This window comes from Paracoccus sp. MBLB3053 (assembly GCF_031822435.1).
GTDB lineage: Bacteria > Pseudomonadota > Alphaproteobacteria > Rhodobacterales > Rhodobacteraceae > Paracoccus > Paracoccus aurantius.
The window spans coordinates 1,665,591-1,723,261 of record NZ_JAVQLW010000001.1 but is presented as its reverse complement, the minus strand read 5'-3'; the positions used below and the strand labels follow the sequence as shown (position 1 = coordinate 1,723,261).

The 57,671-nt window shown below is 62.8% G+C and carries 51 protein-coding genes and 1 other RNA gene (2 of these 52 cut by a window edge); 16 read left to right on the top strand and 36 right to left on the bottom strand.

What is annotated here, in order from left to right:
* Positions 1-31: the 3' portion of a Y-family DNA polymerase gene (locus RGQ15_RS08695; RefSeq protein ID WP_311159820.1), read on the top strand. 1,481 nt of this gene lie to the left of the window's left edge; only the last 31 of its 1,512 coding nucleotides appear in the window; its start codon lies beyond the left edge, outside the window; its stop codon occupies positions 29-31.
* Entirely contained in the window at positions 31-3,267 is a 3,237-nt protein-coding gene (locus RGQ15_RS08690; RefSeq protein WP_311159819.1) for an error-prone DNA polymerase, read from the top strand. The genes RGQ15_RS08695 and RGQ15_RS08690 overlap by 1 nt, the downstream gene beginning before the upstream one ends.
* 95 nt (positions 3,268-3,362) lie before the next feature.
* On the opposite strand, the gene rpmG is transcribed toward RGQ15_RS08690, so the two are convergent.
* The 8 genes from rpmG to RGQ15_RS08650 form a co-directional block, all read right to left on the bottom strand.
* Positions 3,363-3,530 carry a 50S ribosomal protein L33 gene (gene rpmG, locus RGQ15_RS08685; protein ID WP_101752137.1) on the bottom strand — a complete coding sequence of 56 codons (168 nt, stop codon included), beginning with the start codon at positions 3,528-3,530 and terminating at the stop codon, positions 3,363-3,365.
* A 253-nt stretch (positions 3,531-3,783) separates the two neighbouring features.
* An RNA gene (gene rnpB, locus RGQ15_RS08680) (RNase P RNA component class A) lies at positions 3,784-4,153 on the bottom strand.
* A 34-nt stretch (positions 4,154-4,187) separates the two neighbouring features.
* A complete protein-coding gene (locus tag RGQ15_RS08675) occupies positions 4,188-4,961 on the bottom strand; it encodes a SpoIIAA family protein (protein WP_311159818.1) in 774 nt (257 codons plus the stop codon).
* A 53-nt stretch (positions 4,962-5,014) separates the two neighbouring features.
* Complete coding sequence (locus RGQ15_RS08670) at positions 5,015-7,474, bottom strand: ATP-dependent helicase (protein WP_311159817.1); 2,460 nt, start codon at positions 7,472-7,474, stop codon at positions 5,015-5,017.
* 59 nt (positions 7,475-7,533) lie between these two features.
* Positions 7,534-8,517, bottom strand: a complete 984-nt coding sequence (gene folE2, locus RGQ15_RS08665) for a GTP cyclohydrolase FolE2 (protein ID WP_409201311.1) — start codon at positions 8,515-8,517, stop codon at positions 7,534-7,536.
* Positions 8,518-8,614: 97 nt separating this feature from the next.
* Positions 8,615-9,787, bottom strand: a complete 1,173-nt coding sequence (metZ, locus tag RGQ15_RS08660; protein ID WP_311159816.1) for an O-succinylhomoserine sulfhydrylase — start codon at positions 9,785-9,787, stop codon at positions 8,615-8,617.
* 66 nt (positions 9,788-9,853) lie between these two features.
* Positions 9,854-10,459, bottom strand: a complete 606-nt coding sequence (locus RGQ15_RS08655; RefSeq protein ID WP_311159815.1) for an inner membrane-spanning protein YciB — start codon at positions 10,457-10,459, stop codon at positions 9,854-9,856.
* Positions 10,460-10,555: 96 nt separating this feature from the next.
* On the bottom strand, positions 10,556-11,611 hold the full coding sequence (locus RGQ15_RS08650; RefSeq protein WP_311159814.1) for a DUF1223 domain-containing protein: 1,056 nt from the start codon (positions 11,609-11,611) through the stop codon (positions 10,556-10,558).
* Positions 11,612-11,955: 344 nt separating this feature from the next.
* On the opposite strand from RGQ15_RS08650, the gene acnA reads away from it, so the two are divergent.
* Positions 11,956-14,727, top strand: coding sequence for an aconitate hydratase AcnA (gene acnA, locus RGQ15_RS08645; protein ID WP_311159813.1), 2,772 nt, complete (start codon positions 11,956-11,958; stop codon positions 14,725-14,727).
* Between the two features lie 73 nt (positions 14,728-14,800).
* On the opposite strand, the gene RGQ15_RS08640 is transcribed toward acnA, so the two are convergent.
* Together RGQ15_RS08640 and rpsD are read right to left on the bottom strand one after the other, a co-directional pair.
* Complete coding sequence (locus RGQ15_RS08640; RefSeq protein ID WP_311159812.1) at positions 14,801-15,427, bottom strand: hypothetical protein; 627 nt, start codon at positions 15,425-15,427, stop codon at positions 14,801-14,803.
* A gap of 155 nt (positions 15,428-15,582) precedes the next feature.
* Positions 15,583-16,203 carry a 30S ribosomal protein S4 gene (gene rpsD, locus RGQ15_RS08635; RefSeq protein ID WP_311159811.1) on the bottom strand — a complete coding sequence of 207 codons (621 nt, stop codon included), beginning with the start codon at positions 16,201-16,203 and terminating at the stop codon, positions 15,583-15,585.
* Between the two features lie 189 nt (positions 16,204-16,392).
* Here rpsD and RGQ15_RS08630 point away from each other — a divergent pair, with 189 nt between their 5' ends.
* The 6 genes from RGQ15_RS08630 (at position 16,393) to dgt (ending at position 21,841) form a co-directional block, all read left to right on the top strand.
* Complete coding sequence (locus RGQ15_RS08630; RefSeq protein WP_311159810.1) at positions 16,393-16,764, top strand: HesB/IscA family protein; 372 nt, start codon at positions 16,393-16,395, stop codon at positions 16,762-16,764.
* A gap of 101 nt (positions 16,765-16,865) precedes the next feature.
* Positions 16,866-17,609, top strand: a complete 744-nt coding sequence (gene tpiA, locus RGQ15_RS08625) for a triose-phosphate isomerase (RefSeq protein WP_311159809.1) — start codon at positions 16,866-16,868, stop codon at positions 17,607-17,609.
* Positions 17,610-17,740: 131 nt separating this feature from the next.
* Complete coding sequence (locus RGQ15_RS08620) at positions 17,741-18,790, top strand: methionine ABC transporter ATP-binding protein (RefSeq protein WP_311159808.1); 1,050 nt, start codon at positions 17,741-17,743, stop codon at positions 18,788-18,790.
* Positions 18,780-19,454 carry a methionine ABC transporter permease gene (locus RGQ15_RS08615; RefSeq protein WP_311159807.1) on the top strand — a complete coding sequence of 225 codons (675 nt, stop codon included), beginning with the start codon at positions 18,780-18,782 and terminating at the stop codon, positions 19,452-19,454. Before RGQ15_RS08620 ends, RGQ15_RS08615 begins: the two co-directional genes overlap by 11 nt.
* A gap of 23 nt (positions 19,455-19,477) precedes the next feature.
* On the top strand, positions 19,478-20,260 hold the full coding sequence (locus RGQ15_RS08610; RefSeq protein ID WP_311159806.1) for a MetQ/NlpA family ABC transporter substrate-binding protein: 783 nt from the start codon (positions 19,478-19,480) through the stop codon (positions 20,258-20,260).
* Between the two features lie 213 nt (positions 20,261-20,473).
* A complete protein-coding gene (gene dgt, locus RGQ15_RS08605) occupies positions 20,474-21,841 on the top strand; it encodes a dGTP triphosphohydrolase (protein ID WP_311159805.1) in 1,368 nt (455 codons plus the stop codon).
* Between the two features lie 52 nt (positions 21,842-21,893).
* On the opposite strand, the gene RGQ15_RS08600 is transcribed toward dgt, so the two are convergent.
* Positions 21,894-23,396 (bottom strand): acetyl-CoA hydrolase/transferase family protein, encoded by a 1,503-nt coding sequence (locus tag RGQ15_RS08600; RefSeq protein WP_311159804.1) that lies wholly within the window; start codon positions 23,394-23,396, stop codon positions 21,894-21,896.
* Positions 23,397-23,529: 133 nt separating this feature from the next.
* Entirely contained in the window at positions 23,530-23,955 is a 426-nt protein-coding gene (locus RGQ15_RS08595; RefSeq protein WP_311159803.1) for a DoxX family protein, read from the bottom strand.
* 111 nt (positions 23,956-24,066) lie between these two features.
* Here RGQ15_RS08595 and RGQ15_RS08590 point away from each other — a divergent pair, with 111 nt between their 5' ends.
* On the top strand, positions 24,067-24,981 hold the full coding sequence (locus RGQ15_RS08590; RefSeq protein WP_311159802.1) for a LysR family transcriptional regulator: 915 nt from the start codon (positions 24,067-24,069) through the stop codon (positions 24,979-24,981).
* On the opposite strand, the gene RGQ15_RS08585 is transcribed toward RGQ15_RS08590, so the two are convergent.
* The 10 genes from RGQ15_RS08585 to coxB all read right to left on the bottom strand — a co-directional run bounded on the left by RGQ15_RS08585 (position 24,908) and on the right by coxB (position 33,861).
* Complete coding sequence (locus RGQ15_RS08585) at positions 24,908-26,347, bottom strand: FAD-binding oxidoreductase (protein WP_311159801.1); 1,440 nt, start codon at positions 26,345-26,347, stop codon at positions 24,908-24,910. The two genes, RGQ15_RS08590 and RGQ15_RS08585, sit on opposite strands and share 74 nt — an antisense overlap.
* An 8-nt stretch (positions 26,348-26,355) precedes the next feature.
* Positions 26,356-26,937 (bottom strand): GNAT family N-acetyltransferase, encoded by a 582-nt coding sequence (locus RGQ15_RS08580; RefSeq protein WP_311159800.1) that lies wholly within the window; start codon positions 26,935-26,937, stop codon positions 26,356-26,358.
* A complete protein-coding gene (locus RGQ15_RS08575; RefSeq protein ID WP_311159799.1) occupies positions 26,937-28,202 on the bottom strand; it encodes a M16 family metallopeptidase in 1,266 nt (421 codons plus the stop codon). The genes RGQ15_RS08580 and RGQ15_RS08575 overlap by 1 nt, the downstream gene beginning before the upstream one ends.
* A complete protein-coding gene (gene thrC / locus RGQ15_RS08570) occupies positions 28,199-29,587 on the bottom strand; it encodes a threonine synthase (RefSeq protein WP_311159798.1) in 1,389 nt (462 codons plus the stop codon). The genes RGQ15_RS08575 and thrC overlap by 4 nt, the downstream gene beginning before the upstream one ends.
* Positions 29,588-29,596: 9 nt before the next feature.
* Positions 29,597-30,268 carry an SURF1 family protein gene (locus tag RGQ15_RS08565; RefSeq protein ID WP_311159797.1) on the bottom strand — a complete coding sequence of 224 codons (672 nt, stop codon included), beginning with the start codon at positions 30,266-30,268 and terminating at the stop codon, positions 29,597-29,599.
* 64 nt (positions 30,269-30,332) lie between these two features.
* Complete coding sequence (locus RGQ15_RS08560) at positions 30,333-31,157, bottom strand: cytochrome c oxidase subunit 3 (protein WP_311159796.1); 825 nt, start codon at positions 31,155-31,157, stop codon at positions 30,333-30,335.
* 33 nt (positions 31,158-31,190) lie between these two features.
* Positions 31,191-31,772 carry a cytochrome c oxidase assembly protein gene (locus RGQ15_RS08555; RefSeq protein ID WP_311159795.1) on the bottom strand — a complete coding sequence of 194 codons (582 nt, stop codon included), beginning with the start codon at positions 31,770-31,772 and terminating at the stop codon, positions 31,191-31,193.
* Positions 31,769-32,047, bottom strand: coding sequence for a hypothetical protein (locus RGQ15_RS08550; protein ID WP_311159794.1), 279 nt, complete (start codon positions 32,045-32,047; stop codon positions 31,769-31,771). The genes RGQ15_RS08555 and RGQ15_RS08550 overlap by 4 nt, the downstream gene beginning before the upstream one ends.
* Positions 32,041-32,958: a heme o synthase gene (gene cyoE / locus RGQ15_RS08545; protein ID WP_311159793.1), complete on the bottom strand. Its 918-nt coding sequence runs from the start codon at positions 32,956-32,958 to the stop codon at positions 32,041-32,043. Before cyoE ends, RGQ15_RS08550 begins: the two co-directional genes overlap by 7 nt.
* A 9-nt stretch (positions 32,959-32,967) precedes the next feature.
* Positions 32,968-33,861, bottom strand: a complete 894-nt coding sequence (gene coxB, locus RGQ15_RS08540) for a cytochrome c oxidase subunit II (RefSeq protein ID WP_311159792.1) — start codon at positions 33,859-33,861, stop codon at positions 32,968-32,970.
* Positions 33,862-34,026: 165 nt separating this feature from the next.
* On the opposite strand from coxB, the gene tldD reads away from it, so the two are divergent.
* On the top strand, positions 34,027-35,448 hold the full coding sequence (tldD, locus tag RGQ15_RS08535; protein ID WP_311159791.1) for a metalloprotease TldD: 1,422 nt from the start codon (positions 34,027-34,029) through the stop codon (positions 35,446-35,448).
* A gap of 106 nt (positions 35,449-35,554) precedes the next feature.
* A complete protein-coding gene (gene dprA, locus RGQ15_RS08530) occupies positions 35,555-36,790 on the top strand; it encodes a DNA-processing protein DprA (RefSeq protein WP_311159790.1) in 1,236 nt (411 codons plus the stop codon).
* An 18-nt stretch (positions 36,791-36,808) separates the two neighbouring features.
* On the opposite strand, the gene RGQ15_RS08525 is transcribed toward dprA, so the two are convergent.
* Positions 36,809-38,017 (bottom strand): acyl-CoA dehydrogenase, encoded by a 1,209-nt coding sequence (locus RGQ15_RS08525; RefSeq protein WP_311159789.1) that lies wholly within the window; start codon positions 38,015-38,017, stop codon positions 36,809-36,811.
* 155 nt (positions 38,018-38,172) lie between these two features.
* Here RGQ15_RS08525 and RGQ15_RS08520 point away from each other — a divergent pair, with 155 nt between their 5' ends.
* On the top strand, positions 38,173-40,437 hold the full coding sequence (locus RGQ15_RS08520; protein WP_311159788.1) for an OmpA family protein: 2,265 nt from the start codon (positions 38,173-38,175) through the stop codon (positions 40,435-40,437).
* Between the two features lie 69 nt (positions 40,438-40,506).
* Here RGQ15_RS08520 and phoB read toward each other — a convergent pair whose 3' ends face one another.
* The 7 genes from phoB to aroC all read right to left on the bottom strand — a co-directional run bounded on the left by phoB (position 40,507) and on the right by aroC (position 47,651).
* Positions 40,507-41,196: a phosphate regulon transcriptional regulator PhoB gene (gene phoB / locus RGQ15_RS08515; protein WP_311159787.1), complete on the bottom strand. Its 690-nt coding sequence runs from the start codon at positions 41,194-41,196 to the stop codon at positions 40,507-40,509.
* Positions 41,197-41,198: 2 nt separating this feature from the next.
* Positions 41,199-41,921, bottom strand: coding sequence for a phosphate signaling complex protein PhoU (gene phoU / locus RGQ15_RS08510; RefSeq protein ID WP_311159786.1), 723 nt, complete (start codon positions 41,919-41,921; stop codon positions 41,199-41,201).
* A gap of 22 nt (positions 41,922-41,943) precedes the next feature.
* The gene (pstB, locus tag RGQ15_RS08505; RefSeq protein ID WP_311159785.1) at positions 41,944-42,741 is read right to left on the bottom strand and encodes a phosphate ABC transporter ATP-binding protein PstB; all 798 of its coding nucleotides are present in this window, start codon (positions 42,739-42,741) and stop codon (positions 41,944-41,946) included.
* A gap of 21 nt (positions 42,742-42,762) precedes the next feature.
* Positions 42,763-44,118: a phosphate ABC transporter permease PstA gene (gene pstA / locus RGQ15_RS08500; RefSeq protein ID WP_311159784.1), complete on the bottom strand. Its 1,356-nt coding sequence runs from the start codon at positions 44,116-44,118 to the stop codon at positions 42,763-42,765.
* Positions 44,115-45,305 (bottom strand): phosphate ABC transporter permease subunit PstC, encoded by a 1,191-nt coding sequence (pstC, locus tag RGQ15_RS08495; RefSeq protein WP_311159783.1) that lies wholly within the window; start codon positions 45,303-45,305, stop codon positions 44,115-44,117. Before pstC ends, pstA begins: the two co-directional genes overlap by 4 nt.
* A 70-nt stretch (positions 45,306-45,375) precedes the next feature.
* The gene (locus tag RGQ15_RS08490; RefSeq protein ID WP_311159782.1) at positions 45,376-46,404 is read right to left on the bottom strand and encodes a substrate-binding domain-containing protein; all 1,029 of its coding nucleotides are present in this window, start codon (positions 46,402-46,404) and stop codon (positions 45,376-45,378) included.
* A 146-nt stretch (positions 46,405-46,550) separates the two neighbouring features.
* The gene (aroC, locus tag RGQ15_RS08485; RefSeq protein ID WP_311159781.1) at positions 46,551-47,651 is read right to left on the bottom strand and encodes a chorismate synthase; all 1,101 of its coding nucleotides are present in this window, start codon (positions 47,649-47,651) and stop codon (positions 46,551-46,553) included.
* Positions 47,652-47,960: 309 nt separating this feature from the next.
* Here aroC and RGQ15_RS08480 point away from each other — a divergent pair, with 309 nt between their 5' ends.
* The 3 genes from RGQ15_RS08480 to RGQ15_RS08470 all read left to right on the top strand — a co-directional run bounded on the left by RGQ15_RS08480 (position 47,961) and on the right by RGQ15_RS08470 (position 50,659).
* The gene (locus RGQ15_RS08480) at positions 47,961-48,092 is read left to right on the top strand and encodes a hypothetical protein (RefSeq protein ID WP_311159780.1); all 132 of its coding nucleotides are present in this window, start codon (positions 47,961-47,963) and stop codon (positions 48,090-48,092) included.
* A gap of 171 nt (positions 48,093-48,263) precedes the next feature.
* Positions 48,264-48,764 carry a BrnA antitoxin family protein gene (locus RGQ15_RS08475; RefSeq protein WP_311159779.1) on the top strand — a complete coding sequence of 167 codons (501 nt, stop codon included), beginning with the start codon at positions 48,264-48,266 and terminating at the stop codon, positions 48,762-48,764.
* A 629-nt stretch (positions 48,765-49,393) separates the two neighbouring features.
* Complete coding sequence (locus tag RGQ15_RS08470; protein WP_409201310.1) at positions 49,394-50,659, top strand: MFS transporter; 1,266 nt, start codon at positions 49,394-49,396, stop codon at positions 50,657-50,659.
* A gap of 156 nt (positions 50,660-50,815) precedes the next feature.
* Here RGQ15_RS08470 and carB read toward each other — a convergent pair whose 3' ends face one another.
* The 6 genes from carB to RGQ15_RS08440 form a co-directional block, all read right to left on the bottom strand.
* Entirely contained in the window at positions 50,816-54,148 is a 3,333-nt protein-coding gene (gene carB / locus RGQ15_RS08465; RefSeq protein WP_311159778.1) for a carbamoyl-phosphate synthase large subunit, read from the bottom strand.
* Positions 54,149-54,379: 231 nt separating this feature from the next.
* Positions 54,380-54,604: a DUF2798 domain-containing protein gene (locus RGQ15_RS08460; RefSeq protein ID WP_311159777.1), complete on the bottom strand. Its 225-nt coding sequence runs from the start codon at positions 54,602-54,604 to the stop codon at positions 54,380-54,382.
* A gap of 205 nt (positions 54,605-54,809) precedes the next feature.
* Complete coding sequence (locus RGQ15_RS08455; RefSeq protein WP_311161065.1) at positions 54,810-55,529, bottom strand: sulfate/molybdate ABC transporter ATP-binding protein; 720 nt, start codon at positions 55,527-55,529, stop codon at positions 54,810-54,812.
* A gap of 7 nt (positions 55,530-55,536) precedes the next feature.
* Positions 55,537-56,436 carry a sulfate ABC transporter permease subunit CysW gene (gene cysW / locus RGQ15_RS08450; protein WP_311159776.1) on the bottom strand — a complete coding sequence of 300 codons (900 nt, stop codon included), beginning with the start codon at positions 56,434-56,436 and terminating at the stop codon, positions 55,537-55,539.
* On the bottom strand, positions 56,429-57,271 hold the full coding sequence (cysT, locus tag RGQ15_RS08445) for a sulfate ABC transporter permease subunit CysT (RefSeq protein WP_311159775.1): 843 nt from the start codon (positions 57,269-57,271) through the stop codon (positions 56,429-56,431). The genes cysW and cysT overlap by 8 nt, the downstream gene beginning before the upstream one ends.
* Positions 57,272-57,274: 3 nt before the next feature.
* Positions 57,275-57,671 carry the end of a sulfate ABC transporter substrate-binding protein gene (locus tag RGQ15_RS08440; RefSeq protein WP_311159774.1) on the bottom strand. It continues 746 nt past the right edge of the window, so only the last 397 of its 1,143 coding nucleotides appear in the window; its start codon lies beyond the right edge, outside the window; its stop codon occupies positions 57,275-57,277.

Here is a 57,671-nt window from a genome sequence, read left to right as displayed (position 1 = left end):
GCGCTGGTTTCTGCACGGGATCTTCGCCTGATGCCGGAACAACCGCCCCATGCCAAGCCTCGCCTGCCAGAAAGCCATGGCCACAACCCGCCCGCGGATTACGTCGAACTGGCGGTGAGCAGCGCCTTCAGCTTCCTGCGCGGCGCCTCGCATCCGCATGAACTGGCCGCGACCGCCTATGTGCAGGGCCATGACGCGTTGGGCATCGCCGACCTGAACAGCCTCGCGGGTGTCGTGCGCCTGCATGCGGCGGCCAAGCAACTGGGTCTGCGCCCGGTCATCGGGGCGCGGATCGTGCTGGAAGACGGCACGGGGTTTCTCGCCTATCCCACCGACCGCGCCGCCTACGGCAGGCTTTCCTCGTTGATCTCAAAAGGGCGGCGGTGGGATCTTGAGGGCGGCTGGCAAAGGAAGGGGGCCTGTGATCTGTCGCTGGAGGACCTGGCCGCCCATGCCGAGGGCCTGCGCCTGATCTGGCTGCCCGGAGATGATCTCAGCCCCCTGCCCGCGCTTGCCGCACGCCTGCCCCAACTTACCCATGTCGCGGCAAGCTGGCTTTACCGTGGCGACGACCGGGCCCGGATCAATCGGCTTGACAGGGCGGCGCGGGCGGCGGGGCTGTCCATCCTTGCCACCAACGACGTGCATTACCACGCGCCCGAACGCCGCCCGCTGCAGGATGTGATGACCTGCATCCGCCTGGGCACAACGATCGCGCAGGCCGGGCTGCGCCTTGCGCAGAATGCCGAGCGCCATCTGAAGCCCCCTTCCGAAATGATCCGCCTGTTCAGCGACTGGCCCCACGCCATCCACGCCACGCGCGAATTCGCGGATGCCTGCCGATTTTCGCTGGACGAACTGCAATACGAATACCCCCATGAAAGCGTGCCCGCAGGCAGGACGGCGCAGGACCATCTGGCCGACCTGACATGGCAGGGCGCGGCCGCCCGCTATCCGGGCGGCCTGCCCGGCGAAGTCCGCCAGACCATTTCCAGGGAACTGGCAATGATCGAGAAGAAGCGGATTGCCCGGTATTTCCTGACCATCCATGAAATCGTCACCCATGCGCGGGCCAATGGCATCCTGTGCCAGGGGCGTGGCTCGGCGGCGAATTCGGCGGTCTGCTATGTGCTTGGCATCACCCCGGTCGACCCGGCCGTCCATGAACTGCTTTTCGAACGCTTCATCAGCGAGGATCGCGACGAGCCGCCCGATATCGATGTCGATTTCGAACATGAGCGCCGCGAGGAGGTGATCCAGCACATCTATGCCAAATATGGCCGCGACCGCGCGGGGCTCTGCGCCACCGTGATCCATTACCGCCCGCGCAGCGCCATCCGCGAGGTGGGAAAGGTGATGGGCCTCTCCGAGGACGTGACCTCGGCCCTGGCCAATACCGTCTGGGGCAGTTGGGGCGAGGACATGAGCGCGGCGCATCCCGACCAGGCAGGGATCGACCTGACCGACCCGTTGATGGCCCGCACGGTGAAGCTGGCCGAGGAAATAATCGGCATGCCCCGCCACCTGTCGCAGCATGTCGGCGGCTTCATCCTGACCGAAGGGCCGTTGACCGAAACCGTCCCCATCGGCAATGGCGCAATGGCCGATCGCAGCTTCATCGAATGGGACAAGGACGACATCGACGAATTGAAGATCCTCAAGGTCGATGTGCTGGCCCTGGGGATGCTGACCTGCATCCGCAAATGCTTCGACCTGATCCGCGCGCATCACGGGCGCGATTTGACCTTGGCGACGATCCCGGCCGAGTGCGACCGCACCTATGACATGCTTTGCCAAGGCGACAGCGTGGGCGTCTTCCAGGTGGAAAGCCGGGCTCAGATGAACATGCTGCCCCGTCTGCAACCGCGCGAATTCTATGACCTGGTGATCGAGGTCGCCATCGTCCGCCCCGGCCCCATTCAGGGCGACATGGTCCACCCCTACCTGCGCCGCCGCAATGGCGAGCCGGTCGAATATCCCTCACCGCGCGACGGCGATCCCGACGAACTGAAAAAGATCCTCTACCGGACGCTGGGCGTTCCGATCTTTCAGGAACAGGCGATGAAGATCGCCATGATCGCCGCCCGCTTCGACGCACGCGAACTGAACCAGCTGCGCAAGGCGATGGCGACCTTTCGCTCTCGCGGCACGATCGGAGAATTGCAGGACAAGATGGTCGGCCGCATGATCGAGCGCGGCTACGACCCTGTCTTTGCCCGACGTTGCTTCGACCAGATCAAGGGGTTCGGGGAATATGGCTTTCCCGAAAGCCATGCCGCGGCCTTCGCGCATCTGGTCTATGTCTCGGCATGGCTGCGCTGCCATTTTCCCGATGCCTTCGCCGCGGCGCTTCTGAACAGCCAGCCGATGGGTTTCTACGCCCCCGCCCAGATCGTGCGCGACGCGCGCGAACATGGCGTGCCCGTCTTGCCGGTCGATGTGAATTTCAGCGATTGGGACAACCAGCTTGAACCCTGCGGCGGGGGGTTCGCACTGCGTCTCGGCCTGCGTCAGATCGACGGGCTCGCGCGTAGTCAGGCCGCGCGGTTGACCGAGGCGCGGGATGAGCCCTTTGCCGATCTGACAGAGCTTCAGCGCCGCGCCCGCCTGGATGCCCGGGCACTCCGGCAGATCGCGGCGGCGGATGCGCTGCGTTCAATGGGGCTGGATCGCAGGGGCGCGCTCTGGCAGGCCCGCGCGCTGCGCGACGCGCCCGACCTGCCCCTGTTCCGCGAGCGGGACGAGGGCGAGGAACCCGAGATCATGCTGCCCGCCATGCCCCTTTGCGAGCATGTGACAGCCGATTACCAGACGCTGCGCCTGTCGCTGAAGGCCCATCCCATCGCCTTCCTGCGTCGCAGCATGCAGCGGCAGGGCTACGTTGCCGCACAGGGGCTGGCAGGTCTTCCGAACGGGGCCACGCTGCGCATGGCCGGGATCGTCCTGATCCGCCAGCGGCCCGGCAGCGCCAAGGGCGTCTGCTTCGTCACGCTCGAAGACGAAACCGGCAGCGCCAACCTCGTCATCTGGCCCAAGGTCTTCGCCCGTTTCCGCAAGGTGGCAATGACCGCGCGGCTGCTTGAGGTACATGGTCGCGTGCAGCGCGCAGAGGGCGTGACCCATGTCGTCGCCGACTGGCTTGCCGACCGATCCGACGCGCTTCTGCGCCTGTCAGGAGAGGTTGCGCCCCGCGGCGAGCTACCCGCGCCCCGCCCCGGGCATCCGCGCCAGCATCGGATCCTGCCCCGGTCGCGGGACTTCCACTAGGCCGCGCGGCAGGCGGAACAGGACGCGCCGAAAAAGCAAGGACCGCGTCCCTTGCGGGGCGCGGTCCTGCTTGGATCGGTCCGGATCGGCAGATCTTACTTGATCTTGCCTTCCTTGTACTCGACGTGCTTGCGCACAACCGGGTCGTACTTGTTGACCGTCATCTTCTCAGTCATGGTACGAGCGTTCTTCTTGGTAACGTAGAAGTGCCCCGTACCGGCCGAGGAGTTCAGACGGATCTTGATCGTCGTCGGCTTCGCCATTTGCTTCGCTCCTGCTGCGGGGCAAAACGCGTATAGCAAACCCCGTGGAATCTCTTGGAAGCCGCCTTTTAGCTTCCGGGCCGTCAAAGTCAACCGGGAATCGGGCAGGAAATCTCGGGATTGCCGGGGAATTTCAAACCATGAGCCTCTGCCCGGCCCGGTTCGATGGATCCCGACGCAAAGCCCGGACAATGCCGCTGACCGGGCGGGCCAAAGCGGTGGAGCCTGACATGGAAAGACGAATCGGTCAAAAACGCGCGGATGGCCTGTAAGCCGGATTTTGTTCCGGGGTTGCCCCCTTCGATGACCATTCCTCTGGCCCCGCCATTGCTGACGGGATCTAGCTGCCAACCCGGACCTGCTGGGGCGAAAGCAGCCCTGCCTTGCGGCGCGCGGTCCCTATTCGGCATTGCTCCCGGTGGGGCTTGCCTTGCCGGTCCTGTTGCCAGTCCCGCGGTGGGCTCTTACCCCACCGTTTCACCCTTACCTGCGCAAGCACAGGCGGTCTCATCTCTGTGGCGCTTTCCCTAAGGTTACCCCCGCCGGGCGTTACCCGGCACCGTGCCTTCATGGAGTCCGGACTTTCCTCGACGATTGCTCGCCGCGGTCATCCGGCCATCCGCGCGACCGACGAGATAGGCCGATACCCGCCAATGGTCAAGCCGAGCCGGCCGAACCTTTCACACCTTCATCCGAGATGATCCAGACCTTTGCAGCCTCGAAGGCAGCGTTCGGAAAGACCGCCACCTCGCCCGGCATCAGCGGTGCGAAAAGCTTGATCGAACGGGTGATCCAGCCGATGTCACTGACCACCGCAATGCGTTCGAAGCTGCGCCAATGGGTCAGGCCAAGGCGCGCATCGTCCCACATGGCTCCTGCCGTGTAACCCTCGAATTCGGGCCCGATCTGCATCAGCAGCCGCAGCTTGCCGTGTTTCTGGGCCTTATCCCGAACCAGGGGGATAAGCTTGTCCTCGTAATCGCCTGAAGTCACCTCGCCCAAGGCGCGAAGGGCGATGACGTCATCGGGAAACCCCTCAAGGATCTGATAGCCCTCGGGGGTTGCCTCGGGCGATCCGGCCCAGGAAATCGCCTGTTCCTGATCCCCGGCATCGAACTGGCGCACCCGCGCCCGAACGAAGACATTGGCAAGCCCCGGCAGAAAGGTAAGCCCGGCCACATCCGTGACGATGGCCACGCGAGGAAGGACCGAGGCCCGCTTGCGCACAAGATCGAAATGCGCGCGCAGGGCCGACATTCCCTCCCAATGCGGCACGCCCTTCAGGAAAACGACCAGACCGGGCATCCGGTCGTGCTTGCTGGCGTAATCGTCGATGGTCTGCCCAAGCGTATCGAAGGCGCTGGCCGGCAGCGGCCCCTCGGGTCGCGCCATGATCACGTTGCGCGTCTCGTCTGTCTGGATATCGAGCATTTCAACGTCTCCTCTCGCTAGACAAGGAAACGCATGCGTCAGCGCGCCGGTTCTCAGAAAGGCACGTCGTCCAGACCGCCCCCACCTGCGGAAGCCGGCTGGACATAGCCTGCCTTGATCGTCTTGAAACCGGTCGTGAACTCGACGGTCAGCGTATCCTCGGCAATTCCCATCACCGTCCCATTGCCGAACTTCTGGTGAAACACCCGATCCCCCACCGAAAAACGCGCCGCAGGCTCGGCATCGATGATGACCGGCGCGCGATGCACGGGCTGCGCGCGATCGGCACTGCGTTGCTGCATACGCTTCCAGCCGGGCGAATTATAGACGTCTGCCTTGGCGGCGCGATCGTGCATTCCTGACTGCATATGGGACTGATGACCAAAGGACTGCGCTGCAGCTCCGTAGCCCCCGCCGTAAAGCCCGGGCGGGGTCAGAACGTCAACATGATCCTCAGGCAGCTCGTCGATGAAACGCGAAGGCAGGCTGGATTGCCATTGTCCATACATGCGCCGGTTGCCCGCAAAGCTGATGGTGACCAGTTCCTCGCCCCGCGTTATGCCGACATAGGCGAGCCGCCGTTCTTCCTCGAGCCCCTTCATGCCGGTCTCGTCCATGCTGCGCTGGCTGGGGAAAAGCCCGTCCTCCCACCCCGGCAAGAAGACGATGGGATATTCAAGGCCCTTGGCGGCGTGCAGCGTCATGATGCTGACCTGATCGGCCTGCTCGGCCTTGTCATTATCCATGACCAGCGCGACATGTTCGAGGAAGCCCTGGATGTTCTCGAATTCTTCCAGAGCTTTGACCAACTCTTTCAGGTTGTCGAGCCGGCCCGGCGCATCGGGTGACTTGTCGTTCTGCCACATCGCGGTATAGCCGGATTCGTCCAGGATCCGCTCGGCCAATTCGACGTGGTTCGCGGCGCTGTCGATGGCATCAGCATGCCAGCGCCCCATGCTCTCGACAAAGACACGCAGCGCGGCACCACCCTTGCCCCCGATCGCGCCGACGGCCAGGGCAGAGGCCGCGCCTTCCAGCAGGGAAAGGCCGCGCTCGCGCGCTTCGACCTGGATTTTCTGCACGGCCTTGTCACCCAGACCCCGCTTGGGCAGGTTCACGACCCGTTCAAACGCCAGGTCGTCCGTGGGCGACACAGCCAGCCGGAAATACGCCATCGCGTCGCGGATCTCTTGCCGTTCATAGAAACGCGGGCCGCCGATGACGCGATACGGCAGGCCGATGGTCATGAAGCGGTCCTCGAAGGCCCGCATCTGGTGGGACGCGCGGACAAGGATCGCGATATCGTTCAGGCCGCGCTGGCCCACCGCATGACGATGGCCGCCGTGGAAGGATTCGATTTCCTCTCCGATCCAGCGGGCTTCGGCCTCGCTGTCCCAATGACCGATCAGGCGAACCTTCTCGCCGCCCTCGGCCTCGGTCCAGAGGGTCTTGCCCAGACGCCCCCGGTTCGCCGCGATCAGCCCCGAGGCGGCGGCCAGGATATGCGCCGTCGAGCGGTAGTTCCGCTCCAGACGGATCACCTTGGCGCCGGGGAAATCGGTTTCAAAACGCAGGATGTTGCCGACCTCGGCACCGCGCCAACCATATATCGACTGGTCGTCATCGCCCACGCAGCAGATGTTGCGATGCGCCTTGGCGAGCAGGCGCAGCCACATGTATTGCGCGACGTTGGTGTCCTGATACTCGTCCACGAGGATATAGCGGAAGCGGTCCTGCCATTGCCGCAGCACGTCTGGATGGGCCTGGAAGATGGTGACGCAATGCATCAAGAGGTCGCCGAAATCGACCGCGTTCAGTTCCAGCAGACGGCGCTGATATTGGCGATAGACCTCTGTCACTTTTACTTCATGCCCCGAACCTCCATCACGTTTGGTAGTGAATGTTCCAGGCACGCGTTCGATTGTCTTTTCCGCCGAGGCAGGAACGGCATCTGGCCGCCAGCATCTGTTTTTATAGTTGTCAATGTGCGATGCTACCCAACGCGGGGTCCACTTCTTCACATCGACATTCTCCGCTTCCATAAGCTGTTTCAACAGCCGGATCTGGTCGTCGGTATCGAGGATGGTGAAGCTTGGCTTCAGATGCAGCGTCGCATCGCCAACAAGTTCGGCATGGCGGCGCAGGATCTTGACGCTGATCGAGTGGAACGTCCCAAGCCAAGGCATGCCTTCGACCATCTCGCCCAAGAGGCGGCCGATACGCTCCTTCATCTCGCGCGCGGCCTTGTTGGTGAAGGTCACTGCAAGGATCTGGCCCGGCCTGGCCTTGTTCAGCGTCAGCAGATGCGCGATGCGCGTCGTCAGGGCCCGTGTCTTGCCCGTTCCCGCACCCGCCAGCAGAAGGACGGGTCCATCAAGCACCTCGACCGCCTCGCGCTGCGCCGCGTTCAGCCCGTCCAGATAGGGCATCGGGCGCGCGCCCATCGCCCGTTGCGACAGGGGCACAGGAGCCGCTGCAGCCTCGAAGGCGTCAAATTCGTCGAATTCGTTCATTGCGCAAACATAGCCCCTGCTGGCGTGCGGGGAAAGCCCATGTTCACGCCTTGTTCACATCAAGCCCGAAGACCCGCAAAAATCGATGGGTCGAGGCTTGCCTGCGCGAAGGTCTCGCCCCGCGTCAGCACGCTGACCGCGTCATGTGAATGAAGTGATTCCTGATGGCTGGCCACCACACGGAAATCGCCCACGCGCGCGTCCGACATCAGCACGCCGGCAAAGGCCCTTACGGCATCCTCGACGAAGATCGGATTCGCGGCGTTCAGTTCGGCGAACGCCTGTTCGTCCTCGCGCTTGACCATGACCTGCGTTTCGGTGGGCACGGCCCGGCGGCAAAGGTCGACGAGGTCCTCGAACCACATGCGATGCTCACCCTGGATCACGGCCGAGATACGCGCAACCGAGCGCTGCGAATGCGGCGTGGCCAATTGCCCCCGCATCTGGCGCGCATGTTCGGACAGTTCCAGCGAACAAGGGCAGGTCGAACTGTAGACGTAATCCAGGTGCATGATCTGCAGGCGCTGGCCCGCCCGCTCGACCAGTTCCAGCGCGATGTCGTAATACTGCCAGCCCGTCAGGCCGGAACGCAGGGATTCGACCCGCATCGGAAAGCTGAAGCGCATCTGGATACGGGCATCCAAGCTTTCCAGATCGGATTTGTAGTCGTCGAGAGCGGCTTCCAGCACGCCGACCGAAAAGCGCTTCTCGGCATGGGCGTAGAATGAGCGCATGATCCGGCTCATGTTGATGCCCTTGCGATCTGCCTCAAGGCTGACCGTTCCGGTGACCGAAGTCTCAAGCGTCACCTCTCCGCCTTCATGGGTGGAATCGGGACGGGTCTGGTATCGGATCGGCAAGCGGAAGTTCGAGATCCCGACATGCTGGATCGGCGCGCGCGCACCCACGATCAGGCTGGCCGGACCGTTCTGCAGGTCAGGCAGGCTTGCCTTGTATCGGTCATCGACACGGAAATCCGCGGGGTATTCGCGCGACAGCGCCGGATAGGCGCGATCCGTGGCGACAGGGCGGGCTTCGGTCATGGTCGTCTCCCCTGACAGGTCGGGACGAATTTGGGGACTGGGAACGAAAAATAAAGGGGCGCCGTCACAATCGGATGACAGATCGCGCCCCGCATCGTCACGCGAAAGCCTGCCGGAAGTCGGCAACCAGATCGCCGACATCCTCGAGGCCGATCGAAAGGCGCAAGAGGCCCGGCGTGATGCCGAGGCTGGCCTGCACCTCGGGTGACAGCCGCTGATGCGTGGTCGTGGCTGGATGGGTCACGATGGATTTCGCGTCGCCGAGATTATTCGAGATCTGGAAGATCCGCATCTTGTTCATCGCTGCGAATGCCGCGTCCTTGCTGCCGACATCGACTGCAACCATCGTGCCGCCCGCGCCCATCTGACGCATCGCCAGATCATGCTGCGGATGGCTCGCGAGACCGGGATAGATGACCCGCGTCAGCCCCGGCAGGTCCAGCATGGCGGTCGCGAATTTCAGCGCCGTCTCGGTCTGGGCCCGGACGCGCAGGTCCATCGTGGCGATGCCGTTCAGCATCATCCAGGCATTGAACGGGCTGATCGCGCCGCCGGTATGTTTCAGATAGGGTTCGGCGACTTCGCGGACGAAATGGCGCGTGCCGCAGATGACACCACCGAGGCAGCGTCCCGCGCCGTCGATATGCTTGGTGGCCGAATAGACCACGACATCCGCGCCCTGTTCGATCGCGCGGGAAAAGACCGGCGTCGCAAAGACGTTGTCGACCACCACCAGGGCGCCGACGGCATGGGCCAGTTCGGCCACGGCGGCGATATCGACAAGTTCCAGCGTGGGGTTCGACACGGATTCGAAAAAGACGGCCTTTGTGTCCGGACGGATCGCGGCGCGCCATTGCTCCGGATCGGTACCGTCCACATAGGTGACTTCGACCCCGAACCGCGCCAGCACGTCGAGCACATAGAGGCACGACCCGAACAGCGCCTTTGCCGAAACGATATGATCGCCTGGCTTCACCATGCTCATCAGTGCACCGTTGACGGCCGCCATGCCACTGGCCGTGGCAAAGGCATCCTCTGCGCCTTCAAGATCGGCAATCCGGTCCTCGAACATGCGCGAGGTCGGGTTGCCGTAACGGGCATAGATGAACTCGTCCGAGCCGGTCTTGATGAAGCGCGCCTCGGCCTGCTCGGCGCTGTCATAGGAAAAGCCCTGCGTCATGAACAGCGCTTCGGCCATCTCGCCATACTGGCTGCGGCGGATGCCGTGATGGACAGCGCGGGTGCGCGGATGCAAGGTCTTCTCGGACATTGACGGACTCCTGTGCGTGAGACGCCCGGTTACTCCTGCCCGCCCTGCCGCGCAAGGCAAATGACCTCAATCAGCGTCCTTGGGCAGGGCGTGGCGTTCGAAGAGCTTGGCGTTCAAGACGAAGAACACCACCATGATGATGGTAAGGCCGAATGTCTTGAAGTTGACCCAGGCCGTTTCGGACATCGTGCGCCAGACGATTTCGTTCGCCCCGGCCAGCCCGAGGAAAAGGACCGTCATGCGGCCCGAGAGAACGCGCCAGCCTTCGGCCGTCATGGGCAAGGCCTCGGACATGACCAGTTCGAGCCAGTTCCGCCGCAGGATCAGGCTAAGCCCCAGAAGCCCCGCGAAGATCAGATAGATTATCGTCGGCTTCATCTTGAAGAACTTGGGATCATTGAGCCATACCGAGAGCCCACCGAAGACCACGACCAGCACGAGCGTCGCGATCTGCATGGGAGAAAGTCGCCCCGTCAGCCGCCAAAGCGCCAACGTGGACAGGACCAGAACCGGAATGAAGACCAGGGTGGCGACGATGAAGCCGGTATATTCAGTCCCGCCCAATGTGAAGGTCCGATCCCGGAACCGCATGAATACGACGAAGAAAAGAACCAGAGGCCCGAATTCGAGCGCGGGTTTGAGCCAGGAGTTGTTCTTGCGGGATTCGGTCATGGGGGCCTCGGATCTGTCTGTTCGGGATGCCGGAAGCATCCGTCCGGGTTTCTGGCCCAGCTTCGCGTCGTGGACAAGCGCAGACGGGCGTATCGGTCAGTCAAGCCGGATTGCGGCCAGAATAGGGCCGGTTGCCCTGCGATCGCGGTCCCGGCCCATCTGCTGGGCAAGGATCGCATGCCGGGTATCGGCCGGGAAAGCGTCGGCAGGGGCAGAACCTGCCGTCACGGTCATCCGCAATGGCGCCTTTCCGTCCCACTCGGCGATCCGTTCGACCGCGAGCACCACGTTGCGATAGGTCACCGACATGCCACGGTTCTCGCCTGCCTTGATCTTCACCTGCCGCTCGGGCGCATAGCGGACCAGTGTGATCGCGACGGGCGTGCTGATCGAGACGCGCGGCACAAGCTCGATGCGGAAACCCTGCCCCTCAGGCTGGGAGTTGACGAGCACCGGTACAGGCTTGGAAACTTGCGCGTCAATCAAAGCCATCAGCTCGGCCGGACGGACGGCGATCAGCGTATCGGTGCCACCGACGACCATCTGGGGCGTGTAAACGGCGCGTTCACGCCAGGCATGGGCATAGGCTTTTTGCCGACGGGTAAACTCGGGTCGGGCAAACTGATCTGACCAGCCCAGATAATCCCAGTAATCGACATGCCAGGACAGGGCAAGAATGTCGTCCCTGTCAGCCAGATCGTTCAACATCTCGTCCGCCGGCGGGCAGGAAGAGCATCCTTGCGAGGTGAAAAGCTCGACCACGACCGGCGGATGACCGATCGGGCCAATCAGGCGGGCCCGGCTCTGCGCGGTCCGGCGCTCGGCAAAATTCGCAAGCCCAGCATTGCCGCCGACAGGATCATCCCCAATATCCGAAAGCGTGTCGGCTGCCGTCCCGGAACTTCCCTCCGGGGCTTCGATCAGGCCGACATCCTGCCCCTCGGCCTCGTCTTCGGACGTCGCGCCCGGCGCGTCCAACTGTGGCGCGGGCTCGACACGGGACTGTGCAAGAACGGCCCTGCCGAACTGTTCAGCCGAAAAAGCGGCGGAGTCGGGGGTCCCTAATGGCGCCGCACTTCCCCCATCGGCATCTGCCGAAGCCCCGAATTCCTGTGCCACCGAAGCTTGACCCAGCAGCAAGAAAATCGCCATCGTCCCGGCAGTCACACATTTCAACGGGCGAACCCATTGAATCTCATGCCTTATCAGCAAGCAAAGGGGGGCAAGTCCCGAAGCCATAGTCCGCAAGTATCCCGAAATTTCCGTCCTGCCCCACCTAACGCTCCGACAGCACATGCTACAAATCAATGCTTTGTTAGCGGAACGCGCGCGGGATGTGAACGTTGCTGGAAACCCACATCTTGCACCTGCGCCCCATAAACGGTATACCATTGCATACAATTTCAGCCTTGCCTTGATCCATCGCCGGAAAATGGGCACATCGCTGAATGACACTGCCATTCAGCCACCTTGCTACAAGGAAAGGGAGCCGAGTCATGACCATCCAAACCGGAACCGATACCGCGAAGACGCGCCGCCAGCTTGTCCTGGACGGATCGTCGGTCGCCTATTATTCGATCGAAGCCGCCACCGAGGCGGGCCTGGGCGATTTTTCGAAACTGCCTGCCTCTCTCAAGGTCGTGCTCGAGAACCTGCTGCGTTTCGAGGATGGCGGGCGGACGGTCAGCGTGGACGACATCAAGGCATTTGCCGAATGGGCGACGCTGGGCGGAAAGAACCCGCGCGAGATCGCCTATCGCCCGGCTCGCGTGCTGATGCAGGATTTTACCGGCGTGCCAGCGGTGGTTGATCTGGCCGCCATGCGTGACGGCATCAAGGCGCTGGGAGGGGACGCGCAAAAGATCAATCCTCTGAACCCGGTCGATCTGGTCATCGACCATTCGGTCATGATCGACGAATTCGGCACCCCGCGCGCCTTCCAGGTCAATGTCGAGCGTGAATACGAACGCAACATGGAGCGCTATACCTTCCTGAAATGGGGTCAGAACGCGTTCAACAACTTCAGGGTCGTTCCCCCGGGCACCGGCATCTGCCACCAGGTGAACCTTGAATATCTTTCCCAGACGGTCTGGACCGACAAGGACCAGAACGGCCAGGAGGTCGCTTATCCCGATACTCTCGTCGGCACTGACAGTCACACCACCATGGTCAACGGCCTTGCCGTTCTGGGCTGGGGCGTCGGCGGCATCGAGGCCGAGGCCGCGATGCTGGGACAGCCGATTTCGATGCTGATCCCCGAAGTCGTCGGCTTCAAGATTACCGGCGCGCTGAAAGAGGGCGTCACCGCCACCGACCTCGTGCTCAAGGTCGTCCAGATGCTGCGCAAGCATGGCGTGGTCGGAAAGTTCGTCGAATTCTACGGCGAAGGCCTTGACCACATGCCGCTGGCCGATCGCGCCACCATCGCGAACATGGCCCCGGAATATGGCGCAACCTGCGGCTTCTTCCCTATTGATGACGAAACCCTGCGCTACCTGCGTCAGACGGGCCGCGACGAAGGGCGCATCGCCTTGGTCGAGGCTTATGCCAAGGCGAACGGATTCTGGCGTACCAGGGATTATGCTCCGATCTATTCTTCGACGCTGGAACTTGATCAGAGCGACGTCGTTCCGGCCATTTCCGGTCCGAAACGCCCGCAGGATCACGTGGCCCTGACAGACTCGGCCTTCGAGTTTCGCAAATACATCTATGGCACCCGCAAGCTTCCCGAGCCGACAGCGAACGGCGAAAAACGCTGGAATGCCGAAGGCGGCGCCCCTGCCCCCCACGACCTTCCAGGCCACCACGAGGGCTACAAGGAAGGCACGGTCGAGGGCCAGGACTACAAGCTGCACGACGGCTCGGTCGTGATCGCCTCGATCACCTCCTGCACCAATACCTCGAACCCATATGTGCTGATGGCCGCCGGTCTGGTTGCACGCAAGGCCCGCGCCCTTGGCCTGAAACGCAAGCCCTGGGTAAAAACCTCGCTGGCTCCCGGTTCTCAAGTCGTCGAGGAATACCTGAAGGCGGCGAACCTGCAGGAAGATCTGGACGCAATGGGCTTCAACCTCGTCGGGTTCGGCTGCACCACCTGCATCGGCAACTCGGGTCCCTTGCAGCCGGAAATCTCGAAATCGATTAACGATAACGACCTCGTCGCGGTCTCGGTCCTTTCGGGCAACCGCAACTTCGAGGGTCGGATTTCGCCCGATGTGCGCGCAAACTACCTCGCCTCGCCGCCGCTGGTCGTGGCCTACGCCATCGCCGGTGACATGAATATCGACCTGAGCAGTGAGCCGCTCGCCTATACTCCCGCGGGCGAGCCGGTCTTCCTGAAAGACATCTGGCCGACCTCGAAAGAAGTCGCGGAACTGGTCGACACAATCGTGACCCGCGAGATGTTCCAAGCCAAATATGCCGATGTTTTCAAGGGGGACGAGCGCTGGCAGGCCGTCGAGGTCACGGATAGCGAAACCTATGATTGGCCAGCGACCTCGACCTACATACAGAACCCGCCTTATTTTCAGGGCATGGGCAAGGAAAAGGGTGCAATCCACAACATCGAGGGGGCCCGCGTCCTTGCGCTGCTCGGCGACATGATCACGACGGACCATATCTCGCCGGCCGGCTCCTTCAAGCCGACCACCCCCGCTGGCCAATACCTGACCGAGCGTCAGGTCGCTCCGAGGGACTTCAACAGCTACGGCTCGCGTCGCGGCAATCACGAAGTCATGATGCGCGGCACCTTCGCCAACATTCGCATCAAGAACGAGATGCTGGATGGCGTCGAAGGCGGCTACACCACCGGTCCGGACGGCGCCCAGACTTCGATCTATGACGCCGCCATGGCCTACAAGGACGCCGGCATCCCATTGGTCGTCATTGGCGGGATCGAATATGGCGCAGGCTCCTCGCGCGACTGGGCGGCCAAGGGCACGAACCTACTGGGCGTTAAAGCAGTCATCGCCGAGTCCTTCGAGCGCATCCACCGCTCGAACCTGGTCGGCATGGGTGTCATCCCCTTCGAGTTCACGGGGGGCGACAACCGCAAGACGCTGGGTCTGAGGGGTGACGAGACCGTCTCGATCGATGGTCTCGAAGGCGACTTCAAGCCGCTCTCGCTGGTCTCGGCCACCATCCGCTATGCCGATGGCAGCGAGAAGGTGATCCAGCTCAAGGCCCGCGTCGATACCGAGGTCGAGATCGAATATCTCGAGAACGGCGGCGTGCTGCACTATGTGCTGCGCAACCTCGCGAAGGCCTGAGATTGACGTCCCGAAACCAGAAGGCCCCGGAACGATCCGGGGCCTTTGACATTTCGACCAACAGGAAAACCGCTTACTCGTCGGCGCAATACCACATGGTCCCGCCCGCCGCTGCTGTCCCGATCATCAGCGAGCCCACGGCCACCGGCGAGACGGCGACACCAGCCGCTGCCGTTCCGGCCGCCTGCATCATGCCCACCATCGAGCCCGATGTTGCCGCCAGGATCGTCGCGCCGGGTCGTTGGGTCACGGCATCATAGCCCGCGACTGCCAATCCGTTCACACCCTTGAATGTTGCGGCCCGTGTATCATTCACCTTCTCGCAGAAGGTCTTTCGGCAAAGGGCATTGCCCTTTCGCTCACCAAGCTGCGCCCCGACATAGGTGTCGCCCGCCTTGTCCCAAAGCAGGCAATAGCTGCCGTCATCGGTCATCTGATTGCGCCGCAGGATCTCGCGCAGGGTGATATAGCCCGGACATGAGATCTTGCCCCAGCCCGACAGGTTCTTTTCCAGCTTGCCGACATTTTCGCGAAATTCGGCGTCCCGGACATAATTGATCTCGGTCCGCTCGCCTGCGATCGAAGTCTCGCAGGTCCAGAGCCGCTCTTCCTTGGTATTCGCGGCGTCTTCCTGCGCCAAGAGCGGGCTGGCCTGCATGGCAAGCGATGCCAGGATTGTCAGTGCGAGCGCATAGCGCATCTCGTCCCTCGTATATGCCAATTTCGCCCATGCATCGGACAAGCCCGACCATCCCGCAAGACGGCAGAGCGATGCTTCGCCGCAATGTGATCCCGCGCAAAAGAAAAAGGCCGCCCCCGAAGGGACGGCCCGGAATTCCTGAGAACCGAAAAGGATCAGTTCTTGGCGTAGAATTCGACGACCAGGTTCGGTTCCATCACGACCGGGTAGGGCACGTCGCCCAGGGCCGGGGTGCGGACGAAGTTCGCGGTCATCTTGTTGTGGTCGACTTCCAGGTAGTCCGGAACGTCACGCTCGGTCAGGGCGACGGCTTCCAGAACGATGGCCAGCTGGCGCGAACGCTCGCGGATCGAGACGACATCGCCTTCCTTGACGCGGTAGGACGCGATGTTGACCTTCTTGCCGTTCACTTCGACGTGACCGTGGTTCACGAACTGACGGGCAGCGAAGATGGTCGGAACGAACTTGGCGCGGTAGATGACGGCGTCCAGGCGGCGCTCGAGCAGGCCGACCAGGTTCTCACCGGTGTCGCCCTTGACGCGCTCGGCTTCCGCGTAGATGCGGCGGAATTGCTTCTCGGTCAGGTCGCCGTAGTAGCCCTTGAGCTTCTGCTTGGCGCGCAACTGGGTACCGAAGTCCGACAGCTTGCCCTTGCGGCGCTGGCCGTGCTGGCCCGGGCCGTATTCGCGCTTGTTCAGCGGCGACTTGGCGCGGCCCCAGATGTTTTCGCCCATGCGGCGGTCGATTTTGTACTTGGCAGCGGTGCGTTTGGTCATCGCTGATCTCCTTCATATATGGTTTCGAAGGGCGTTGTCCTCTGGCACTAGGCCTGACAGGGTTCCCCTTGCGGGGTCCACCAACACCAATGAAGCGGCGCTTATAGCCAGCGGGGCGGCAGTGTCAAGCACCCCTTGAGCCGAGCCTTCCTTGCCCCTAAATGAAGAACAGCGAACAAGGAAGCAGCGATGTTCTCGATCCCCGGCAAGTCCCCTGTCACCATCACCGAAGCGGCCGAGCGCCAGATTGCGCGCCTGATGGCCGCGAAATCCGCCAGCGGGCTGCGCATCGGCCTGAAGAAGGGCGGCTGCGCGGGCATGGAATACACGATGGAACTGGCCCAATCCCCCGCCCCGGGCGACGAGGTCGTCGAACAGGGCGAAGCACGGGTTCTGATCGCCCCCACGGCCCAGATGTTCCTGTTCGGGACCGAGATCGACTACGAGACGAGCCTTCTCGAATCCGGCTTCAAGTTCCGCAACCCCAATGTCACCGACAGCTGCGGCTGCGGTGAATCCGTGAGTTTCGGCCCGATCGAGGGCACCCGCGCACGGGTCTGACATTTTCTTTCTTCCGTTAGCGCCCACATCCTTTCGGTCGACTTGATCGCGCAGGATGCGCGGCCTAATCCCCTATTCGAACAGATCAAAGGGAGAGGCTGATGGCCCCGCGCAAACTTGCTGCCGGCAACTGGAAGATGAACGGAACTTTGGCGGCCCTGGCCGAGATCGACCAGATTCTGACCGAATATCCTGCCCCCGGCTGCGAGGTGCTGATCTGTCCTCCCGCCACGCTGGTTCAGCCGATGGCTGCAAGGGCGGAAGGCAGGCTTGCCGTGGGCGGTCAGGACTGCCATGCCAAGATGTCGGGTGCACATACCGGAGACATCGCGGCAACCCAGTTGAAAGACGCGGGCGCAAGCCACGTGATTGTCGGCCATTCCGAACGCCGGACCGATCACGCCGAAACCGATGCACAGGTTTCCGCGAAATCCGTCGCCGCCCACGAAGCCGGTCTGGTCGCGGTAATCTGCGTGGGGGAAACCGAAGCTCAGCGCGATGGCGGAGAGACACTGGACATCATTTCGGCCCAGCTTGCGGGCTCGGTTCCCGATTGCGCGACCGCCTCGAACACCGTCATCGCCTATGAGCCAGTCTGGGCGATCGGCACCGGCCGGACCCCGACCAGTGAACAGATCGCCGAAGTTCACGCCCTGATCCGGGACCGTCTCGTGGCCCGGTTCGACGACGGGGCTGACATCGCCCTGCTCTATGGCGGCTCGGTGAAGCCGGGAAATGCCGCAGAAATTTTCGCCATCGCGCATGTGGACGGGGCACTCGTCGGTGGCGCAAGCCTCAAGGCGGCAGATTTCGGGCCGATCATCGCAGCGCTTTCCGCAGCGTAAGATCGACAATCGGAACGGCGTTCCTTCCGGATAGGCCAGGAAGGAACGGCATTTTCGCAATGCGGCCCCCCAGCCCCTTGCAAAGCCGGGCCCCGAGCGCATAGGTCACGCCTGAAATTCAGGACGGACCCATGGCAGAGCCAGCAATCTCATTTCAGGGCGTGACGCGCCGCTATCCGCAAAAAGGCGGGGCGGGCGATGTCGTGGCCCTGCAGGACATTTCGCTCGACGTGCCCCAGGGCGCGGTCACCGGCATCATCGGACGCTCCGGCGCTGGAAAGTCCACGCTGCTTCGCATGGTGAACGGGCTTGAACGCCCCTCGACCGGCCAGGTCATCGTCAACGGCCATGATGTCGGCGCCGCGTCGGACGGAGCCTTGCGCGGGATACGCCGCGAGGTCGGGATGATCTTCCAGCACTTCAACCTGCTGGCCTCGCGCACGGTTGCGGAAAACATCGCCCTGCCGCTCGAGATCGCCGGCGTCGAGAAAGCCGCGATCGCCCCCCGCGTCGCCGAGCTGATCGAGCGCGTGGGCCTGACCGCCCAGGCCAGCCGCTATCCGGCCGAGCTGTCGGGCGGTCAGAAGCAGCGCGTCGGCATCGCGCGGGCCTTGGCGACGGGACCGCGCGTGCTGCTGTCCGACGAAGCCACCTCGGCCCTCGATCCCGACACGACGCGGCAGGTTCTGGACCTGCTGCAACGGATCAATCGCGACCTTGGGCTGACGATCCTGCTCATCACCCATGAAATGGCCGTGGTTCGCGACATCTGCAGCCATGTCGCCGTCATCGAGGCCGGCAAGATCGTCGAGTCGGGTGAAACCTATTCGGTCTTCTCGCGGCCGACGCATCCGACCACGCGCAGCTTCCTGCAAGGCGTGACCGGGGTCGCGGTGCCGCAATTCGTGGCGGGGCTTCTGCGCGACGAGCCCCAGGCCGCCGATGCCGAGGCCGTGCTGCAGATCACCTTTACAGGCCGTCACGCGACGGACCCGATGCTGGCGCGCCTGACGGCCGAGCGTGGCGTCAATGTCAACATCCTTGCCGGTGCCATCGAAGAGATCGGCGACAGGCCCTTCGGCAGTCTGATCGTCGGCCTGCCCTGTGAGCGGCTTGAAGAATCCCGCCACTTCCTCGAAGAACACGGCCTTCTGACGGAGGTGCTCGGCTATGTCGGCTAACCTGATCCCGTTGCTGTGGGAATCCACCCTACAGACCCTTTACATGGTCTTCATGGCCACCGTTCTCGGCACGGTGATCGGCGCGCCGCTGGGCATTTTCCTTGCGACATCGCGCCGGGGCGAGCTGCTTTCGGCACCCGTCGCCAATACCGTGCTTGGCCTGATCGTCAACGCCGCGCGCTCGACCCCCTTCATCATTCTTGTCGTCGCGATCATTCCGCTGACGCGGCTGATTGCGGGAACGTCGATCGGCACCACCGCGGCCATCGTGCCGCTGACCATCGCCGCAGCCCCCTTCATCGCGCGCCTGATCGAAACCGCGATCCGCGAGGTCGATGCCGGGCTGATCGAGGCCGCCCGCGCCATGGGCGCGACCCCCGGCCAGATCGTGCGCAAGGTGCTGGTCCCCGAGGCGATGCCCGGCATCATCCTTGGCCTCACCCTCGCCGTGGTCAGCCTGATCGGCTATTCGGCCATGGTCGGCGCGGTGGGCGGTGAAGGTCTGGGCGATCTTGGTATCCGCTATGGCTATCAGCGCTTTATGCCCGAGGTGATGCTTGCCGTTGTCATCATCCTGATCGTTCTTGTGCAGGCAGTCCAATCGCTTGGCGAATGGATCGCGGCTCGCTTCGACAAACGCGCCCCCCGCAACCGGGGCCGGTAACTTCCAACCCGAAAGGACAATCCATGCGCAAACTTCGCATCGCCGCCCTCGCCTCGACCCTCGCGCTGGTCGCTGGCATGGCTTCGGCCGAAGACATCAAGGTCGGCGTCTCGGTCGGCGAGCATGCCGAGATCATGGAACAGGTCGCCGAGGTCGCCAAGGAAAAGGGCCTGAACATCGACATCGTCGAGTTCACCGATTACGTCGTGCCGAACCAGGCGCTGAACGACGGCGACCTGCAGGCGAACAGCTTCCAGCACCAGCCCTATCTGGACAACCAGATCAAGGATCGCGGCTTCGACCTGGTCGCCATCGGCAAGACCATCACCACGCCGATGGGCATCTATTCGGAAAAGCTGAAATCGCTGGACGATCTGCCCGAAGGCGGCAAGGTCGCGCTGCCGAATGACCCGACCAATGGTGGCCGCGCGCTGCTGCTTCTGCAGGACAAGGGCGTCATCAAGCTTGCCGAAGGCACCGGCCTTGTCCCGACCCCGCTGGACGTGACCGAGAACCCCAAGAAGCTCAAGTTCCTGGAACTCGACGCAGCTCAGTTGCCCCGCGCGTTGGCCGATGCCGATGTCGCGATCATCAACACGAACTACGCGCTGGAAGCAGGTCTGAACCCCGAAAAGGATTCGATCGCGATCGAGAACGCCGACAGCCCCTATGCCAACATCATCGTCGTGCGCACCGCCGACAAGGATGCGGAATGGGCCAAGACGCTGGTCGAGTCCTACAACTCGCCCGAGGTCAAGAAATACATTCAGGACAAGTACACCGGCGCGGTCATCCCCGCCTGGTGATCCTGGGCCGTCTCATGACGGCGCGGACGAGACGAATTGGCAGGCCCGGACAGGTTCCGGGCCCGCTGCATTTCCCCTGTCACGCTGTCGCCCCGTCGGGTGGAGCGTTTGTCACCTTTCATTGCCAAGACATCCCTTCTACAGATTCCCCCGACAACGCCCGCCCATGCGGCAAGGGTCGGGACGACACCTGCGGAAAAGGGATGCGCTGACATGGGTAACCGCTTTCGGATGAACTGGGAAAGCCTGCTTTCCGCGGAAAGGCTGGGCGACAAGACCTATCAACCGCATCGGAATCGCTCGATCTTCGTGCAGGATCATGACCGGATCGTCTTTTCGGCCCCCTTCCGGCGGCTCGCGAACAAGACGCAGGTTCAGCCGCTTTATGAAAACGACCATGTTCATCACCGCCTGATCCATTCGATTGAAGTCAGCAGCGTGGGGCGCTCATTGGCGATGCGGGTTGGCCATTGGCTGGCCGAGACGGGCGAGCTGCCCGAGCCGCAGGTTCCTGATCTTGCCGATATCGTGCAGGCCGCCTGTGTCGCCCATGACATCGGCAATCCCCCCTTTGGCCATTCCGGCGAAGAGGCGATGGGCGCATGGTTCTCCGAGGGTTTTGCAAATGCACGGGGGCTGTTGGCAGATCTGCCGGCAGGACTGCGCCCGGAATTCACCGCCTTCGAGGGCAACGCACAGGGCTTTCGCATCCTGACCCGGCTCGAAATGTATCGCGGCGACGGCGGAATGCGATTGTCGAAGGCCACGCTGGGTGCTTTCACCAAATACCCGGTGACGGCGCCGGATCGGGAATGCATCAATGGCGGATCGCATCATGGCGAGACTTATGTCGGCCTGAAGAAGTTCGGAATCTTTGTTTCGGACCTGCCACAGTTCGCGACGGCTGCCCGCAGTCTGGGTCTGCCCGAAAGGACCCACGAACAGGCCCGCTACTGGGCGCGTCACCCTCTGGTCTTCCTGATGGAAGCGGCCGATGACATCACCTACAATATCGTTGATCTGGAAGATGCATACACGACCGGAGAGCTGCCCTTTGATTTGGTGCGCCGGCTGCTCGCGGAACTGGGCGGCAAGCCCAACAGCAATGCACCCGGCATGACCGAGGCCGAAGAAATCGGCTATCTGCGCGCAAGGGGGATCGGCAGCGCCATCGAGGCCTCCGTCGACGCCTTCATCACGCATTACGACGCGATCATGCGTGGGACATTTTCCGGGGATCTCATCGGTGCAAGCAGGCTTGGCGAGGCCTTCGCCGCCGCCAAGGCCGTTGCGCGCGAGAGGATCTTCACCGCGCCAAGAAAGACCGAGCTTGAAATATCGGGTCGCAGGATCATCGCCAATGTCATGTCAGGCATCCTGCCTGTCTACGAAGACCTGGCTCGGGGCGGCTGGGACATTGCCGCGCTTTCGCCTCATTCCCGGCAACTTGTCCGGGCCCTGTCACTGGATCTGCGCGACATCCGGGATGCCGAAAGCGCGCTGCACGCGCTGGCCGATTTCACTTCGGGCATGACCGATCGATATGCCCTGAGAATATCGCGGATGCTTTCGGGGGCCTGAAGCCAGGGCCCGGATCGCAGAAGGCTTCCGGGCCGCCGTTGGGATCAGGGGATCATTCGGGCTTCATCGTTCCGGTCCGACGCAGCCGGTCGTGCCAGCTCAACGCTTCCTCCAGCAAATGAGGTGTATGCCCGCCACGCAGCAGCGCGCGATCGTGGTAGTCCTGCAACTGATCTCGCCAATCCGGAGAAGCACAGTGCGCGATGACAAGCTTCGCGCGCTCGCGCGGGGCCAAGCCGCGAAGATCCGCCAGACCGTGTTCCGTCACCAGAATATCCACGTCATGTTCGGTATGGTCGACATGGCTGACCATCGGCACGACAGACGAGATGCCGCCTGCCTTGGCCGTCGACTTGCTGACGAACACGGAAAGATAGGAATTTCGCGCGAAATCACCCGATCCGCCGATTCCGTTCATCATGTTCGTGCCCATCACATGGGTGGAGTTCACGTTGCCGTAGATGTCGAATTCCAGCGCCGTGTTGATCGCGATAAGGCCAAGGCGGCGCACCACCTCGGGATGGTTCGAAATCTCTTGCGGGCGCAGAACGAGCTTGCGCTTGTAGTCATGGAAACGCTCCATGACGTCGCGGTATTTCGCTTCAGAAAGCGTGATCGACGAGCCGGAGGCAAAGACCATCTTGCCGGCATCCATCAGGTCGAAGGTCGAATCCTGCAGCACCTCGGAATACATTGTCAGGTCATGGAAGGGGCTGTCGATGAAACCGTGCAGCACGGCATTCGCGATGCTGCCGATGCCTGCCTGAAGCGGATGCAGTGACGATGGCATCCGGCCTCGGGCAACCTCGCCTTTCAGGAACTCGGTCAGATGGCCTGCAATCGAGCGGGTTTCGGCATCCGGCTCGGTCACCGTGGACGAGGAGTCGAGCTTCGTCGAGATCACGATCGCCGCGATCTTTTCCGGCGGAATGGAAATGAAGGGGAATCCGACCCGGCTTTCCGGCGTGACCACCGGGATGGGGGTCCGCACTGGCCAATAGGTCGGGATGTAGATGTCATGCAGCCCTTCGAGCTGCTCGGACTGGTTCAGGTTGATCTCGACGATCACCTTCTTGGCGAGGATCGCGAAACTCGCCGAGTTGCCGACCGATGTCGTGGGCACGATGCCACCCGTTTCGGTGATCGCGACCGCCTCGACGATGGCCAGATCGACCGGAGGAAGCTGCCCGGTTCTCAACTGCTCGACCGTCTCGCTGAGATGCTGGTCGATATACATCACCTCGCCCGCATTGATCGCGCGACGCAGCGACGGATCGGACATGAAGGGGATACGGCGCGCGGTCACATGGGCTTCGGCCAGAGTCTTGTCGAGATCGTTGCCCAGCGAAGCGCCGGTCATCAGCGTGACCTTGAGAGGCTCACGCCGGGCGCGCTCGGCCAGCGCGAGGGGAACGGCCTTGGCTTCACCTGCGCGGGTGAATCCGCTCATCCCGAGGACCATTCCGTCCTCAATCATGCCCGCGGCCTGATCGGCACTCACCACACGGTCGCGCAATCCCTTGTGACGGATCCGGTCATGATAATCCTCGGCCATGAAAGCCCCCCTGAATTCCTGGTTCGGGGTTTCATTATGGTCAACATGCGGGACTGACAAATCAAGGCAGCCATGCGCATAGCGAAAAGCCGACCCGAAGGCCGGCTTGTCACGATTTCCGTGGGATTTTCGGTTACTTGCGGCGACCGAGCGACCAAGCGCCGTCTCCCAGGAAAGACAGGGCCAGCATCACGACTGCCCAGAGAACGGGGTATTCCCAGCCGCCGCCCTGGTTGCTGAACGTGAAGCCGTTACCGCCATGGCCAAACACGGCCGCGCCCAGCAGAACCGGAATCATCACCAGCGAAACCAGACGCGTGGCAACGCCCGCGATCAGGGCAACGCCGCCCAGTACTTCGATCAGGATCGTCAGGTAGCCCAGGGCCCCCGGCAAGCCGATCGATTCAAAATAGCCGGCGGTTCCGGCCGGGGTGAAGATGAAGACCTTGATCAGGCCGTGGATCAGGAAGAACAGCCCGGTCGAGGTGCGAAGGATGAAGGCGGCGATATCTGCCCGGTTTTCGGCAGTCGCCACGCCGGTGAGTGAGAGATCTGACATTTCGAGGTTCCCTATGAGGAAGGATGCTTGGATGCAGCGAAGATAGGGGATTGCGACTGTCGCAATAATGGACATGATCAGAGAAACATTGCCGCCAGTTTGGAGAATACCTTGGATCGTCTCGACGGAATCAGGGCATTTGTCGCAGTGGTCGATGCTGGTTCGTTTACGCGGGCCGGCAAGCGATTGGGCATCTCCAACAAATTGGTCAGCAAATACGTCGCCGCACTCGAAAGCCACCAAGGGATAACGCTTCTCAACAGGACGACCCGCTCGCTGTCGCTGACCCCGGCGGGGGAGCGCTTTCTTCTTGTTGCGCGGCGTGTTCTCTCTGCGGTGGAAGAACTGGATGCGCAGGCCCGCGCGGACGAAGGCGCGCTGACCGGCAGGCTGTTTGTAACCGCTCCCGTCAGCTTCGGCGAAATGTTCATTCCCGTGCTGACACGCGACTTTACCGAGCAAAATCCCGGCATCAGCATCGAATTGCGCCTTACCGATCGCTATGTGGATCTTGCGGCAGAGGGTTTCGATCTGGCCTTGCGGATCGGCGTGCTTGGCGATTCAAGCCTTATCGCGCGACGCATCGGACGCACGGAATCCGTCGTCGTGGCAAGCCCTGGATATCTTGAGGCGAATGGCTGGCCGCGCCATCCGGACGAGCTGCGGGAGCACGTGAACATTCGGGATGGCAACTCGGCGACATCGCATCGCGCCACGTTCGTGATCGAGGGCAAGGCGATCAGCGTCCCGCTGCCCGGCCGTATCACGGTGAACAGCCCGCGCGCCGTGCGTCGGCTTGCTCTGGAAGGATGCGGCGTGGCCGTCATCCCTCGCTTCGTGGTCGAATCCGATATCGCCGATGGCAGTCTGGAAAGATTGCTGGAAGGATTTCCCGGGCCACAACTGGACATTCAGGCGCTATACTTGCCGCAGCCCTTCATCCCGCCGCGCCTCACGGCTTATCTGGACCACCTGCGCCGGCATCTCGGCCCCGAGCTTGGGAAAGCACGGCCCCCGGGTTCATGATACCCCAGGGATCAAGCGCGCTCTTGATCGCGCGCATGGCGGAAATGCGGGCCGGATCACCCCAGCGTTCCAGTTCGCCGACCTTCAGTCGCCCGACACCATGCTCGGCCGAGAAGGAACCGCCACGGGCCACCACCATCTCGTGGACAAGTTCCGAGAGTGCCGTGCGCTGACTGTCATATTCGGTGCGCGACCGACCTTTGGCTGGGAAGATGTTGTAATGCAGGTTTCCGTCGCCCAGATGGCCGAAGCAGTTCACCCGGACATCGGACCGGGCTGCCAGCGCCTTGCCGGCGTCGTTGATGAACCCGGCGATTTCGGACAGGGGCAGGCTGATGTCGTGGCTTGCCACGGCACCGATACGGCGGTTCGCCTCGGGGATGTGCTCGCGAAGATGCCAAAACCCGTCCGCCTGCTGGCCCGATTGGGCAATCATCCCATCGCTGAGCAGGCCGCGCTCCATCGCGTCGGTCAGGAAACGCTCCAATGCCTCGTCGGGGGAAAGCCCTGCCGGCAGACCAACTTCGATCAGAACGCTCCAGGCCGCGTCCGGAAGCGGCCTTCGGATTTCCGGCAGTGTTTCGGCAAGGAAAGCAAGCCCCTGCCCGCCGATCAGTTCGAAGGCCGTCACGCCCCCGGCCATATGCGCTTCGGCAAGTGCCAGCAGACTGAGCGCTGCGCTGGGATCGGGAACCTCAAGCATCGCGACACCGACATTGGGGGGCGGGACAACCAGCTTGAGACTCGCGGCCGTGATGATCCCCAAGGTGCCCTCGGCTCCGATCAACAGATCGCGCAGGTCGTAGCCCGTATTGTCCTTGCGCAGCCGCTTCAGGTCGTGGACCACGCTTCCATCGGGCAGCACCGCCTCGATGCCGAGGCAGAGCGCGCGGGCCGTCCCATAGCGCAACGCCGTCACGCCCCCGGCATTGGTGGCAAGGCAACCACCGATCGCGGCGCTGCCCTGGCTGGCAAGAGAAAGCGGGAACAACCTCCCCTGCGCCTCGGCCGCGTCTCGCACGGCCTGAAGCGTCATCCCCGCTTCGGCGATCAGCACGTTTTCCTCGGGCCAGATGCCGCGAAGTGCGGTCATCCGTTCCAGGGAAAGGATCAGCGGCGCGGGCCCCTTGGCCATGATCTGCCCGCCGACCAGTCCCGTTCCACCCCCCCGAGCGACGATCCCCACGCGCGCCTCAGCGCAGGCTTTTACCACGGCCGCAACCTCATCGGTGGTGCGTGGCGCCGCGATTAGACCGGCCTTGCCGAAATAGCGGCCGCGCGGTTCCTCCAGATAGGCCGGGGCCATCGGGCGCAACACGCCCTTGGGCAATGCCGCAGCGAGTTTGTCATCAGCGGGATTGAGCATGTCGGTTCTCAGCGGACTTCGGTCTTGCCACGCCTGTCGCTGCGCAGATTGGCGTAAAGCACATGATTTCGCCAGCGGCCATTGATCTGAAGATAGCTTTGCGCCACACCCTCATACTTGAAACCGGCTTTTTCCAATACTCCGCGCGAGGCGGCATTCTCGGGCAGGCATGCAGCCTCGATGCGACTCAGATCCATGATCGAAAAGGCATGGCTCACAAGTGCGGCGATTGCTTCCTGCATGAAGCCTTGTCGGGCATGCGGTTCGCCGATCCAGTAGCCGATGGTCGCGGATTGCGCGGGGCCACGCCGGATATTGTCAAGCGTGATTGCACCCAGGAAGGTTCCATCCTTGCGGATCAGGAATAGCGGCAGCGCGGTCCCGTTTCGGTTCGCGCGCTGCGCCCAATAGACGCGGTTAGTGAAGCTTTTCTTGGCCAGATGATCCTGCGCCCAGACCGGCTCCCACGGCGTCAGAAAATTCCTGCTGAGCGTTCTCAGACCTGCCCATGCATCAAAATCGCCATGTGCCGGCAAACGCAGCACCATCCGCTCGGTCTCCAGTCGAGGCGGACGGTGGCGGTTGAACATCAGGCGGCAAGCCTTTGACTCAGTTTCTCTATGCTCGGAGCAGACCGCACCGGGCCGTAAAGCGCAAGAGCCGGGCGCGCATTCTGTATAAGACGTTCGGCATGCGCGCGCACATCTTCCACCGTGACCGCATCGATCTTGCGGGCAACCTCGGCCGGTTCCGATACCCTGCCCCAGATCGCGAGGGAACGGGCCATGCGCTCGGCCTGCCCGGTAGGGCTTTCCAGACCCATCAGCAGCCCGGCTTTCAATTGGGCGCGGGCCCGAGCGATCTCGGCCTCGGTCATGTCCTCGGCCGAACGCTTCATCTCGTCGATCGTGAGGTTGGCGAGGTCGGCAATCTGATCCCCCGAGGTCCCCGCATAGATCGTGACCATGCCGGTATCGTCATGGAAACCCGATTGGGCGAAGATGGAATAGCACAACCCCCGCTCTTCGCGGATCTTCTGGAACAGGCGCGAAGACATTCCGCCCCCAAGCGCCGAAGTCCAGATCTGGGCGGCATAGAAATCGGGTGCCATGTAGCCCGGACCCTCAAAGGCCAACGCGAAATGGGCCTGCTCCAGCTTTTTCACATGCCGGGCTTCGGCCCCCTGCCAACGGGCAGGTTCCCGCGAGGTAAGACCACGCGACGGCAGGTGCGAAAAGATCATTTCCGCCTGGCGCAGGATGCGGTCGTGATCGACGGCCCCGGCAGCGGAAAGGATCATGCGTTCAGGTCCGTAGTGTTCGGTAATGAATCCTGAAAGATCATCACGGCCGAAATGGCTGACGCGTTCGGCGGGCCCCAGAATGGTGCGGCCCATCGGCTGGTTCGGATAGGCGGCTTCTTGCAGCCAATCGAAGATCACGTCATCAGGCGTGTCGAGCGACTGACCGATTTCCTGCAGGATGACGCCGCGCTCGACCTCGATCTCGCGCTGGTCGAACACGGGGTTCAGCACGATGTCCGAGATCACGTCCAACGCCAGCTCGACATCCCCCGCCAGAACCCGCGCGTAATAGGAGGTCACGTCGCGCGAGGTATAGGCGTTGATATAGCCGCCGACATTCTCGATCGCCTCGACGATATCCAGCGCGCTGCGCGTTCCGGTGCCCTTGAAGGCCATGTGCTCAAGGAAGTGGGCAATGCCGTTCTGCTCGGCGCGTTCATCGCGGCAGCCGGCGCTGACCCAGATTCCGATGGCTGCGGAATGCAGGCCGGGCATGTCGCGCGTGACCACACGCAAACCATTGGACAAGGTGCTGATGCGGGTTTGATTCACACTGTTCTCCGTTCAAGGATCAGCGATTTAATCTTGTCGGCGTCGTTTTCAACCCGAGTAATCCGTTCGTCCCGCTCAAACAGGTCGGCCATATGCTCGGGAAGGTCCGGCCGAATGCCGATTGCGGCCTCGACCGCATCGGGGAACTTCGCCGGATGCGCGGTCGACAGGCTGATCATCGGAACGCCCGGACGCAGATGCGCGCGCGCAACCTTCACCGCGACGGCAGTGTGGGGGCAGATAACCTCGGCAGTCTCGCTGCGGATCGTCGCGATCATGTCGGTCGTCTCGGCCTCGGACACACGGCCCGAGACATAGATTTCGCGCAGGTGCTCAAGCGCGCCCTGACTGATCGAGAAGCCACCCGATTTCAGCTCGTCCATCAATTGGCTGACGGCGGCGCCGTCGTGGCCATAGGCCAGCCACAAGGCGCGTTCGAAGTTCGAACTGACCTGAATGTCCATCGAGGGGCTGATCGAGGGCTCGACGGTGCCGGTGCGGTATTCGCCGGTCGTCAGCGCGCGGTGCAGGATGTCGTTCTGGTTGGTCGCCACGACCAGACGCCCGACCGGAAGCCCCATGGCTTTTGCGATCGACCCTGCGAAGACATCGCCGAAATTGCCGGTGGGCACGGTGAAATCGACTTCGCGAAGCGGTGCACCAAGACTTGCTGCTGCAGTGAAGTAATAGACGATCTGGGCCAGCACGCGCGCCCAATTGATCGAATTGACCCCTGCAAGCCCGACCCCGTCGCGGAATTCGTGGTCGTTGAACAGGTCCTTGAGCCGCGCCTGGCAATCGTCGAATGTTCCATCGACCGCCAGCGCGTGGACATTGGCATCGGCCGGGGTGGACATCTGCCTGCGTTGCACCTCGCTGACGCGGCCATGCGGGTACATGATGAACACATCGACATTCGACAGGCCACGAAAAGCCTCGATCGCGGCCGAGCCGGTATCGCCCGAGGTCGCACCCAGGATGGTCACGCGGTCCCCCGACTTCGCCAGTGCCAACTGAAACAGCTGGCCAATGAGCTGCATGGCGAAATCCTTGAAGGCCAGCGTCGGCCCGTGGAACAACTCCAGCAGGAAATGCCCGGGCGCCAGCTGCACCATCGGCGCGCGAGCAATATGGTCGAAGCCCGCATAGGCGCGGGCGATCGCGCCCCTGAGTTCGTCCTGAGTGAAGCTTTCGCCCACGAAGGGCGTGATGACGCGCAGGGCCACTTCCTCATAGGACAGGCCCTCAAAGGCTGCGATTTCTTCGGCGTTGAAGGTCGGGATCGCCTCCGGGAGGTAAAGGCCGCCATCGCGGGCAAGGCCCGTCATCATGGCCTGCGCGAAATCAAGAACCTCTGCCCGGCCTCGGGTCGAAACGTAGCGCATCACTATCCTCTAGAATTGTCGCTGCCTGATACGCCAGATCAGCGCCAGTGTCATCCCTGCCCAGACCGCGGCAATCATGAACCATTGCACGGCATAGCTGAGATGATTGTTCGGAATACCCTGAATGGCGACCGGCATGGGTTCGACGCCCTGCATTTCTCCGGCGACCGACGCCGCCACGACCAGCAGCGGTTCAGTCCCAAGCTGCTCTGCCATGGCCGGCACGTCTCGGGCAAACCAGATGTTCTCAGAAAGATTGGGAGCGGGGGTGGCCGATCCCTTTTCATCAGGCCAATGCAGGTTTCCCGTGACCTCAAGCCGGACCGGCGGGCGAGGGTCACGCTTGTGATCCTGATCGACGAAGCCGCGATCAAGAAGAATGTGCCTTCCGTCATCCGTCACGAAACCCGAGATGACCTGGTAGCCCCCACCGCGTTCGCGGGTGCCCGAAAGGACGTCGATCTCGTTGCCAGTCGTCTTGCCCGAAACGAAGACCGGCTGGTATTTCATGTCGGGGGTGAAGTGGTCCGGCAGGGCCACGGGCTCACTCTCGATGCGGCTCTGGATCTGGGCGAGCATCGCCTCTTTCCAGTCCAGCCGATGGAGTTGCCAAAACCCCAGGGACATGAGCACGGCGCAGCCCAGAACGCCGATCAGCACGGGAAATAGATAGCGGCGCATCTGCCCTTCCAATGAAAACGGCGCGAGAGACATGCCCCGCGCCGTCAGGAAACTCAGCTTGGGATCAACGGCCCCAGATATAGACCACAACAAAGAGGAACAGCCAGACCACGTCGACGAAGTGCCAGTACCAGGCAGCGGCCTCGAAGCCGACATGTTGCTTCTGGGTCATCTGGCCGCGCATCATCCGGATAAGGCAGACGAAAAGAAAGATCGTCCCGATGATGACATGCACACCGTGGAATCCCGTCGCCATGTAGAAGGTACCGGCATAGACCGTATCGGCCAGCCCAAAAGCCGCGTGGCTGTATTCATAGGCCTGCAGCGCCGTGAAGCACAGGCCAAGGATCACCGCCACGATCAGACCGTTGATGGTGGTCTTGCGATCCCCCTCATGCACGAAGGCATGGTGCGCCCACGTGACAGCCACACCCGACAGGAGCAGGATCAGCGTGTTGATCAGCGGCAGGTGCCACGGGTCAAAAGTCACGATGCCCTCGGGCGGCCAGACGCCGTCCTTGATCGGGCTGTCCGGCCCCATCGGATACATGGCGTTCTTGATGAACGCCCAGAACCAGGCGACGAAGAACATCACCTCGGACATGATGAACAGGATGAAACCGTATTGCAGGCCGATGCGGACAACCGGGGTATGCTCGCCCGTCTCGCCCTCGGTCACCACATCGGCCCACCAGCCGAACATAACGTAAAGCACCGCGACCAGACCGATCAGGAACATCCAGGGACCTTCGACGGGGATGCCGCCGATGGTGATCCCCTTCATCCAGGCAACCGCGCCCGTCAGCATCACGAAAGCACCGATCGCGCCGAAAAACGGCCAAATCGAAGGCGGAAGAATCTGGTAGTCGTGGTTCTTTACATGGGCCATGGCTGCGTTCCGCTGTTGCTGCGTGTTGTTGCTCTAGTTGATCGACTTGTCCGTCGCCTCCTTCAGCGCCGCCTGCTTCGGCGCCGAGGGCTCGCTGCGGTGGAATGTATAGGACAGGGTAATGTCACGGACACGGTTTGCGTCGCGGTCATCGACGATTCCCGCATCCACGAAGAAGCTCACGGGCATCTCGACCCGCTCGCCCGGCTGCAATGTCTGCTCGGTAAAGCAGAAACATTCGATCTTGTTGAAGAAATATCCGGCGACGTCAGGCGCAACGTTATAGCTGGCCGTCCCGGTGATCGGCACGTCGCTGGTATTGATCGCTTCGTAAAATGCGATGGCGTTCTCGCCAATGCGCAACTCCATCTCACGCTGAAGCGGTCTGAATGTCCATCCCATATTCGGGTCGACATTGGAATCGAAGCGGATGCGGATCTTTTCATCCAGCACGACATCCGAGGCCCGTTCGGCGACATTGGTGGTGCCGCCATAGCCTGTGACACGGCAGAACCAGTTATAAAATGGCACGGCGGCCCAGGACAGGGCACCCATGACGATCACGACGCCGACCAGGGTCAGCACAGTTCGACCGTTCGAGCGCGGCTGCGTCACTGGCCGCCCCCCTCGGATTGACCCATTGCCTTGGCTCCGGGCGTCCCGGGCGCGGCAACCGGGCCGCCCTGCGCGGCAGGAGGGTTCGGGTCGCGCGGCAGAACCGAGGCACGAGGCTGGTGATCGTACCCCTCCATCATGTCGCCATTGGTGATCTTGACGACCGAAAGTCCGAAGACCAAGGCAACAAAGGACAGAAGCACGACGAGCAAGCCGAGATTGCGGCTGCGTCGGCGTTTGTGAAGCTCATGTTCGACCTGCGGCAGCATCACCATGCCCCCACCCAATGCTGGACCAGCAGCGCAAGGAAATGCAGGAAGAGGTAATAGAGCGACAGCCGGAAATAACGCTTCTCGACCTTGTAGCTGTCGCCTTGGGCCTGATCTTCGGTTCGACGCAGGATCTGCCATCCACCGGCAATGAACAGGGCGTTCAGCACCGCCGAAATCGACAGGTACACCCAGCCACCAATCGAAGTGAAGCCGAGCCACAGCGCGAAGGGCGCAAGCACCAAGGTATAGCCGAAGACATGGCGCCGCGTCACCTTGCGCCCATGCGTCACGGTCAGCATGGGAACGCCGGCCTTGGTGTAGTCATTGTTCATGAAAAGCGCGAGCGCCCAGAAATGCGGCGGCGTCCAGAAAAAGATCAGGGCGAACATCAGCAGGGATTCGATGCCGATCCCCCCGGTAGCGCAGGCCCAACCTATCATCGGAGGGAATGCACCTGCCGCCCCGCCGATCACGATGTTCTGTGGCGTCGAACGCTTGAGCCACATCGTATAGACAACTGCGTAAAAGAAGATGGTGAAGGCAAGAAAAGCTGCCGCGAACCAGTTCGCCGCGAGACCAAGCATCATCACGGAAAGGCCAGAAAGCGCGAGGCCGAATGCAAGCGCATCCTGTTTCGGGATCAATCCCGCCGGAACCGGCCGCCCCGCCGTGCGCTTCATCACGGCGTCGATATCGGCATCATACCACATGTTGAGCGCGCCAGATGCCCCACCGCCTAGCGCGATGAAAAGAATCGAGCAGAAAGCCACGAAGGGATTCATCGTGACCGGCGCCACCCAAAGACCGACAAAGGCCGTGAAGACCACCAGCGACATCACCCGCGGTTTCAGCAAGGCGACGTAGTCTCCGAAACCGGCCTCTGCCGGCCCGTGATATGCGTTGATCTCGGCCACTTTCGATCCTTATTCGGCCGAGGCCAGCTTCACGGGCTGACCCGGCAGGTAATCGGATGCATCGGCCGCGAATTCTTCCTTGGCGCCCGCAAGCCACGCATCATATTTCTCTTGCGCGACCGCTTTCACGACGATCGGCATATAGGCGTGGTTGATACCGCAAAGCTCCGAGCACTGGCCGAAATAGACGCCTTCCTGATCCGCTTCGAACCAGAGTTGGGCGATACGGCCCGGCACGGCGTCCTGCTTCACGGCAAATGCAGGAATGGTCCAGCTATGGATCACGTCCGTTGCAGTGACCTGAACCAGAACCTTCTTGCCGATCGGCACCACCACCGGGTTGTCTGCCGCAAGCAGGTATTCGTCTTCGGAATAACCGGCCTCGGCAAGCGCGTCCTTTTCCAGCATCAGCGCGTCGAATGCAATGCCGTCATTCGGGTATTCATAGGACCAATACCACTGATGACCGATCGCCTTGATCACGAGATCGGGATCATTGGGCATTTCCTGGCTACGGAAAAGGGCAGGCAATGAGAATGCCCCGATCGCCACGAGGATAAGGACCGGGACCAGGGTCCATGCGATTTCGAGCGGTGTATTATGCGTGAAACGGGCGGGGACTGGGTTTGCGCGCCGGTTGTAGCGGACGATACAGATCAGCAGCAACAGGCAGACAAAGATCGTCACTGCCGTGATGATGTAGAGAACGAAGTGGTCAAGCCACTGTTGATCATGGGCCAGCGGGCTCGCCGCGGGTTGAAAGCCCATGCCACCATTATGGGGCTTGCCGATCACGGGCAGGTCACCCAGCACGTCCTGTGCGGCGGCCGGGATCCCCGCCAGAGCCGCAAGTCCAAGGCCAGTTCCCGCCGCCAGCGCGCGGCGCATCGTCGCAAATGCCATTATCCCATCCCGTTGCCTACTATCCCGCCGGCGAGCCCAGGTCCTCCAGCCCGGCCGACATCGGTAGTGTTTGACAAGCATATCTTCTATTCTCGGGCAAGTCATACCTATCGACTTGCGACCAAAAAGCCCCTAGTCGAGGCTTTCTGGCAAAAGGACTTTCGCATGACCGACTCGCCGTTTTCACCGTTTGAAACCCATTTGGACCGCAGCCAGGCGTTGCAGATCCTGAATGAGGCACTGGTTGGGGCGGATGACGGAGAGCTGTTTCTTGAACGTTCGCGCGGGGAAACGCTGGTCTTCGACGATCGCCGCCTGAGAACCGCAAGCTATGATGCGGAGCAAGGTTTCGGCCTGCGCGCCGTGCGCGGAGAGGTCACGGGATATGCACATTCCACCGAGATCGGCGAAACTGCATTAAGGAAGGCCGCCGATACTGTTCGTCTTGCCGTCGGCGATGGTGGCGGCACCCTGGCGCTGCCCCCCGCGGCCAATATCACCCCGCTTTATGCGGCGATCGACCCTGCCGAGGGCATCAGCTTCGCCGCGCGCGTCGCTCTCCTGCGCGAGATCGACAGTTTTGCACGCGATCTTGACCCGCGCGTCGTCCAGGTTTCGGCCAGCATTTCCACCTCGGTTCAGGAAATCGCGATCCTCAGGCCGGAAGGTGGCCTTGCGACCGACCTGCGCCCGATGGCGCGTATCAATGTGTCGGTCATCGTGGAATCGAACAGCCGGCGCGAATCGGGCAGTTCCGGGGGCGGCGGGCGCGTTCCGCTGGATGGTCTGATCGCGCCTGAGCATTGGCAGGCCCACGTCCGCGAGGCGCTGCGCATCGCGCTTGTGAACCTGCGTTCCGTCCCTGCCCCGGCAGGCGTGATGGATGTGGTGCTTGGCCCCGGCTGGCCGGGCATCCTGCTGCATGAAGCTGTGGGGCACGGGCTGGAAGGAGATTTCAACCGCAAAGGCCATTCCGCCTTTGCCGGGCTCTTGGGCCAGCGTGTGGCCGCGCCCGGTGTAACAGTGATCGACGATGGCACGATCCCGAACCGGCGCGGTTCGATTTCGGTCGACGACGAGGGGAATGCGCCGGCGCGTAACGTTCTGATCGAGGACGGCATCCTGGTGGGATACATGCAGGACCGGCAGAACGCGCGGCTGATGGGGGTCGAGCCGACCGGAAACGGCAGGCGCCAAAGCTACGCCCACGCTCCGATGCCAAGGATGACCAACACCTTCATGCTGGCGGGTCAGGACGATCCGGCTTCGATCGTTGCCGATCTCAAGGATGGCATCTATGCCGTGGGATTCGGCGGCGGTCAGGTCGATATCACGAACGGAAAGTTCGTCTTTTCCTGCACCGAGGCCTATCGGGTCAAGAACGGACAGGTCGGCGATCCGATCCGGGGCGCGACGCTCATTGGCGACGGCGCGACCGCGTTGCAGAGGATCCGCGCGATTGGCAACGACCTCGCGCTGGATCCCGGCATCGGCAATTGCGGCAAGCAGGGCCAATGGGTGCCGGTCGGGGTCGGTCTTCCGAGCCTGATGATCGGCGGGCTGACGATCGGGGGCTCCGCCTCCTGAATTGCGGGCCGCGAAGCCGAGTGGAACGGATTGAGTGCGGCTAACCTCTTTTTAACCATTCCCGTGCCATGACTTTCCCGCGGATGAGGCGGAGGCATGAACCGAAATGGCGCGACCGCGGAAGACAGGACCCCACCACCCTCGCTATCCGTCCTGCGCCGACAGCGCCGTGGCGTCGCTTCGCCTCATCCGCTCGCGCAAGGTCGGGCCTGCGACATTCCACCGGCTCTTGACCGCGCATGGCACTGTGGAACGCGCGATTGCCGCCCTGCCCGAGATCGCCCGAGAGGCGGGAGTTGCCGACTACTTCCCCTGCACGGTCGAGGCCGCGGAGGCGGAGATCGAGAAAGGCTACCGGCTTGGGGCCCGGCTCGTTTGCTGGGGCGATGACGACTATCCCACGCGCCTGCGCGAAATTGCCGAGGCTCCGCCGGTCCTGTGGATGCGCGGGAACAGCCGCGTTCTTGATCGCCTTCCCATCGCCGTGATCGGTGCACGAAATGCCTCGTCTCTTGGCCTGCGCATGGCACATGGACTTGCGTCAGCCTTGGCCGAAGCGGGGGCCAGCGTCGTGGCAGGACTTGCCCGGGGGATCGATACCGCCGCCCATCACGCGACGCTTGCACAAGGGACGATCGCGATCATGGCGGGCGGAATCGACGTGATCTATCCGTCAGAAAACAAGGGGCTGGCCGAAGCGATCTGCGAAACAGGGCTTCTGGTGACCGAACAGCCTCCGGGAATCGAGCCGATTTCGCGTCATTTCCCGGCGCGCAACCGGATCATTTCCGGCCTTTCCGAAGCCGTGGTGGTGATCGAGGCTGCACAGCGCTCGGGCAGCCTGATCACGGCGAAATCGGCACTCGACCAGGGCCGCGAGGTCATGGCCGTGCCAGGCCATCCCATGGACGCGCGGGCCTCTGGCTGCAACGCGCTTATCCGTGACGGGGCTGTACTGATCCGAAATGCCGAGGATGTGCTTGCGGCACTTTCACCAGATGCGTCGAACATGGGAATGCGACTTGGAGGCGGCAGGATTGCCCCCACGCAGCCCGAACCTTGCCCGGATCACGGTGGAAGCCAGGCCGCCGCCCGTCGAGCGACGGAAAGTCCCGACGCCGGGACGACCGCCCTGCCCGCCACCGAAAATGCTGACACGAACGGTCCGGAGGCGATTGAGGTGCGCATCATCGCCCTTCTGGGTCCGAGCCCGACCGAGGAAAACATGCTGATCCGCGATCTGGGCCTGCCCGCGGCGCTCCTGGCCCCGGTGCTGCTGTCACTGGAGCTGTCGGGACGGGTCAGGCGACTTGCCGGCGGACGGATCGCCTTGACCGATTGACCCCTGACCCGCGCGTCCTCAGAAGAAAGCCTGCAGCCCGGTGATTGCCCGCCCCAGGATCAGGGCATGAACGTCATGCGTGCCTTCATAGGTATTGACCGTTTCAAGGTTGGCCGCATGGCGCATGATCTGGTAATCCTCCTGGATACCATTGCCGCCATGCATGTCGCGCGCGATCCGCGCAATCTCAAGCGCCTTGCCGCAATTGTTCCGCTTGACGATCGAGATCATCTCGGGCGCGGCCTGTGCCTCGTCCATCAGCCGCCCCACGCGAAGGCTTGCCTGCAGACCGAGCGAAATCTCGGTCATCATGTTCGCGAGCTTCAACTGGAACAGCTGGGTATTCGCCAGCGGGCGTCCGAATTGCTGACGATCCAGACCATATTGGCGCGCCGCGTGCATGCAGAATTCGGCGGCTCCAAGCGCACCCCAGCTGATGCCATAGCGCGCGCGGTTGAGACAGCCGAACGGCCCTTTCAGCCCCTCGACGCCGGGCAGCAACGCGTCCTCGCCGACTTCGACGGCATCCATCACGATCTCGCCTGTGATCGAGGCCCGCAAAGACAGTTTGCCGCCGATCTTTGGCGCAGACAGCCCCTTCATGCCCTTTTCAAGAACGAAGCCGCGGATCTTGCCACCATGGGCTTCGGACTTGGCCCAGACGACGAAGACGTCCGCGATCGGCGCGTTCGAGATCCACATCTTTGACCCCGAAAGCACATAGCCACCCTCGGTTTTTCTCGCGATGGTCTTCATGCCGGCAGGGTCGGACCCCGCGTCGGGCTCGGTCAGGCCGAAGCAGCCGATCCATTCGCCCGAAGCAAGTTTCGGCAGATACTTCCGACGTTGTTCATCCGAGCCATAGGCGTGAATTGGATACATCACCAGGGATGACTGGACCGACATCATGCTGCGATAGCCGGAATCGACCCGCTCGACCTCACGCGCGACAAGGCCATATGCAACATAGGATGCGCCGATGCCGCCGAATTCCTCGGGGATGGTGATCCCCAGAAGCCCCATTTCCCCCATTTCGCGAAAGATCTCGGGGTCGGTTATCTCATCGCGGTAAGCGGCAATCACCCTGGGCTGTAGTCGATCCTGGGCATAGGCTCGTGCTGCATCGCGCAGCATCCTCTCTTCCTCGCTCAGTTGCTGATCCAGGCGGAACGGGTCCTCCCAGTCGAAACGTCCAAGATCGGGCAAATCCTTAGGTTTCAAAGCCACATCACTCTCCTGCTCGGCGCAATCCTGCCGGTTCAAATCTGCTCGGCGGAATGCAGCTTGCTCACCCCGTGGTCACGAGCTTGTTCAGGAACCGGACAAACGTAGTCCGGTTATGGTGCGACCCGATCTACGCGTCCATCGGAAAAGGAACCGACATGCGTCGCATTTTGAAAACGACCACGGCAATCGTGGCAAGCCTTTCGCTGATTGCGCCCGACCTGGCGCTGGCTCAGGCCGACCCCCAGCAGGACGAAATCATCCTGCAGCAGAAAAAGAAGGAGCAGCAGCAGGACCAGGCGGAGAAGCAGCAGAAAAAGCAGGAGCGCAAGGAAGCGCAAGAGCAGGCCCGGCAGCAAAAGCAGCAGGAAAAGAAGCAGCGCGAAGAGGCCAAGCAGAAAGAGCGGCAGGAGAAACAGCAAGATCAAAAGGCTGCCAACCGCAACGAGAACCCCGACCAACCGAAGGCGCAGGACCGCCAGCCGCGCCGCGAACAGGTTGATGAGAGGGCCCGTGAGCCCGAGTCCCAGGCACAGCGCGAGCGCAAGGATGCCCCAGCCCCGAAGGCAGAAGCACCAGAGCAGCGGCGTCTCGTTCCTGGCGAACCTGAAAAGACAGCGGCACCCGAAGCATCCGACGCTCAGGCTCAGAAAGGCGAGCCTCGCGAAAAGGCCGCCCAGCCGCGGGATGATGCACGCCAAAAGCAGCGGGGGGTCGCAGAGGAGGCTGCAACGGAACAGTCGCGGGATCGCGACGTTTCGGCACCTGTCGCGGGACTGCCCGCAGCCGCGATCGGCGAGGGAACGCAAGACGAGCGCCGCGCCGTTCAGGACGAAAAGCAGCCAGGTCGCAGGCAGGGCGAAGCCGCAGATGCAGCGCTGAAGCCCAAGCAAGACGCTGGAGCCGACCGAGAGAAAGCAGAGCGCCGCGCACAACCTGACACATCCCCGGATTCGGGTGAATTGCGCCGCGCCATGGAGGAAAAGGAGCAGAAGCAGAAAGCGGAGCGCCGGGCCCGGCAGGAGGGTCAACAGCCCGCGCCAGAGGGCGGAGAACCGCGGGAGCGTGACGCCAAGCGTGCCGAGAAGGAAACCCGCCAGGCAGATCAGAAGGGCGGCGAGTTGACCCCTAACGAGCTGCAGCGACGCCTTGAGCGCGGCGACGGCGAGGCACAGGTTGCGGCCCCCGAAGCGCGTCATGCCCCCAGCGAAGTCTCGAAGCGGGCAGCCGAAGTCACTGCACTTCCGGCGGCGGCGGCGCTCGCGGCCGGGAAATCCGAAGGCAAGATCACCGAGCAGAAGATCGGCGAGAATGCCGTGCGCCGTTCTGACGAGGAGTTCCGCACCCGCGTCGAAGATGGTGCCCAAGACGAAAACGGCCGTCGCCTGCGGGAACAGGACCTGCGCCGCGATCTTGAACGTCGCGAAGGGGAAATCCGTCAGGGCGAACGTGATCTCGATCGTCGAGAGCGCGATCTGCAGCGCCGCGAGGATGAACGCCGCGAGGCGCGGGACAATGATAATGATGATGACGACAAGGACAGGCTCAAGCAGATCGGCACGCTGCTACTGGCCGGTGCGGCCGGCATGGCGGTCGGAAAGCTTCTGGATGGCAATCGACAGGTTGCGCTGAACACCGGGGACCGGGTGGTGACCATGCTGCCGGACGGCAGTCAGCAGATCATCCGCGACGACAACGCCCTGCTTTATCAGCCTGGTTCCGACGTGCAGACTGAAACTTTTGCCGACGGCTCGACCCGCACGACCGTTCTGCGGGCGGATGGCAGCCGCGTCGTGACCATTCGCGATGCCAACATGAATGTGCTGCAGCGTTGGCTGGTCAGTCCGGACGGGCGCGAAACACGGCTGATCGACGATACCAACGTGCAGCCCGTCCAGGTGTCAACCCTGCCGCAACCGAAGCCGGTCCAGTACTATGACCGCCCCCTGCGCGAGGATGAATTGCGGGCGGCCCTGCTCAGCGAATCCGGGGCGGATCGGCGCTTTTCGCTGGGACAGATCCGGGACATCCCCGAGGTTCGTTCACTGGTCGCGCCAGTCAACGTCCCCCAGATCACCTTCGATACCGGGTCTTCGGCCCTGACATCTGACCAGGCAGACCAGCTGGCCACACTGGGGAAGGTGATCCGCGATTCGATCGACGAGAACCCGAACGAGATCTTCATGATCGAGGGCTATACCGATGCCGTCGGATCTCGTGCCATGAACCTCGCGCTTTCGGACAGGCGGGCGGAATCTCTTGCCCTGGCCTTGACCGAATATTTCCAGGTGCCGCCCGAGAACATGGTGGTTCAGGGCTATGGCGAAGAATTCCTGCTGGTGCCGACCGAGACGGCCGAGCGCGCAAACCGCCGCGTCGCAGTGCGTCGCATCACGGATCTTCTGGCGCAGGGCAATAACTAGGCCCCATGTGAAAAACGAAAACCGCGGGCAGTTGCCCGCGGTTCTTGATTTGCTTCAATCCAGTCCGGTTTAGCCGAGCGCGTAGCCGGTTCCGCGCACGGTCCGGACCGGATTTTCCCCACCATTCACCATGAGCGCCTTGCGAAGCCGTCCAACATGGACGTCAATGGTGCGGGTATCGACGTAGATATCGCGGCCCCAGACCCGGTCCAGAAGCTGTTCGCGGGTCCAGACACGTCCCGGCTTTTCCATCAGCGTCGAAAGCAGGCGGAATTCGGTCGGCCCGAGGTGCAACGGCTGGCCGGCACGGAAGACACGGTGTTCGCCTGCATCCAGGATGATATCGCCATAGGAAAGCCGCTCGCCCATCGTGGCCGGGCGCGTGCGGCGCAACTGGGTGCGCAGGCGAGCCATGAGTTCGACAACCGAGTAGGGTTTGACGACATAGTCGTCGGCACCGGTTTCAAGCCCGCGAACCCGGTCCACCTCTTCGGAACGCGCCGACAGCATGATGATCGGGATCTGACGCGTGTTCGGATCGGCCTTGACACGACGGCAGACCTCGATCCCGCTGACATTCGGCAGCATCCAATCGAGCACGATCAGATCGGGCTGTTCTTCGGCAACCAGCAGCATGGCCTCGTCGCCATTCTCGGCCAGAACAACCGTGAAACCTTCGGCCTCGAGATTGTATTGCAGCACCTCGCGCTGAGCGCCTTCGTCCTCGACGACCAGCACGCAGGGTTGGGTCTGTGCCATCGTCAGTCCTCGCCCTCGTTCAGGGTGGCCCGGGTGACGCTGTCGCTTTTCGGACGCGCGTCCTCGGGCAGCTCGCCGGTCGCAAGGTAGATGACCTGCTCGGCGATCCCCGTGGCATGGTCACCCATGCGTTCGATGTTCTTGGCGATGAAATGCAGATGCATGCAGGCCGTGATGTTGCGCGGGTCTTCCATCATGTAGGTCAGGAATTCGCGGAACAGCGCATTGTACATCTGGTCCACTTCCAGATCACGCTTGCGCACATCGGCGGCCAGAGCCGCATCGCGCTGGATATAGGCGTCCAGCGCATCCTTCATCATGCCCTCGACCGTCAGAGACATGCGCCGCAATGCCATGCCCGAGCTTTCGACGGCCGGCATATGGACCAGAACGTGGCTGCGCTTGGCGATGTTCTTCGCATAATCGCCCACGCGTTCGAGAATGGCCGAGATCTTGATGACCGTCAGCGCGGTGCGCAGATCGGTCGCGCGCGGCGCGCGCAGGGCGATCAGTCGCGCGGCCTCTTCGTTGATCTTCAATTCGAGTTCGTCGATCGCCTTGTCACGACGGCGGACATCCTCGGCCAGTTCCTCGTCGCGCGTTTCCAGGGCGATGGCAGAGTCGTGGATGGCCGTTTCGACCATCCCGCCCATCTTGACCACCAGCGCCTGGACACCTTCGAGATCGCGGTCGAAGGCCGACATGATATGACGTTCGCTGTTCATCTGAAATCCTTTCGGGACCGGCTCAGCCGATGCGGCCGGAAATGTAGCTTTCCGTGCGGGGATCGCGCGGCCGGGTGAAAATGTCGTCCGTATCGCCATATTCGACCAGGTTGCCCAGGTGGAAGAAGGCCGTCTTCTGGCTGACGCGCGCGGCCTGCTGCATCGAGTGCGTCACGATCACCACGGAAAACTTTTCGCGCAGCTGATCGATAAGGTCTTCGACCTGGCTCGTCGCGATGGGGTCCAGAGCCGAACAGGGCTCATCCATCAGCAGGACCTCGGGCGAGGTCGCCACGGCGCGGGCAATGCAAAGGCGCTGCTGCTGACCGCCCGAAAGACCCGTTCCCGGCTCGCTCAGGCGATCCTTGACTTCGTTCCAGAGGGCGGCACCGCGCAGTGATTTCTCGACCAGGTCGTCCAGTTCAGCCCGGTTGCGGGCCAGGCCGTGGATGCGCGGACCGTAAGCCACGTTGTCATAGATCGACTTCGGGAAGGGGTTGGGTTTCTGGAAGACCATACCGACGCGGGCGCGAAGCTGCACCGGGTCAACGCGGCGATCATAGATGTCTTCGCCGTCCAGGTCGATCTGGCCATCGACGCGGCAATTCTCGATCGTGTCGTTCATGCGGTTGAGGCAGCGCAGGAAGGTCGACTTGCCGCAGCCCGAAGGTCCGATAAAGGCAGTCACCGTCTTGTCGAGGATGTCTACGTCGACATCCTTGATGGCATGCTTGTCGCCGTAATAGACCTGAACCTTGCGGGCGGAGATCTTGATATCCGTCTGTTCCACGGCGCGCTCCAGAATTCTCATGTCGTTCATATTGGTAATTCCTTTCTGGATTTACCACCGCCGCTCGAATTTGCGACGCAGGAAAATGGCGATAAGGTTCATGCACAGCAGGAAGACGAGCAGGACGATGATCGCCCCGGATGCACGTTCCATGAAGGCCGGATCAGCGCGTTGGGTCCAGTTGTAGACCTGAACGGGCAGAGCCGAGGCCGGATCGAACAACCCTTCCGGCGGCGCGCCGGGGAAGTTCTTGACGAAGGCCACCATACCGATCAGCAGGAGCGGAGCGGTTTCCCCCAATGCCTGCGCGAGGCCGATGATCGTCCCGGTCAAGATGCCTGGCAAGGCCAGCGGCAGGACGTGGTGGAAGACCGATTGCATCTTCGAGGCCCCTACCCCAAGCGCAGCTGAACGGATCGAGGGCGGAACGGCCTTGAGCGCCGCGCGGGTCGCGATGATGATCGTCGGCAGGGTCATCAGCGTCAGCACGAGGCCGCCGACGATCGGTGCCGATTGCGGCAGGCCCGCGAAGTTGATGAAGGCGGCAAGGCCGAGGATACCGAAGACGATCGAAGGCACGGCCGCGAGGTTCGAGATATTGACCTCGATGATATCGGTCAGCCGGTTCTTGGGCGCGAATTCCTCAAGATAGATCGACGCGGCGACACCGATCGGAACGGCCAGGAAAAGCACGACCAGCATCATGTAGAGCGAGCCCAGGATCGCGACGCCGACGCCTGCGGCCTCGGGACGCTGGTCGGACGCATCGGGATTGGTCAGGAAGGACCAGTTCCACTCGGTCGCGAGCATCCCCTTTTCCTTGAGCGCGTCAGCCAGTCGAAGTTGCTCGGGAGAGGTATTGCTGTCACGCGCCGCGCTCTCCAACGAGACACGGCCCTTGTAGTAGCCGTCGACGCGGCCATTGACCAGCACGCGACCGTCGATGGTCTGGCCGATGATTTCCGGATCGGCCAGCACCTGGTTGCGAAGCTGGGCCGAGGCCTCTTTCGAGATCAGGTCCTTGATGTCCTTGTCGGCGATCCCGTCGATGACGATGCCGTTTTCCGTGATCGCGGTCTGCAGCGCCTCGTCGAGCAGCTTGCCATAGGTCAGCGTCAGGACCTTCTTGATTTCCTCGAGGTCGCGATTGCCGCTTTTGTCGATCTGCGCGGCATCGAGGGTCACCGGCAGTTCGAGATAGGTCTGGCGGAATGCTCCGAGACCGTTGCCGAGAATCGTGCTGAGCAGGATGATCAGCGCAATGATCGAAATGATGATTGCGCCCAGGCCATAGGCGCGGAAGCGCGCCTCGGCGGCATTGCGTTTGCGGGTGCGCTCATCGGCAACGAGCAGAGAGCTTTTCGGATGCGGCGCGCTCGATGCAGTCGGGAGGGTTGCGTCGGTCATTCGTATTGCTCCCGATACTTGCGCACGACGTAGAGCGCGACGATGTTCAGCCCAAGCGTGACGACGAACAGCGTCAGGCCCAAAGCAAATGCGACCAGCGTTTCGGGCGCGGCGAAATCGGTATCACCGGTCAACTGGCTGACGATCTTGACGGTGATCGTCGTCATGGCCTCGAACGGGTTCAGCCCCATCCGCGCGGCGGCGCCAGCGCCCATCACCACGATCATGGTTTCTCCGATCGCACGCGATGCGGCCAGAAGGATTGCGCCCACGATGCCGGGCAAAGCGGCTGGAAGGACGACCTTGCGCACAGTCTCGGACCGGGTCGAGCCAAGGCCGTAGGCGCCGTCACGCAGCGATTGGGGCACCGCGTTGATGATGTCGTCGGAGAGCGAGCTGACAAAGGGGATCAGCATGATGCCCATGACCAGTCCCGCCGTCATCACGGAGGAGCCGGAGCTTCCCAGACCCAGCGGCTGTGCGAAATAGTCGCGCAGCAACGGTCCAACGGTAATCAGCGCGAAAAGACCGTAGACAATGGTGGGAATGCCCGCGAGGATTTCGATCAGGGGTTTCGCAATGCTGCGCAGCCGATGCGAGGCATATTCGGACATGTAGATTGCCGCGAACAGCCCGATCGGGATCGAAACCGCCAGCGCGATGACCGAGATGTAAAGCGTGCCCCAAACCAATGGCAGAATGCCCAGTTCGGACCCTCCACCGAAGCGCGGCGACCAGGTCGTGCCGAAGAAGAAATCCTGCCAGGGATACTGGCTGAAGAAGTTCCCGGTTTCGAACAGCATCGACAGCACGATGCCCGCAGTGGTCAGGATCGCGATGCTCGAGCAAAGGATCAAAAGGCCGCGCACGAAGGTTTCGACGGCATTGCGGGCACGGAAATCCGGTGCCGTGCGCGAAAGGGAAAGGCCCAGGCCCGCGACTGCAAGTGCCAGCGATACGGCTGCAAGGACCCAGCGGTCGACACCCGGTTGCGCAAATAGCCAGATCGCGATCAGGAACAGGGCAGGAACAGCGGTGAACAGCGCGATGTTCCAGCCGTAATAGCTGGTGCGCGAATGCAGCTTGCGGGAATCGCCACCGGCCGCCGCGAGAACGCGCGAGCGGCCGATAACAAATCCGGCGGCTGCCATGGCCAGGACGATCAGCAAGGTCCAGGAGACAGGCATGTGAGCCTCGGATTGGGGACGGGAAGGACGAAACTCGGCGCGGGGGAGTGCCCCCCCGCGCCTTTCAGGATCAGTTGGTCAGCGTCGTTTCGTTGGCAACGGCCGATTGCGTGGCCGCCAGTTCCGGGTCAGCAACCAGACCGTAGGCGGCCAGCGGGCCTTCCGGGCCGGCCAGCTCGTCCGACACGAAGAATTCGACATATTCCTTCAGGCCCTGGATCTCGCCGATATGGGCTTTCTTCACATAGAAGAACAGCGGGCGCGAAACCGGGTATTCACCCTTGGCGATGGTTTCGGTCGAAGGCGTCACGCCGCCGATGGTCGCGACCTTCAGCTTGTCGGTGTTGTTTTCATAGAAGGACAGGCCGAAGACGCCGATGCCGTTCTTGGCCGACTGGATGCGGGCCAGGGTTTCGGTGTAGTCGCCGTCGATATCGACCGACTTGCCGTCGGTGCGCAGTGCCATGCAGGCTTCCTTGGCAGCATCTTCGCCCAACTCGGCCGTGAACACGTCAGCGGCGCCCGATTCCTTGCAGCCAGCGGCGATGACTTTCTCTTCGAACACTTCGCGGGTGCCGTGCTTGGTGCCCGGAACGAAGGCCAGGATCTCTTGCTCGGGCAGGTCGGCGCGCACTTCGTTCCACTTGGTCGCGGTGTTTTCGACGACCTTGCCGTCTTTCACGACCTTGGCGGCCAGCGCGTTGAACCAGTCAGCGGCGGTGAACTGGAAGTCATTGCCTTCGATGTCGCTGGCAAAAACGATGCCGTCATAGCCGATGCGGACTTCCATGATGTCGGTCACGCCAGCGGCCTTGCAGGCTTCGATTTCCGATTCCTTGATCGCGCGCGACGCGTTGGCGATGTCGATGGTGTTTTCGCCGACGCCTTCGCAGAATTTCTTGAGACCCGCCGAGGAACCGCCCGATTCCACGACCGGGGTCGGGAAGTCGGAGTTCTCGCCAAAGGCTTCCGCGACGATGGTGGCATAGGGCAGCACGGTGGAGGACCCAGCGATCTGGATCTGGTCGCGGGCCGAAGCAATCGTCGCCGAGGCGGCGATCATGGCAAGGGCCGAAACGGCGATTTTTGCGGTTTTCATAGGATCACTCCTGAACATTTCCTGAGAGCCGGGATCGGCCTGCGCGATCCCTAGTGTCGTTTTGCGACGCTTATGCGAAGGAAGTGTGACGAGAGTGTGACAATTGGCCTGAAGCTGGCCCGAAGGCCAGAATCCTGGGGACAGTTTTATCCTATATGACCACGCTGTCCGCCGGTCTGGGCGCGGTCGAGAAGCAGGTGATCGAGGACCACGCAGGCTGCCATAGCCTCGGCAATCGGCACGGCGCGGATGCCGACGCAGGGATCGTGACGGCCCTTGGTGATAAGCTCGATTTCCTCGCCTCGCTGGTTGATCGTGCGGCGCGGGGTCAGGATCGAGCTTGTCGGCTTGACCGAGAACCGGACGGCGATGTCCTGGCCGGTCGAGATACCGCCCAGAATGCCCCCGGCATGGTTCGAGAGAAACTCCGGACCGCCTTTGCCCATCCGGATCTCGTCGGCATTCGCGGTGCCGGTCATGGCCGCCGCAGCCATGCCTTCGCCGATCTCGACGCCCTTGACCGCATTGATCGACATCATCGCCGCCGCAAGGTCGGTATCAAGCTTGGCATAGACCGGCGCGCCGAGCCCCGGCGGGCAACCCTCGATCAGAACCTCGATCGCGGCGCCGACGCTGTTTTGATCCTTGCGGATGGCGTTCAGATAGTCCCCCCAGGCCGGAACGGCCGATGCGTCGGGCAGGAAGAACGGGTTGTTGGCGATCTCGGAGGCGTCGAAATTCGCGCGATCCAGATGCAGTTCGCCCATCTGGATCATGTATCCGGTGATCTTCAGGCCCGGCACGAGATCGCGCAGCACCGCCTGAGCCACGCCCCCTGCCGCAACGCGGGCGGCCGTTTCGCGCGCGCTCGAGCGCCCACCGCCGCGATAGTCGCGAATGCCGTATTTCATCTGGTAGGCGATATCGGCATGGCCGGGCCGGAAGGCCTGCGCGATGTCGCCGTAATCCTTGCTGCGCTGGTCGGTATTCTCGATCATCAGCTGGATCGGCGTGCCGGTCGTCTGGCCTTCGAACACGCCCGACAGAATGCGGACCTGGTCGGGTTCCTGCCGCTGGGTGGTGAATTTCGAAGTGCCGGGTCGGCGCCGGTCAAGGAAGTGCTGGATGAACGCTTCGTCCAGGGCCACGCCGGGCGGGCAGCCATCGACGGTTGCACCAAGCGCCGGGCCATGGCTTTCGCCCCAGGTGGTGAAGGTGAAGATGCGCCCGAAGGAATTGAAGCTCATATGTCCGACCCTTTTCGCCTGCGATAGCGGCCGAATCCGGCGCAGGCAACGGGAAATCCTGGCGAAACGGACAGAAACTCAGCGCTTCCGAATCACCAATTCGCAAATTAAATCTTTTTGTATCAAACCGCTAATTGCATTCACATCGCGTTCACGCCCATCATGGAAATATCCGCGCTGTTGCAAACGAAGCGGAAATGGGGACGCATCGTGGCAGCGAGGCGCAAGAAAATCTGGCCCGGAGGGCGGCAGGATCGGGCGTTCGGCCCGGCAGGGCGTGTTCTATCGTCAGTTGCGCGGAAGATCCGCATGGGATTTTCCGACCTGGAAATCGGTCTGCTCATTCTCGACTATGCCCGGCAAGCCGGGCATCATGCAAAGGAACGGGTCAAACTGGGTCACTGCTCGCTGTGCTTGTGGTGGGGTGCGGCAGGGCAGTAAGGGAGGGCGCGGGCCGGAGACACCCGCGCCCTTTCCCCTTTCCGGTCCTGCCCGCACCGCCCGTGCAGCAGGCGTACACAGCCCGTACACCGCGCGTACACAGGCAACGCCCGCCGCGTTCAGCCCCTGTTAACGAGCCACCATGGATGATCCGGCCAGGATGCAGGGCGGATGGGCGCGATGGTCGGCAAGGCGGAAGAGCAGCGACGGGTGAATTATCACTACATGGCGGATGCCATGCGGATGCTGGAATGGGATCTGCACCAGCGGCTGATGGCCGATCTGCGCATCCCCGAGGAATGGCACGAAATCGCCCGCGACAAGGGCGAACGGAAGAAGACCCGCGTGACCATCCGGCTGGACGATGAGATCGCGCGCTTCTTCCGCTCGACCGGGGCGGATTGGCAGCCAAGGTTGAACCGGGTGCTGTCGGTCTGGATGCATGCGCGGCTGGCCGGAATGATCCGCGGGGCCGAGACGATGGATTACATGAAGCGCCGGATCGAAGACGGGCTCGACGGCCCCCGGCCGCGCTGGGGTGATCTGCAACGGATGGAAGAGGAAGTCCTGGGCGATGAGGCCACGGGCTGGGACGAGGCGGGCGTGCCGCTGGGCGAGGAGCGGGTTTCGAGTGCGGTGCGGCGGGTGGAGTTGGATGGGAAGAGGGGGTGAGGATTGAGCCCGCTTCGATCCCAAGGGGGCAATGCCGCATTCTGCGCGAACGGATCGATTGCCAAGCAACCGGTCACCCTCTGCCCTTGCATCTTTGCAGCCCACGCTCAGCCAAGGGCAGGCCGGGGGGAAGAGGTGCGGAGATTCGAGAGGCGGCCTGCACGGGTCAAGACCACGGACCGGTCCGGGCTTTGATGTCTTCCGTCCCGGCCGGGTTTGCGGACAACCGCGGATCTGGTCGAGGCGAGAGAATGTCCTGCCTTCCCACGCAGGCGCGCGTGGTTCTGCGATCTCTGCCGCGATCCCGCGAGATTGATCTGTATTTCGTTCTCGTGGCCTTGGCACACGCCATCCATCGCGTCAGGCGTTATATTAGGGCGGGAACGAACCTGCGGAGCGGCGGACCGGTCCGGGCTTTGATGTCTTCCATCCCGGCCGGGGTTGCGGACAACCGCGGATCTGGTCGAGGCGAGAGAATGTCCTGCCTTCCCACGCAGGCGCGCGTGATTCTGCGATCTCTGCCGCGATCCCGCGAGATTGATCGGAATTTCGCGCTCGTGGCCTTGGCACACGCCATCCATCGCGTCAGATGTTATAGTAGGGCGGGAACGAACCTGCGGAGCGGATGATTGCAGGCATTTTCAGGCATCACGGCGCTTCTCGTCGGCATCGTTCTTATCATGCTTGGAAACGGCATGCAGTTTACGCTGATGGGGCTGCGCGGCGCCATAGAGGGCTTTTCCGCGCCCGAGCTCGGCATCATCACCTCGGGGTATTTTGCAGGCTTTCTCAGCGGTGCGCGCTACAGCCCGGTCTTGATCAGGCGCGTGGGGCATGTCCGCGTCTTCGGCGCCCTTGGTGGGTTGATGTCGGCAGGATTGATCGCCTTTCCGCTGATGTCCGACCCTTGGTCCTGGACGGCGCTGCGCGTGTTGATCGGCTTTTGCATGTCGGGAATATACGTCACCGCAGAGAGTTGGTTGAACGCAAGATCGACGAACGAGACCAGGGGCAAGGTTCTCGCAGCCTACATGATTTGCCAGACCTTGGGCATCATAGGTGCGCAGTGGCTTCTCACGCTGGGCGATGCGGCGACATCGACCTTGTTCATCGGCGCCTCCATCCTCGTCTCGATTTCCTTTGCGCCGATCCTCCTGTCGGTCTCGCCCGCCCCGGCTGCCGATGTGTCTCGCTCGATTTCGCTCAAGAGCCTGTTTTCGAGCTCTCCACTGGGCGCGACCGGTATTTTCTTTCTTGGCGCCATCTACGCGACGCAATCTGGCATGGGGGCCGTCTTTGGCGTTCAGACGGGCATGACAGCCGATGCGATCTCGCTGTTCGTGGCTGCGCTTTTTGCGGGGGCCCTTGTCTTTCAATATCCGATCGGATGGCTTTCCGATCGCATCGACCGCCGCAAGGTGATCTGTGGGTCGGCGCTGATCGGCGCCGTTTTCTGCGTCCTTGGTTTTTTTGCGGGAAACAACGAGTTCGCGCTGATCAGCGCAGCATTCATCGCTGGCGGCATGACGACACCGCTTTATGCCCTGCTGCTGGCATATACCAACGACTATCTTACCGCAGACGAAATGCCCGGGGCATCCGGCGGACTTGTTTTCGTGTTCGGTGCAGGGGCGATTCTGGGGCCGCTGATCACGGGTTGGACCATGGATGCGACGGGTCCGTTCGCGTTCTGGACGGTTCTCGGGGCGACCTTCACGGTGATCGCCGCATATGCGCTGTACCGCATGTCGCGACGCGTGCAGATGCCCGTCGAGGACACGGAGAGCTATATCAGCGTGGTTCCCGGGGCGACCCCGGTTGCGGTGGAGGCAGCGAGCGCCTGGGCTGCGGAAAACGCTGAACTCGACCCGCTGGACGACGACGCGCCAAGGTGAGCCGCGCATTCGCCGCCTTTGACGGGATCTTTCGGACCTCGTCCCGGATCGTCATCGAGAACCTGACCGTGACCGCGTTTCCGAAACTGCCAGGAAAAAACAAGGGCCTCTCATCCGAGAGGCCCTGTGTCGTCGTTCTGGTGGACGGGCCGCGCCTTATGCCTGCAGCGAACGCACCCCGACTTCCCCTTCGCCGCGCGACTTGATCGCTGCCACGGCGGCGATGCTGCCGGCGGCGGTGGTGTAATAGGGGATCTTGTCGTTCAGCGCGACGGCGCGGATTTCGCGCGAGTCGGCGATGGCCTGGGCGCCTTCGGTCGTGTTCAGGACCATCGCGATCTCGCCATTCTTCAGGCGGTCGACGATATTCGGGCGGCCCTCATAGACCTTGTTCACGAGCCCGGTTTCGACCCCTGCCGCCTTGAGGAAGCTTGCCGTGCCGCTGGTCGCGATCAGGCGGAAGCCCATCGCGGTCAGGTCGCGGGCGGCAGCGGCCAGCGCCTCGGTCTTGTCGGCATCCTTGACCGAGATGAAGACCAGCCCCTCTTCGGGAAGATGCGTTCCGGCACCCATCTGCGACTTGAGGAAGGCGCGGGCGAAGGTGCGATCCCAGCCCATGACCTCGCCGGTCGAGCGCATCTCCGGGCCGAGGATGGTGTCGACGCCGGGGAAGCGGGCGAAGGGCAGCACGGCTTCCTTGACCGAGAACCAGGGCGTGTTCGGATCGGCGAGCGTCAGCGGGTCGGCGAAGGGCAGCGGGTCTTCGGGACCGACGCCCGCCGGATAGGGCGCGCGGGCCGGGAAGTTCGACATCGGTTCCCCGGCCATCAGGCGCGCGGCGATCGAGGCAATCGCGCTGTCGGTGGCCTTGGCGACGAAGGGCACGGTGCGCGAGGCGCGCGGGTTGACTTCGAGCACGTAGATCTCGCCGTCCTTCAGCGCGAACTGGACGTTCATCAGGCCAACCACGTTCAGCGCCTTGGCCATCGCCTCGGTCTGGACCTTCAGCTCGGCAATCGTGGCGGCATCAAGCGTGTGGGGCGGCAGCGAACAGGCGCTGTCGCCCGAATGCACGCCGGCTTCCTCGATATGCTCCATGATGCCCGCGACATGGACGGTCTTGCCGTCGGAAAGCGCATCGACATCGACCTCGATCGCGCCCGAAAGGTAGCTGTCGAGCAGGACGGGGCTGTCGCCCGAGACGTTCACGGCCTCGCGGATGTAGCGGTTGAGCTGGTCCATGTCGCGCACGATTTCCATCGCGCGGCCGCCCAGCACGTAGGACGGGCGGATGACCAGCGGGAAGCCGACGCGCTTGGCGATCTCGATGGCCTGCTCGTCCGAGGAAGCGATGCCGTTGACCGGCTGCTTCAGGCCGAGGTCGTTCAGGAGCTTCTGGAAGCGCTCGCGGTCCTCGGCCAGGTCGATCGCGTCCGGCGTGGTGCCGAGGATCGGGATGCCTTCTTCTTCCAGCGCATTCGCGAGTTTCAGGGGCGTCTGGCCGCCGAATTGCACGATGACGCCGTGCAGCGTGCCGTTTTCCTGCTCGATGCGCAGGATTTCAAGGACGTGTTCCAGGGTCAGCGGCTCGAAATAGAGGCGATCCGAGGTGTCGTAATCGGTCGAGACGGTCTCGGGATTGCAGTTGACCATGATGGTTTCATAGCCGGCCTTGGTCAGCGCGAAGCAGGCATGGCAGCAGCAATAGTCGAACTCGATGCCCTGGCCGATGCGGTTCGGGCCACCGCCAAGGATCACGACCTTCTTGCGGTCCGAAGGACGGGCTTCGTTTTCCACGTCGCCCATCGCGGGGGCTTCGTAGGTCGAATACATGTAGGGCGTCTGGGCCTCGAACTCGGCGGCGCAGGTGTCGATGCGCTTGAAGACCGGATGCAGGTCATGGGCGCGGCGGGCCTTGCGTACGGCGGTTTCGGACTGGGCCGAAAGCGTCGCAAGGCGGGCATCGGTGAAGCCCATCATCTTGAGCTTGCGCAGGGCTTCCAGATCGGTCGGCAGGCCGTTTTCGCGCACGGCATTTTCCGCATCCACGATCTCGCGCAGGCGCGACAGGAACCACGGATCGAAGGCCGTGGCGTGCTGGATTTCGTCATCCGTCAGGCCCTCGCGCATGGCTTGCGCGATCAGGCGCAGGCGGTCGGGGGTCTGGGCGCTGATGGCCTTGATGACGGCGGCCTTGTCGGGCGCGCCGGGGATCTCGATCTCGTCAAGGCCGGTCAGCCCGTTCTCCATCGAGGTCAGCGCCTTTTGCAGCGATTCGTGGAAGGTGCGGCCAATCGCCATGACCTCGCCCACGGATTTCATCGCGGTGGTCAGTTCCGGCTTCGAGCCCGGGAATTTCTCGAAGGCGAAACGCGGGATCTTGGTCACGACATAGTCGATCGAGGGCTCGAAGGAGGCCGGGGTGACCTTGGTGATGTCGTTGTCGAGTTCGTCCAGGGTGTAGCCGACGGCCAGCTTCGCGGCGATCTTGGCGATCGGGAAGCCGGTCGCCTTGGACGCAAGCGCCGAGGACCGCGAGACGCGCGGGTTCATCTCGATGACGACCATACGGCCGTCTTTCGGGTTCACCGCCCATTGCACGTTCGAGCCGCCGGTCTCGACGCCGATTTCGCGCAGCACGGCGATCGAGCCGTTGCGCATGTTCTGGTATTCGCGGTCGGTCAAGGTCAGCGCGGGGGCAACGGTGATCGAATCGCCCGTATGAACGCCCATCGGGTCGACGTTTTCGATCGAGCAGACGATGATGGCGTTGTCGGCGCGGTCGCGGACGACCTCGAATTCATATTCCTTCCAGCCGAGCAGCGATTCATCGACCAGCACCTGCGCAACGGGCGAGGCTTCCAGGCCCGAACGGATGATGCGTTCGTAATCGTCGCGGTTATAGGCGACGCCGCCGCCAGTGCCGCCAAGGGTGAAGGCGGGGCGGATGATCGCGGGCAGGCCGATTTCTTCCAGATCGGCGATTGCCTGCGCGATCCCGGCCTTGATGTCATATTTGCCGTTCGAGAGCTTGGGCGCGGAAACGATGGTCGCGCGCGGATTTTCCAGCCCGATGCGGTCCATGGCCTCGCGGAACAGCTTGCGGTCTTCGGCCATTTCGATGGCGGCGCGCTGCGCGCCGATCAGTTCGACGCCGTAGCGGTTCAAGACGCCCGCATCTGCCAGCGCCAGCGCGGTGTTCAACCCGGTCTGGCCGCCCATCGTGGGCAGAAGCGCGTCGGGGCGTTCCTTGGCGATGATCTTTTCGACCATTTCCGGGGTGATCGGCTCGATATAGGTCGCATCGGCCATTTCCGGGTCGGTCATGATCGTCGCGGGGTTCGAGTTGACCAGGATGACCCGGTAACCTTCCTCGCGCAGCGCCTTGCAGGCCTGGGCACCGGAATAGTCGAATTCGCAGGCCTGGCCGATGACGATGGGCCCGGCGCCGATGATCAGGATGGATTTGATATCGGTTCTTTTCGGCATGACGGCATCCTCGGCTGGCGGCTGATAAATCGACCGGGGTTATAGCCATGACAAGCCAAGGCGCAAGGGTGGGAAACGTCCCCCGCGCCAAAAATCGCCTCTCCGCATCTGGCGGAAGATATGTGCTGCATTGCAGCGGCATCCGCCCCCGCAGCGCAGAATCGAGACCCTAGAATCGAGCCCATGGAAACTGCAAGCGGAAAGGTGATGCCGGGTGTCGATATCGGCACCCTAGCCCAAAAGCCGCGCAAGACGGCCCGCCAGCGGAAAGGCGATGCGGCTGACGCCCAGCGTCAGGACAAAGGCGATGGGCCATGCGGTCAGGAACTGGCGGGGCCAGCCATGCAGCCATTCGGTGGTCGGGCCCAGCACGATCAGGGACATGATGCCCGACATCAGCAGGGCCATCATGCCGGACATCAGGGCCTGGGCAATCAAAAGGGTCTTCTTGTTCATCGCTTCGCTCATTTCCTATGGGGGTGGCCGAGCGAGGGAACATCCTTTCACCACGGCAGCACCAGCTTGAGAGTTGGTGCCGTGGGTTCGCATGGATGCGACTGGATCCCGCCGCAGCGGGGGCCGGAATAACCGAACCGGCCTGAAATCTTTTCGACCCGCCCGAGTTAGGTGGCGGGCGGGTCGAAGTCAAGGAAACCGCCTGTCACGCCGCGATGAATTCGCGCACGAAAGGCGTTGCGGGACGGGCGCGGATGTCCTGCGGGCGGCCGACCTGCTCGATCCGGCCCATCGACATGACGACGACCAGATCGGCCAGTTCCATCGCCTCGTCCTGATCGTGGGTCACGAAGACGGTGGTCAGGCCCGTGGTGTCATGGATCTCGCGCAGGCCCTGGCGCAATTCCTTGCGCACGCGCGCATCGAGCGCGCCGAAGGGCTCGTCGAGCAGCAGCATGCGCGGCTCGATTGCGAGCGCGCGCGCAAGGGCCACGCGCTGGCGCTGGCCGCCGGACAGCTGGCTTGGGAAGCGGCCGGCGATCTGCGGCAGCTGGATCAGGTCCAGAAGGCGGGTCACGCGGCGGTCGATCTCGGCCTCGGGCGGGCGGGTGCGGCGCGGGCGGGCGCGCAACCCATAGGCAATGTTTTCAAAGACGGTCATATGGCGGAACAGCGCGTAGCTTTGGAAGACGAAGCCCGCGCGGCGGTCCTGCACCGACAGCCCGGTCGCGTCCTGACCGTCGAACAGGACGCGACCCGAACTTGGGAATTCCAGCCCGCCCAGGATGCGCAGAAGCGTCGTCTTGCCCGAGCCGGATGGGCCCAGCAGCGCGACCAGCGCGCCCGAGGGAATGGCCAGGCTGACGGGCTGCAGGGCCGCCGTCGCGCCGAAGCTTTTCGCGATTTCGTCGATCTCGATATGCATGGGAACCTCAGTGGCGGCGGGTTGCGGCAAGCTGGTCGGCATGACGCCATTCCAGCGCGGTTTTCAGGACCAGGGTCAGCAGCGCGAGCATGGCCAGCACACCGGCCAGGCTGAAGGCGGCGACGGAAAGATATTCGTTGTAGAGCATCTCGATGGTGATCGGCATGGTCGCGGTCTGGCCCCGGATCTTGCCCGAGACGACGGCGACCGCGCCGAATTCGCCCATCGCGCGCGCATTGCACAAGAGCACGCCGTAAAGCAGCGCCCATCTGATATTCGGAAGCGTCACCGTCAGGAACACGCGCCAGCCCGAGGCGCCGAGGGTCAGCGCGGCCTCTTCCTCGGTCCGGCCCTGCTCGATCATCACCGGGATCAGCTCGCGGGCGACGAAGGGAAAGGTCACGAAGACCGAGGCCAGCACGATCCCCGGCAGCGCGAAGATGATCGGGAAGCCCGAGGCGACAAGCCAGCCGCCCAGAAGGCTGTTCGTGCCGAAAAGCAGGACCAGCGCCAGGCCCGCCACGACGGGCGAAACCGAGAACGGCAGGTCGATCAGCGTGATGAGGAACGCCTTGCCGCGAAAGTCGAACTTGGTGATGACCCAGGCGGCGGCGATGCCGAAGACGGCGTTGACAGGAACCGAGATCGCGGCGACCAGCAGCGTCAGCTTGATCGCCGAGGCGGCCTCGGGCTGGGTCAGCGAGGCGAGCGCGGCCCCCGCGCCCTTGGCGAAGGCCTCGGCGAAGACCACGGCGAGCGGGGCGAGAACGAGGATCGCGAGCCCGACCATCGCGACGGCGATCAGGATGGCACGGGCCAGCGGCGTTTCGTCGGTGGCGGGACGCCAGCCCCCAGCCGTCGTTTCGGACGGCGTGAGATAGGGCTCGTGAAGCGTGCTGTCATACATGACCGATCCTCCGCCGGCTCCAGATCTGGATGAGGTTGATGACGAGTAGCATCGAGAAGCTGATCAGCAGCATGGCGATGCCGATGGCCGCCGCGCCGTCATAGTCGAATTCCTCAAGCTTGATGACGATCAGCAGGGGCGCGATTTCGGTCCGCATCGGCAGGTTTCCCGCGATGAAGATGACCGAGCCGTATTCGCCAACCGCGCGCGCGAGCGACAGCGCAAAGCCCGTGAGTGCGGCAGGCGCGAGCATCGGCAGGATCACCCTGCGGATGGTATAGAACCGCCCTGCCCCCAAGGTGGCCGACGCTTCCTCGACCTCGCGTTCGATCTCGGCGATGACGGGCTGCACGGTGCGGGTGACGAAGGGCAGGCCCACGAAGATCAGCGCGATCAGGATGCCCCATTCGGTATAGGCGATCTTGCCGCCCAGCGATTTCGCGATGTTGCCAAAGGCGCCGTTCGGGGCATAAAGCGCGGTCAGCGCGATACCTGCCACCGCGGTCGGCAGGGCAAAGGGCAGATCGACCAGGGCATCGACCAGCCGGCGGCCCGGAAATGTATAGCGCGCCAGAACCCATGCCAGCAGCGTGCCGAAGATCAGGTTGAAGAGCGCGGCGAAGAAGGCCAGCCGGAACGACAGGTAGAGCGCGGCCCAGACGCGGGGCGTGTTGACCGTCGACCAGACGCCAGCCGGGCCGTAACTGGCGCCCTGGGCCAGCAATGCGCCGACGGGCAGGATGACGATCAGCGACAGCATCGTCAGGGTGATCCCCATGCCAAGCCCGAAGCCCGGCATGGGTGATCTTTGCGCGCGAAACAGCGCCGGGGTCATGGATCACATCCCCGCATAGATCTGGTCGAACACGCCGCCATCGCCGAAATGCTCGGGCTGCGCTTTCTGCCAGCCGCCGAAATCGGCGATGGTCACGAGATCGAGCTTGGGGAAACGGGCCACGTCATCGGGGTTCGCGGCGCTGTCATCCCAGGCGCGGTAATAGTGCTTGAAGGCGAGCGCCTGCCCCTCGGGAGAGTAGAGGAAACCCAGATAGGCCTCGGCCAGCTTCTTCTGGGCGTCATCCGTGATGTTCTTGTCGACGATGGCGACCGGCGGTTCTGCCAGGATCGAGACCGAGGGCACGACGATGTCGAACTGGTCATCGCCCAGCTCGTTCAGTGCCAGGTAGGCCTCGTTTTCCCAGGCCAGCAGCACGTCGCCGATCTCGCGCTGCGTG

Coding starts and splice junctions, on each gene's coding strand:
- coxB (WP_311159792.1), bottom strand. CDS start 33,861: ATGGCATTTGCGACGATGCGCCGCGCGCTGGCGGCGGGAACTGGCCTT.
- dprA (WP_311159790.1), top strand. CDS start 35,555: ATGGCGCGACCGCGGAAGACAGGACCCCACCACCCTCGCTATCCGTCC.
- thrC (WP_311159798.1), bottom strand. CDS start 29,587: ATGCGCTACGTTTCGACCCGAGGCCGGGCAGAGGTTCTTGATTTCGCG.
- RGQ15_RS08585 (WP_311159801.1), bottom strand. CDS start 26,347: ATGCTCAATCCCGCTGATGACAAACTCGCTGCGGCATTGCCCAAGGGC.
- RGQ15_RS08640 (WP_311159812.1), bottom strand. CDS start 15,427: ATGCGCTATGCGCTCGCACTGACAATCCTGGCATCGCTTGCCATGCAG.
- cysW (WP_311159776.1), bottom strand. CDS start 56,436: ATGTATGACAGCACGCTTCACGAGCCCTATCTCACGCCGTCCGAAACG.
- RGQ15_RS08630 (WP_311159810.1), top strand. CDS start 16,393: ATGTTCTCGATCCCCGGCAAGTCCCCTGTCACCATCACCGAAGCGGCC.
- RGQ15_RS08475 (WP_311159779.1), top strand. CDS start 48,264: ATGGGCGCGATGGTCGGCAAGGCGGAAGAGCAGCGACGGGTGAATTAT.
- RGQ15_RS08480 (WP_311159780.1), top strand. CDS start 47,961: ATGGGATTTTCCGACCTGGAAATCGGTCTGCTCATTCTCGACTATGCC.
- metZ (WP_311159816.1), bottom strand. CDS start 9,787: ATGTCCGAGAAGACCTTGCATCCGCGCACCCGCGCTGTCCATCACGGC.
- pstB (WP_311159785.1), bottom strand. CDS start 42,741: ATGAACGACATGAGAATTCTGGAGCGCGCCGTGGAACAGACGGATATC.
- carB (WP_311159778.1), bottom strand. CDS start 54,148: ATGCCGAAAAGAACCGATATCAAATCCATCCTGATCATCGGCGCCGGG.
- pstC (WP_311159783.1), bottom strand. CDS start 45,305: ATGCCTGTCTCCTGGACCTTGCTGATCGTCCTGGCCATGGCAGCCGCC.
- rpmG (WP_101752137.1), bottom strand. CDS start 3,530: ATGGCGAAGCCGACGACGATCAAGATCCGTCTGAACTCCTCGGCCGGT.
- RGQ15_RS08600 (WP_311159804.1), bottom strand. CDS start 23,396: ATGGCCGAGGATTATCATGACCGGATCCGTCACAAGGGATTGCGCGAC.
- RGQ15_RS08550 (WP_311159794.1), bottom strand. CDS start 32,047: ATGGTGATGCTGCCGCAGGTCGAACATGAGCTTCACAAACGCCGACGC.
- folE2 (WP_409201311.1), bottom strand. CDS start 8,517: ATGACCGAAGCCCGCCCTGTCGCCACGGATCGCGCCTATCCGGCGCTG.
- RGQ15_RS08655 (WP_311159815.1), bottom strand. CDS start 10,459: ATGACCGAATCCCGCAAGAACAACTCCTGGCTCAAACCCGCGCTCGAA.
- acnA (WP_311159813.1), top strand. CDS start 11,956: ATGACCATCCAAACCGGAACCGATACCGCGAAGACGCGCCGCCAGCTT.
- RGQ15_RS08490 (WP_311159782.1), bottom strand. CDS start 46,404: ATGAAAACCGCAAAAATCGCCGTTTCGGCCCTTGCCATGATCGCCGCC.
- phoU (WP_311159786.1), bottom strand. CDS start 41,921: ATGAACAGCGAACGTCATATCATGTCGGCCTTCGACCGCGATCTCGAA.
- aroC (WP_311159781.1), bottom strand. CDS start 47,651: ATGAGCTTCAATTCCTTCGGGCGCATCTTCACCTTCACCACCTGGGGC.
- RGQ15_RS08460 (WP_311159777.1), bottom strand. CDS start 54,604: ATGAACAAGAAGACCCTTTTGATTGCCCAGGCCCTGATGTCCGGCATG.
- tldD (WP_311159791.1), top strand. CDS start 34,027: ATGACCGACTCGCCGTTTTCACCGTTTGAAACCCATTTGGACCGCAGC.
- RGQ15_RS08620 (WP_311159808.1), top strand. CDS start 17,741: ATGGCAGAGCCAGCAATCTCATTTCAGGGCGTGACGCGCCGCTATCCG.
- RGQ15_RS08650 (WP_311159814.1), bottom strand. CDS start 11,611: ATGGCGATTTTCTTGCTGCTGGGTCAAGCTTCGGTGGCACAGGAATTC.
- pstA (WP_311159784.1), bottom strand. CDS start 44,118: ATGACCGACGCAACCCTCCCGACTGCATCGAGCGCGCCGCATCCGAAA.
- RGQ15_RS08670 (WP_311159817.1), bottom strand. CDS start 7,474: ATGAACGAATTCGACGAATTTGACGCCTTCGAGGCTGCAGCGGCTCCT.
- phoB (WP_311159787.1), bottom strand. CDS start 41,196: ATGGCACAGACCCAACCCTGCGTGCTGGTCGTCGAGGACGAAGGCGCT.
- RGQ15_RS08560 (WP_311159796.1), bottom strand. CDS start 31,157: ATGGCCCATGTAAAGAACCACGACTACCAGATTCTTCCGCCTTCGATT.
- RGQ15_RS08595 (WP_311159803.1), bottom strand. CDS start 23,955: ATGTCAGATCTCTCACTCACCGGCGTGGCGACTGCCGAAAACCGGGCA.
- RGQ15_RS08565 (WP_311159797.1), bottom strand. CDS start 30,268: ATGCGCCGCTATCTATTTCCCGTGCTGATCGGCGTTCTGGGCTGCGCC.
- RGQ15_RS08610 (WP_311159806.1), top strand. CDS start 19,478: ATGCGCAAACTTCGCATCGCCGCCCTCGCCTCGACCCTCGCGCTGGTC.
- RGQ15_RS08615 (WP_311159807.1), top strand. CDS start 18,780: ATGTCGGCTAACCTGATCCCGTTGCTGTGGGAATCCACCCTACAGACC.
- cysT (WP_311159775.1), bottom strand. CDS start 57,271: ATGACCCCGGCGCTGTTTCGCGCGCAAAGATCACCCATGCCGGGCTTC.
- RGQ15_RS08520 (WP_311159788.1), top strand. CDS start 38,173: ATGCGTCGCATTTTGAAAACGACCACGGCAATCGTGGCAAGCCTTTCG.
- tpiA (WP_311159809.1), top strand. CDS start 16,866: ATGGCCCCGCGCAAACTTGCTGCCGGCAACTGGAAGATGAACGGAACT.
- RGQ15_RS08690 (WP_311159819.1), top strand. CDS start 31: ATGCCGGAACAACCGCCCCATGCCAAGCCTCGCCTGCCAGAAAGCCAT.
- dgt (WP_311159805.1), top strand. CDS start 20,474: ATGGGTAACCGCTTTCGGATGAACTGGGAAAGCCTGCTTTCCGCGGAA.
- RGQ15_RS08675 (WP_311159818.1), bottom strand. CDS start 4,961: ATGCTCGATATCCAGACAGACGAGACGCGCAACGTGATCATGGCGCGA.
- RGQ15_RS08580 (WP_311159800.1), bottom strand. CDS start 26,937: ATGTTCAACCGCCACCGTCCGCCTCGACTGGAGACCGAGCGGATGGTG.
- RGQ15_RS08455 (WP_311161065.1), bottom strand. CDS start 55,529: ATGCATATCGAGATCGACGAAATCGCGAAAAGCTTCGGCGCGACGGCG.
- rpsD (WP_311159811.1), bottom strand. CDS start 16,203: ATGACCAAACGCACCGCTGCCAAGTACAAAATCGACCGCCGCATGGGC.